Origin of the sequence: Primorskyibacter sedentarius (genome assembly GCF_004342065.1) — a bacterium.
In the GTDB taxonomy this organism is placed as follows: domain Bacteria; phylum Pseudomonadota; class Alphaproteobacteria; order Rhodobacterales; family Rhodobacteraceae; genus Primorskyibacter; species Primorskyibacter sedentarius.
In genome coordinates, this window is record NZ_SLZU01000012.1 from 57,672 (window position 1) to 115,342 (window position 57,671).

53 protein-coding genes and 1 pseudogene (2 of these 54 cut by a window edge) are annotated in these 57,671 nt (G+C 61.2%); 18 read left to right on the forward strand and 36 right to left on the reverse strand.

Annotated elements, in window-relative coordinates:
- Together alaS and EDD52_RS15640 are read left to right on the forward strand one after the other, a co-directional pair.
- A protein-coding gene (alaS, locus tag EDD52_RS15635; protein ID WP_132246648.1) for an alanine--tRNA ligase crosses the window boundary here: on the forward strand, window positions 1-2,065 show its 3' portion. The gene continues 596 nt to the left of window position 1, outside the view; 2,065 of the gene's 2,661 nt are visible here — the last part of the coding sequence; its start codon lies beyond the left edge, outside the window; it ends in the stop codon at window positions 2,063-2,065.
- 3 nt (window positions 2,066-2,068) lie between these two features.
- Window positions 2,069-2,356 (forward strand): DUF1330 domain-containing protein, encoded by a 288-nt coding sequence (locus tag EDD52_RS15640; protein WP_132246650.1) that lies wholly within the window; start codon window positions 2,069-2,071, stop codon window positions 2,354-2,356.
- 6 nt (window positions 2,357-2,362) lie between these two features.
- On the opposite strand, the gene EDD52_RS15645 is transcribed toward EDD52_RS15640, so the two are convergent.
- The 10 genes and pseudogenes from EDD52_RS15645 to EDD52_RS15690 form a co-directional block, all read right to left on the reverse strand.
- The gene (locus EDD52_RS15645) at window positions 2,363-3,046 is read right to left on the reverse strand and encodes a DUF6639 family protein (protein ID WP_132246652.1); all 684 of its coding nucleotides are present in this window, start codon (window positions 3,044-3,046) and stop codon (window positions 2,363-2,365) included.
- Between the two features lie 46 nt (window positions 3,047-3,092).
- Window positions 3,093-4,913, reverse strand: coding sequence for a translational GTPase TypA (typA, locus tag EDD52_RS15650; RefSeq protein ID WP_132246654.1), 1,821 nt, complete (start codon window positions 4,911-4,913; stop codon window positions 3,093-3,095).
- A gap of 58 nt (window positions 4,914-4,971) precedes the next feature.
- Window positions 4,972-5,325 (reverse strand): annotated as a pseudogene (locus tag EDD52_RS15655) (DMT family transporter); the annotation flags it as partial.
- 310 nt (window positions 5,326-5,635) lie between these two features.
- Window positions 5,636-5,980 carry a hypothetical protein gene (locus EDD52_RS15660; protein ID WP_132246656.1) on the reverse strand — a complete coding sequence of 115 codons (345 nt, stop codon included), beginning with the start codon at window positions 5,978-5,980 and terminating at the stop codon, window positions 5,636-5,638.
- Window positions 5,981-6,319: 339 nt separating this feature from the next.
- The gene (locus EDD52_RS15665; protein WP_132246658.1) at window positions 6,320-8,521 is read right to left on the reverse strand and encodes an NADP-dependent isocitrate dehydrogenase; all 2,202 of its coding nucleotides are present in this window, start codon (window positions 8,519-8,521) and stop codon (window positions 6,320-6,322) included.
- Between the two features lie 228 nt (window positions 8,522-8,749).
- Entirely contained in the window at window positions 8,750-9,541 is a 792-nt protein-coding gene (locus tag EDD52_RS15670; protein ID WP_132246660.1) for a sulfite exporter TauE/SafE family protein, read from the reverse strand.
- A gap of 155 nt (window positions 9,542-9,696) precedes the next feature.
- A complete protein-coding gene (locus EDD52_RS15675; RefSeq protein ID WP_132246662.1) occupies window positions 9,697-10,767 on the reverse strand; it encodes a DUF1513 domain-containing protein in 1,071 nt (356 codons plus the stop codon).
- Between the two features lie 3 nt (window positions 10,768-10,770).
- Window positions 10,771-11,754: an imelysin family protein gene (locus tag EDD52_RS15680; protein ID WP_132246664.1), complete on the reverse strand. Its 984-nt coding sequence runs from the start codon at window positions 11,752-11,754 to the stop codon at window positions 10,771-10,773.
- Window positions 11,755-11,756: 2 nt separating this feature from the next.
- Window positions 11,757-13,298: a di-heme oxidoreductase family protein gene (locus tag EDD52_RS15685; RefSeq protein WP_243651968.1), complete on the reverse strand. Its 1,542-nt coding sequence runs from the start codon at window positions 13,296-13,298 to the stop codon at window positions 11,757-11,759.
- A 202-nt stretch (window positions 13,299-13,500) separates the two neighbouring features.
- A complete protein-coding gene (locus EDD52_RS15690; protein ID WP_424449921.1) occupies window positions 13,501-14,754 on the reverse strand; it encodes an imelysin family protein in 1,254 nt (417 codons plus the stop codon).
- Between the two features lie 192 nt (window positions 14,755-14,946).
- On the opposite strand from EDD52_RS15690, the gene EDD52_RS15695 reads away from it, so the two are divergent.
- Window positions 14,947-15,789: a glycosyltransferase family 2 protein gene (locus tag EDD52_RS15695; protein WP_279389274.1), complete on the forward strand. Its 843-nt coding sequence runs from the start codon at window positions 14,947-14,949 to the stop codon at window positions 15,787-15,789.
- 96 nt (window positions 15,790-15,885) lie between these two features.
- Complete coding sequence (locus tag EDD52_RS15700; RefSeq protein ID WP_165907564.1) at window positions 15,886-16,404, forward strand: acyloxyacyl hydrolase; 519 nt, start codon at window positions 15,886-15,888, stop codon at window positions 16,402-16,404.
- Window positions 16,405-16,589: 185 nt separating this feature from the next.
- Here the strand turns inward: EDD52_RS15700 and phoB are convergent, their stop codons facing one another.
- The 11 genes from phoB to EDD52_RS15755 all read right to left on the reverse strand — a co-directional run bounded on the left by phoB (window position 16,590) and on the right by EDD52_RS15755 (window position 27,491).
- Window positions 16,590-17,279, reverse strand: a complete 690-nt coding sequence (phoB, locus tag EDD52_RS15705; protein WP_132246674.1) for a phosphate regulon transcriptional regulator PhoB — start codon at window positions 17,277-17,279, stop codon at window positions 16,590-16,592.
- Window position 17,280: 1 nt separating this feature from the next.
- A complete protein-coding gene (phoU, locus tag EDD52_RS15710; protein WP_132246676.1) occupies window positions 17,281-18,012 on the reverse strand; it encodes a phosphate signaling complex protein PhoU in 732 nt (243 codons plus the stop codon).
- A gap of 4 nt (window positions 18,013-18,016) precedes the next feature.
- Window positions 18,017-18,817, reverse strand: coding sequence for a phosphate ABC transporter ATP-binding protein PstB (gene pstB, locus EDD52_RS15715; protein WP_132246678.1), 801 nt, complete (start codon window positions 18,815-18,817; stop codon window positions 18,017-18,019).
- A 13-nt stretch (window positions 18,818-18,830) separates the two neighbouring features.
- Window positions 18,831-20,192 (reverse strand): phosphate ABC transporter permease PstA, encoded by a 1,362-nt coding sequence (pstA, locus tag EDD52_RS15720; RefSeq protein WP_132246680.1) that lies wholly within the window; start codon window positions 20,190-20,192, stop codon window positions 18,831-18,833.
- A complete protein-coding gene (pstC, locus tag EDD52_RS15725; protein WP_132246682.1) occupies window positions 20,189-21,661 on the reverse strand; it encodes a phosphate ABC transporter permease subunit PstC in 1,473 nt (490 codons plus the stop codon). Before pstC ends, pstA begins: the two co-directional genes overlap by 4 nt.
- A gap of 95 nt (window positions 21,662-21,756) precedes the next feature.
- The gene (locus tag EDD52_RS15730; protein WP_132246684.1) at window positions 21,757-22,797 is read right to left on the reverse strand and encodes a substrate-binding domain-containing protein; all 1,041 of its coding nucleotides are present in this window, start codon (window positions 22,795-22,797) and stop codon (window positions 21,757-21,759) included.
- Between the two features lie 259 nt (window positions 22,798-23,056).
- Window positions 23,057-24,088 (reverse strand): ATP-binding protein, encoded by a 1,032-nt coding sequence (locus EDD52_RS15735; RefSeq protein WP_132246686.1) that lies wholly within the window; start codon window positions 24,086-24,088, stop codon window positions 23,057-23,059.
- Complete coding sequence (locus EDD52_RS15740; RefSeq protein ID WP_132246688.1) at window positions 24,085-25,260, reverse strand: trans-sulfuration enzyme family protein; 1,176 nt, start codon at window positions 25,258-25,260, stop codon at window positions 24,085-24,087. Before EDD52_RS15740 ends, EDD52_RS15735 begins: the two co-directional genes overlap by 4 nt.
- A gap of 174 nt (window positions 25,261-25,434) precedes the next feature.
- Window positions 25,435-25,956, reverse strand: coding sequence for a gamma carbonic anhydrase family protein (locus tag EDD52_RS15745; protein ID WP_132246690.1), 522 nt, complete (start codon window positions 25,954-25,956; stop codon window positions 25,435-25,437).
- Window positions 25,953-26,597, reverse strand: a complete 645-nt coding sequence (gmk, locus tag EDD52_RS15750; protein ID WP_132246692.1) for a guanylate kinase — start codon at window positions 26,595-26,597, stop codon at window positions 25,953-25,955. Before gmk ends, EDD52_RS15745 begins: the two co-directional genes overlap by 4 nt.
- Before the next feature lie 3 nt (window positions 26,598-26,600).
- Window positions 26,601-27,491, reverse strand: coding sequence for a YicC/YloC family endoribonuclease (locus tag EDD52_RS15755; protein ID WP_132246694.1), 891 nt, complete (start codon window positions 27,489-27,491; stop codon window positions 26,601-26,603).
- Between the two features lie 243 nt (window positions 27,492-27,734).
- On the opposite strand from EDD52_RS15755, the gene EDD52_RS15760 reads away from it, so the two are divergent.
- Window positions 27,735-28,436 carry a PAS domain-containing protein gene (locus EDD52_RS15760; RefSeq protein WP_132246696.1) on the forward strand — a complete coding sequence of 234 codons (702 nt, stop codon included), beginning with the start codon at window positions 27,735-27,737 and terminating at the stop codon, window positions 28,434-28,436.
- Between the two features lie 213 nt (window positions 28,437-28,649).
- On the opposite strand, the gene EDD52_RS15765 is transcribed toward EDD52_RS15760, so the two are convergent.
- Complete coding sequence (locus EDD52_RS15765; protein WP_132246698.1) at window positions 28,650-30,017, reverse strand: class II 3-deoxy-7-phosphoheptulonate synthase; 1,368 nt, start codon at window positions 30,015-30,017, stop codon at window positions 28,650-28,652.
- A 174-nt stretch (window positions 30,018-30,191) separates the two neighbouring features.
- Here EDD52_RS15765 and EDD52_RS15770 point away from each other — a divergent pair, with 174 nt between their 5' ends.
- Window positions 30,192-31,196, forward strand: coding sequence for a GlxA family transcriptional regulator (locus tag EDD52_RS15770; RefSeq protein WP_132246700.1), 1,005 nt, complete (start codon window positions 30,192-30,194; stop codon window positions 31,194-31,196).
- Entirely contained in the window at window positions 31,193-31,702 is a 510-nt protein-coding gene (locus tag EDD52_RS15775) for a GNAT family N-acetyltransferase (protein ID WP_165907565.1), read from the forward strand. Before EDD52_RS15770 ends, EDD52_RS15775 begins: the two co-directional genes overlap by 4 nt.
- An 80-nt stretch (window positions 31,703-31,782) precedes the next feature.
- Here the strand turns inward: EDD52_RS15775 and EDD52_RS15780 are convergent, their stop codons facing one another.
- A complete protein-coding gene (locus EDD52_RS15780) occupies window positions 31,783-32,889 on the reverse strand; it encodes a PQQ-dependent sugar dehydrogenase (RefSeq protein ID WP_132246704.1) in 1,107 nt (368 codons plus the stop codon).
- A gap of 164 nt (window positions 32,890-33,053) precedes the next feature.
- Here EDD52_RS15780 and EDD52_RS15785 point away from each other — a divergent pair, with 164 nt between their 5' ends.
- From EDD52_RS15785 to EDD52_RS15820, 8 genes are all read left to right on the forward strand, one after another.
- Window positions 33,054-34,250, forward strand: a complete 1,197-nt coding sequence (locus EDD52_RS15785; protein ID WP_132246706.1) for an ABC transporter substrate-binding protein — start codon at window positions 33,054-33,056, stop codon at window positions 34,248-34,250.
- Window positions 34,251-34,336: 86 nt separating this feature from the next.
- A complete protein-coding gene (locus EDD52_RS15790; RefSeq protein ID WP_132246708.1) occupies window positions 34,337-35,113 on the forward strand; it encodes an ABC transporter ATP-binding protein in 777 nt (258 codons plus the stop codon).
- 82 nt (window positions 35,114-35,195) lie between these two features.
- Window positions 35,196-36,023, forward strand: a complete 828-nt coding sequence (locus EDD52_RS15795; protein WP_132246710.1) for an ABC transporter ATP-binding protein — start codon at window positions 35,196-35,198, stop codon at window positions 36,021-36,023.
- A gap of 14 nt (window positions 36,024-36,037) precedes the next feature.
- Window positions 36,038-36,439, forward strand: a complete 402-nt coding sequence (locus EDD52_RS15800; RefSeq protein ID WP_132246712.1) for a hypothetical protein — start codon at window positions 36,038-36,040, stop codon at window positions 36,437-36,439.
- Window positions 36,439-37,449, forward strand: coding sequence for a branched-chain amino acid ABC transporter permease (locus EDD52_RS15805; protein WP_132246810.1), 1,011 nt, complete (start codon window positions 36,439-36,441; stop codon window positions 37,447-37,449). The genes EDD52_RS15800 and EDD52_RS15805 overlap by 1 nt, the downstream gene beginning before the upstream one ends.
- A 68-nt stretch (window positions 37,450-37,517) precedes the next feature.
- On the forward strand, window positions 37,518-38,558 hold the full coding sequence (locus EDD52_RS15810; protein WP_132246714.1) for a hypothetical protein: 1,041 nt from the start codon (window positions 37,518-37,520) through the stop codon (window positions 38,556-38,558).
- Window positions 38,559-38,649: 91 nt separating this feature from the next.
- Window positions 38,650-39,105 carry a MarR family winged helix-turn-helix transcriptional regulator gene (locus EDD52_RS15815; RefSeq protein WP_132246716.1) on the forward strand — a complete coding sequence of 152 codons (456 nt, stop codon included), beginning with the start codon at window positions 38,650-38,652 and terminating at the stop codon, window positions 39,103-39,105.
- 171 nt (window positions 39,106-39,276) lie between these two features.
- Window positions 39,277-40,629, forward strand: a complete 1,353-nt coding sequence (locus tag EDD52_RS15820) for a branched-chain amino acid ABC transporter permease (protein ID WP_132246718.1) — start codon at window positions 39,277-39,279, stop codon at window positions 40,627-40,629.
- A gap of 122 nt (window positions 40,630-40,751) precedes the next feature.
- Here EDD52_RS15820 and EDD52_RS15825 read toward each other — a convergent pair whose 3' ends face one another.
- Complete coding sequence (locus EDD52_RS15825; RefSeq protein ID WP_132246720.1) at window positions 40,752-42,308, reverse strand: helicase HerA-like domain-containing protein; 1,557 nt, start codon at window positions 42,306-42,308, stop codon at window positions 40,752-40,754.
- Window positions 42,309-42,830: 522 nt separating this feature from the next.
- Between EDD52_RS15825 and EDD52_RS15830 the strand changes: the two genes are divergently transcribed.
- On the forward strand, window positions 42,831-43,532 hold the full coding sequence (locus EDD52_RS15830) for an invasion associated locus B family protein (protein WP_132246722.1): 702 nt from the start codon (window positions 42,831-42,833) through the stop codon (window positions 43,530-43,532).
- Window positions 43,533-43,610: 78 nt separating this feature from the next.
- Here EDD52_RS15830 and lpxB read toward each other — a convergent pair whose 3' ends face one another.
- From lpxB to pyrH, 12 genes are all read right to left on the reverse strand, one after another.
- A complete protein-coding gene (lpxB, locus tag EDD52_RS15835; RefSeq protein WP_132246812.1) occupies window positions 43,611-44,774 on the reverse strand; it encodes a lipid-A-disaccharide synthase in 1,164 nt (387 codons plus the stop codon).
- Between the two features lie 4 nt (window positions 44,775-44,778).
- On the reverse strand, window positions 44,779-45,588 hold the full coding sequence (locus tag EDD52_RS15840; protein ID WP_132246724.1) for an LpxI family protein: 810 nt from the start codon (window positions 45,586-45,588) through the stop codon (window positions 44,779-44,781).
- Between the two features lie 2 nt (window positions 45,589-45,590).
- The gene (lpxA, locus tag EDD52_RS15845) at window positions 45,591-46,376 is read right to left on the reverse strand and encodes an acyl-ACP--UDP-N-acetylglucosamine O-acyltransferase (protein WP_132246726.1); all 786 of its coding nucleotides are present in this window, start codon (window positions 46,374-46,376) and stop codon (window positions 45,591-45,593) included.
- The gene (fabZ, locus tag EDD52_RS15850; protein ID WP_132246728.1) at window positions 46,373-46,834 is read right to left on the reverse strand and encodes a 3-hydroxyacyl-ACP dehydratase FabZ; all 462 of its coding nucleotides are present in this window, start codon (window positions 46,832-46,834) and stop codon (window positions 46,373-46,375) included. Before fabZ ends, lpxA begins: the two co-directional genes overlap by 4 nt.
- Window positions 46,835-46,900: 66 nt before the next feature.
- A complete protein-coding gene (locus EDD52_RS15855; RefSeq protein WP_132246730.1) occupies window positions 46,901-47,509 on the reverse strand; it encodes an OmpH/Skp family outer membrane protein in 609 nt (202 codons plus the stop codon).
- Window position 47,510: 1 nt separating this feature from the next.
- Window positions 47,511-49,868: an outer membrane protein assembly factor BamA gene (gene bamA / locus EDD52_RS15860; RefSeq protein ID WP_132246732.1), complete on the reverse strand. Its 2,358-nt coding sequence runs from the start codon at window positions 49,866-49,868 to the stop codon at window positions 47,511-47,513.
- Window positions 49,869-50,063: 195 nt separating this feature from the next.
- On the reverse strand, window positions 50,064-51,401 hold the full coding sequence (gene rseP, locus EDD52_RS15865) for an RIP metalloprotease RseP (RefSeq protein WP_132246734.1): 1,338 nt from the start codon (window positions 51,399-51,401) through the stop codon (window positions 50,064-50,066).
- Window positions 51,402-51,416: 15 nt separating this feature from the next.
- Window positions 51,417-52,598 (reverse strand): 1-deoxy-D-xylulose-5-phosphate reductoisomerase, encoded by a 1,182-nt coding sequence (gene dxr, locus EDD52_RS15870; protein WP_132246736.1) that lies wholly within the window; start codon window positions 52,596-52,598, stop codon window positions 51,417-51,419.
- Window positions 52,598-53,386: a phosphatidate cytidylyltransferase gene (locus EDD52_RS15875; RefSeq protein ID WP_132246738.1), complete on the reverse strand. Its 789-nt coding sequence runs from the start codon at window positions 53,384-53,386 to the stop codon at window positions 52,598-52,600. The genes dxr and EDD52_RS15875 overlap by 1 nt, the downstream gene beginning before the upstream one ends.
- A complete protein-coding gene (uppS, locus tag EDD52_RS15880) occupies window positions 53,383-54,108 on the reverse strand; it encodes a polyprenyl diphosphate synthase (RefSeq protein ID WP_132246740.1) in 726 nt (241 codons plus the stop codon). The genes EDD52_RS15875 and uppS overlap by 4 nt, the downstream gene beginning before the upstream one ends.
- A gap of 27 nt (window positions 54,109-54,135) precedes the next feature.
- Complete coding sequence (gene frr / locus EDD52_RS15885) at window positions 54,136-54,705, reverse strand: ribosome recycling factor (protein WP_132246742.1); 570 nt, start codon at window positions 54,703-54,705, stop codon at window positions 54,136-54,138.
- A 249-nt stretch (window positions 54,706-54,954) separates the two neighbouring features.
- Complete coding sequence (gene pyrH / locus EDD52_RS15890; RefSeq protein WP_132246744.1) at window positions 54,955-55,689, reverse strand: UMP kinase; 735 nt, start codon at window positions 55,687-55,689, stop codon at window positions 54,955-54,957.
- A 127-nt stretch (window positions 55,690-55,816) separates the two neighbouring features.
- Between pyrH and miaA the strand changes: the two genes are divergently transcribed.
- Together miaA and EDD52_RS15900 are read left to right on the forward strand one after the other, a co-directional pair.
- The gene (miaA, locus tag EDD52_RS15895; protein WP_207906041.1) at window positions 55,817-56,710 is read left to right on the forward strand and encodes a tRNA (adenosine(37)-N6)-dimethylallyltransferase MiaA; all 894 of its coding nucleotides are present in this window, start codon (window positions 55,817-55,819) and stop codon (window positions 56,708-56,710) included.
- 369 nt (window positions 56,711-57,079) lie between these two features.
- On the forward strand, window positions 57,080-57,671 hold the 5' end (the start) of the coding sequence (locus tag EDD52_RS15900) for an ABC transporter substrate-binding protein (RefSeq protein ID WP_132246746.1). The gene runs 1,076 nt beyond the window's last position; only the first 592 of its 1,668 coding nucleotides appear in the window; it begins with the start codon at window positions 57,080-57,082; its stop codon lies beyond the right edge, outside the window.

Below are 57,671 nucleotides of genomic sequence, written 5' to 3' on the forward strand. Positions count from 1 at the left end.
GATCTGGAACGTCGTTTTCATGCAGAACGAACAGTTCGAGGATGGCTCGATGCGCGCGCTCGACATGCAATCGATCGACACCGGCATGGGGCTGGAACGGATTGGTGCGCTGCTGCAAGGCAAGCACGACAATTACGACACCGATCTGATGCGCCACCTGATCGAGGCCAGCGCCAATGTCACCGACGGCGCGCCGGACGGGCCGGGCAACATCCATCACCGGGTGATCGCGGATCACCTGCGGTCGACATCCTTCCTGATCGCGGACGGGGTCATGCCCTCCAATGACGGGCGGGGCTATGTCCTGCGCCGGATCATGCGGCGTGCGATGCGGCACGCGCATCTGCTGGGGTCCCAGGATCCGGTGATGCACAAGCTGGTGCCATCGCTCGTGCAGGAAATGGGGGCCGCCTACCCAGAGCTGGGCCAGGCGCAGGCGCTGATCGAGGAAACGCTGCAACTGGAAGAAACCCGGTTCAAGCAGACGCTGGATCGCGGGTTGAAGCTGTTGGATGACGAGCTTGCGAAACTGCCGGAAGATGCGGCATTGCCGGGTGAGGCTGCGTTCAAGCTTTACGACACGTTCGGCTTCCCGCTTGACCTGACGCAGGATGCGCTGCGTGAAAAGGACCGGACGGTTGATACCGAAGGTTTCGATGCCGCCATGGCAGAGCAGAAAGCGAAGGCGCGGGCCGCATGGTCCGGGTCCGGCGAGGCTGCGGATGCGGCCATCTGGTTCGATATTGCCGACAAGAACGGCGCGACGGATTTCCTGGGCTACGATACGGAAACCGCCGAGGGTCAGATCCTCGCGCTGGTATCGGACGGGGCAGAGGTCGCTTCGGCCAAGGCTGGTGACACGGTGCAGGTCGTCTTGAACCAGACGCCATTCTATGCGGAATCCGGTGGTCAGGTCGGCGACAGCGGCACCCTTCGGGGTGACAAGGGACAAGCAAAAATCACCGATACCCGCAAGGTTGCCGGCGTGTTCATCCATTTCGCAGAGGTGACCGAGGGCGAGATTGCCAAGGGCGAAGGCGTCGTGCTGGAGGTTGATCACGCAAGACGCACGTCGATCCGGGCCAACCACTCGGCGACGCATCTGCTGCACGAGGCGCTGCGCCGTGCGCTTGGCGACCATGTCGCGCAGCGCGGATCGCTCAATGCGGATGACCGGCTGCGCTTTGATTTCTCCCATGCCAAGCCGCTATCTTCGGAAGAACTGGCGCGGGTTGATGCCGAGGTGAACGATTACATCCGCCAGAACACGCCCGTCGAAACCCGGATCATGACGCCGGACGATGCGCGCGGATTGGGTGCGCAGGCGCTGTTCGGCGAGAAATACGGCGACGAGGTTCGCGTCGTCTCGATGGGGCATGACCCGAAGTCGGGCAAAGGTGGCAATGGCGCGACCTATTCGCTTGAACTCTGCGGTGGCACGCATGTGCGCCAGACTGGTGATATCGGGGTGTTTGCCATTCTGGGCGACAGCGCATCCAGCGCAGGGGTGCGCCGGATCGAGGCCCTGACCGGGGCCGAGGCGTTCCGCTATCTGTCGCAACAGGCCCACCGGCTGGGCGACGTTGCGGCGGAACTCAAGACGCAAGCGGCCGATGTACCCGCCCGCGTCCGGGGGCTGCTGGATGAACGCAAGGCCCTGGCCAACGAGGTGGCGCAGCTGCGCCGCGAATTGGCAATGGCTGGCGGGGCCGGGCAGGGCAATGGTGCAGAGCCGCGCGACGTGAACGGCGTGCAGATGGTCGCACAGGTCTTGTCAGGCGTGTCCGGCAAGGATTTGCCGCCGCTGATTGACGAACACAAGGCGCGGCTGGGGTCCGGGGTGGTCCTGCTGATCGCCGATACCGGCGGCAAGGCGGCTGTTGCCGCGGGCGTGACCGAGGATCTGACGGGCCGGGTGTCGGCTGTCGATCTGGTGCGCGCGGCAGTTGCAGAACTGGGCGGCAAGGGCGGCGGTGGTCGTCCTGACATGGCGCAGGGCGGCGGCGCGGATGCGGCCAATGCCGAAGCAGCGTTCAAGGCGGCCGAAGCCGTCATCGGAGGATAAGACATGCCAGCACTTTGGATCGCTCACGTCACCGTTTCGGATGCGGAGGCTTACGGGCGCTATGCCGAACTCGCCGGGCCCGCAATCGCCAAACATGGCGGGCACTTCATCGCGCGGGGCGGGCGTTTTGTTCAGCTTGAAGGCAAGGAGCGTCCGCGCAACGTGGTGGCGAAATTCCCCAGTGTCGAGGCGGCTGAAGAATGCTACCACTCGCCCGAATACCAAGAGGCGCTCAGCCATGCGCGCGATGCGTCAGAGCGGGAACTTCTGATCGTAGAGACCAGCGAGTAACGCGCCTTACGGGTGTTCGATGTCCAACACGATATCGCCCCGCATGATCTGGCCGATATAGGCGCAGCTGTCGGGGCGCTGTTGGAAATGTGCCCAGGAAAACTGGGCGAACCGGTCCGGCGCCATGTAAAGGATCATCGCGTTCAGGCGGTCTCTCGGGATCTTTTTCGACATGTCGAACTCAGCCTCGAAGGTCTCGCGATCTTCGGGTGAAAGCGACCGTACCTGCATGGCATAGGCCACGTATTCGGTTGTCGCGACGCAATGCCCAAATGGGCATGGCAGGGCGTCGGCCGCAGCATGCGCCAGCTCATGGACGATGACGCTGTCAAAATAACGGTCTGTCGGGATACCGGCAAAGGCACTGTCTTCGGTGCGCCGATCGGCGATACCTGCGGGCGACAGCACGTCAATCCGCTGTTCGCCGCAGTGATAGATGCCGATGCAATCGGCCTGCATGTCGTTACGGATGCTGATCGATGTCGCCAGACCCAGCGTCACATTACATGCGGCCAGTTCCGTCAACGCGTCATCCGCGACCCTGCACACCCGCGCCGCGAGCACGGGGGTCTTCGCCGTGACTGTCAGGAGGTCGTTGTCGCATTCGAATGTCCCGGCCCGTCCTTCAGTGGCGAAGAGCAGGCAGGACAATGCGCCAGTAGCGCGGGTTAGGTACGATATCGCGGACACATCTGCAATTCTGCAATGAAGTCCGCGATACCGCCAATGATTTGGATCAACCAGCCTTGGCCATGCGCTTGCGCTCATGCGGGTCAAGGTAGCGCTTGCGCAGGCGGATGGCGTTGGGTGTGACCTCGACCAGCTCGTCATCGTCGATATAGGCGATGGCCTCTTCCAGCGACATGCGCACCGGCGTGGTCAGGCGAACGGCTTCGTCCGTGCCGCTTGCGCGCACGTTGGTCAGCTGTTTGCCCTTCAGCGGGTTCACTTCCAGATCATTCTCGCGGCTATGCTCGCCAATGATCATGCCGGTATAGACCTGTTCCTGCGCGCCGATGAAGAATTTGCCGCGATCTTCCAGCTTCCACAGGGCGTAAGCAACAGCAACGCCTGCATCCATCGAGATCAGCACACCCGCGCGGCGGCCCGGGATGGGGCCCTTATGAGCGGCCCAGCCGTGGAAGACGCGGTTGAGAACGCCCGTGCCGCGCGTGTCGGTCAGGAATTCACCGTGATAGCCGATCAGCCCGCGCGAGGGGACATGCGCGATGATGCGTGTCTTGCCTGCGCCTGCGGGCTTCATCTCTGCCAGATCACCCTTGCGGGCGCCGGTGATTTTCTCGATGACCGCGCCGGAATATTCGTCGTCCACATCGATGGTGACTTCTTCGATCGGCTCCAGCCGCTCGCCGTTTTCACCTTCGCGCATCAGAACCTGCGGGCGGGAGATCGACAGCTCGAACCCTTCGCGGCGCATGTTCTCGATCAGAACACCCATCTGCAATTCGCCACGCCCGGCAACTTCGAACGCTTCGCCGCCCGGCGTGTCGGTGACCTTGATGGCGACGTTGGATTCCGCCTCTTTCATCAGACGTTCACGGATGACGCGGGACTGCACCTTCTTGCCATCGCGGCCCGCAAGCGGGCTGTCATTGATGCCGAAGGTCACGGTGATGGTGGGCGGGTCGATCGGCTGGGCGTCAAGCGCCTCGTCCACCGCCAGAGCGCAGATCGTATCGGCCACGGTGGCTTTGGTCATGCCTGCAAGGCTGACGATGTCGCCGGCCTGCGCCTCTTCGATATCCTGCTGCGCCAGACCGCGGAAAGCCTGGATCTTGGTAACGCGGAACTGTTCGATTTTCTGGCCGATGCGGCTCAGCGCCTGCACGGTTGCGCCGACCTTCAGCTTGCCGGATTCAACGCGGCCCGTCAGGATACGGCCCACAAACGGGTCGCTGCCCAGCGTCGTGGCCAGCATGCGGAAATCTTCGCCCTGACGTTTGATCTGCTTGGGGGCAGGGACGTGGTTGACGATCAGGTCGAACAGCGCGGTCAGATCCTTGCGCGGTCCGTCGAGTTCGTGATCGGCCCAGCCGCTGCGGCCCGAAGCATACATATGCGGGAAATCCAGCTGGTCATCATCGGCGTCAAGGCTGGCAAAGAGGTCAAAGCATTCGTCCAGCGCGCGGTCGGGCTCGGCATCCGGCTTGTCGACCTTGTTCAGCACGACGATCGGGCGCAGGCCCAGTGCCAGCGCCTTGGAGGTCACGAATTTCGTCTGGGGCATAGGGCCTTCGGCCGCGTCCACCAGCAGCACGACACCGTCAACCATCGACAGGATGCGCTCTACCTCGCCGCCAAAGTCGGCGTGGCCGGGAGTGTCGACGATGTTGATGCGGTGGTTCTTCCACTCGACCGAGGTCGGCTTGGCAAAAATGGTGATGCCACGCTCACGCTCCAGATCGTTGGAATCCATCGCCCGTTCGGCAACTGCCTGATTTTCGCGGAAAGCGCCCGACTGTTTCAGCAATTCGTCCACAAGCGTTGTCTTGCCGTGGTCGACGTGGGCAATGATGGCGATATTACGCAGATCCATTTGGAAACCTTTTCTGTTCGCCCGCGCCGTACAAGTGCTGCGGGCAAAAGGCCAGCCCCTAATGCGTCGCAGCCCCGGAAAACAACTGTATCACGGCAATTCCGGCCACGATAAGCGACATTCCGATCACGGCCGGCCAGTCAAGCCGCTGCCCGAAGACGACAAAGCCGATCAGCGCGATCAGCAGAATGCCCAGCCCGGACCAAAGCGCATAGGCGACGCCCACCGGAACGCTACGCAGGGTCAGCGCCAGAAGGTAGAAAGCCGCAGCATAGGCCACCACCACGATAGCCGAGGGCAGGGGTTTTGTGAACTGCTGGCTGGCTTGCAGGGCCGTGGTCCCGATGGTTTCGGCCAGAACCGCCAGAAAGAGCGTGGCATAGGTCATGACTGTCATGGGGGGGGCCTTTCGTTGATCTGACTGGAACGTGACGCCAGATCACTCTTCGACCGCCGGAATTGCAAGTCAATTCACCCCGTGCGGCAACCGGCCGGGCAGTGCTTCTTGAACGGGAGCCGACAGGGCCGGATTTTAAGGCACAGGCGCGCAGGCATCTGGCTGGCGCAAGGGCGGCAGCCGGTACCGGGCACGGCTTCAGGGGGTTGGCTTTGCGGCGGCGCGTGCAGCGCTGCCCAATCCGACACGAACCTGCCATGAGCCGCGCGTCAGCCTTTGCCGATCCGATCCACTGACAGGAATCGGATCGGCGATCGGAACAGGATCAGCCTGCACGGTTCTGGTTCTCGTTGGTATTGCGGTTCTGATTGTTGTTCTGGTTCTGGTTTTGGTTGCCGCCGCCATTCGAGTCATCGTTCGGGCTATCATCGTCGCCGTTGTCGCTGCCGTCGCTGTCTTCATGTGCGGCACCGGTTGGCGACATGGCCGTGTAGGCACAGATCGGCAGATCTGCCGTATAGATGCCCCCGACCGGAACGTCATGCGGCCGACAGGATGGGACGCCGTATTTGTCGAAAACAGGCTCTTCCGAGATTGGTTCCGGTTTCTGCGCGCATGCTGCGAGCACGGTGAGTGATGCCGCAACCAGAGCAATGGTTTTAAGTGTCATTTTTTCAATTCCCTTTTTTTCTGCCTATCAAATCAGCGTCACATCAAACGCGGATGGCTGCTTTGACACAAATCAATGCAGAAAATCAGACCGGCGGATGCGCCTGCCCCGGAATATGTGGGGCGCCACGCGAGGGGGCCTTGGGCGGAGACGGTGATGGCTTGAAAAAAAGGGGATGGCCGCCGGAACCGTGTGGATTGGTCGCTGCTGCAGAGGCACGCATTTTTGGACCAGTCACGACAAGGCGGCGATCAATGCGCGAGATGCCTAAATGCGGCGTAAGGCGCACATAGCGGGCAAATCACCCGCTATGCGCAATGTTTTTCGTCCTCGAAAGGCTCAGCCGATGATCGCGTTCAGCGTCGCGCTTGGACGCATGACCTCTGCGGTCTTGGATGCGTCGCCGTGGTAGTAGCCGCCCAGATCGACAGGGCTGCCCTCGGCGGCCTTGATCTCGGCCGTGATCGCCTCTTCACCCTCGGCAAGCGCCTTGGCGATGGGGGCAAAATGCGCGGCAAGATCGGCATCCTTGGACTGCGCTGCCAAAGCCTCGGCCCAATAGCGGGCGAACCAGTAATGGCTGTCGCGGTTGTCCAGCTGACCGACCTTGCGCTCTGGCGACTTGTTGGTCTCCAGCAGCTTCTGGGTGGCCACTTCAACCGCTTCGCCCATGATCTCGGCCCGGGTGTTGCCGCGGCTTTCGGCCAGGAACTTCAGCGACTCGCCAAGCGCGCAGAACTCGCCAAGGCTGTCCCAGCGCAGGTGGTTTTCTTCCATCAACTGCTGAACGTGCTTGGGGGCAGAGCCGCCAGCGCCGGTTTCGAACAGACCACCGCCATTCATCAGCTTGACGATGGACAGCATCTTGGCCGAGGTGCCCAGTTCGAGGATCGGGAACAGATCGGTCAGGTAGTCGCGCAGCACGTTGCCGGTGATGGTCACGCAGTCATCGCCCTTGGTCATCGTCTCCAGCGTGAAACGCGTGGCTTCGCGCGGTGCCATGATCGGAATGTCGATCCCGGCCTTTTCAAGCGCGGGCTTGACGTATTTGATCAGCTCGGCGTCATGGGCACGGCTTGCATCGAGCCAGAAGGCGGCTGCACCGGTGGCCTTGGTGCGGGCGATGCCAAGCTGGATCCAATCCTCGATCGGCGCTTTCTTGGCGGTGGCAGAGCGCCAGATGTCGCCCGCATTCACCGCGTGTTCGTGCAGCACGTCGCCATTGCCCAGAACGATCCGCACGGTGCCAGCGGCAGGTATTTCGAAAGTGGTCGGGTGGCTGCCATATTCCTCGGCCTTCTGCGCCATCAGGCCCACATTGGACACTGCGCCACAGCTGGTCGGATCGAGCGCACCGTTTTGCTTGAAGAAATTGATCGCTTCGTCATAGACCGGCGCGTAAGAGCTGTCAGGGATGCAGCATTTCGTGTCGGCCGCCTTGCCATCGGGGCCCCAGCCGATGCCGCCTGCGCGGATCACTGCGGGCATGGATGCATCGATAATGACGTCAGAGGGGACGTGCAGGTTGGTGATGCCCTTGTCGGAATTCACCATGTAAAGCGGCGGTTTGCCTTCCAGCGCGGCCTTGAGGTCTGCCTCAAGCTCTGCATTGCCCGCGATCTTGGCTTCCAGATCGCCAATGCCCGCATTGGGCGTCCAGCCGGTGGCTGCCACGGCATCGCCATGCTTGGCCAGGAAATCCTCAAGATAAACGGCGACGAAATGGCCAAAGATGATCGGATCGGAAACCTTCATCATCGTGGCTTTCAGGTGCACAGAGAAGAGCACGCCCGGCTCCATGCTGGCGACTTCGGCGCGGATGAAATCACGCAGGGCGGCTGCCGACATGAAGGTGGCGTCAACGACCGTGCCTTCCTCGTAGCTCAGCCCGTCTTTCAGAACCGTCTCGGTGCCGTCTTCGGCGGTGAAGGTGATCTTGGCGGGGCCTGCCTGCGCTGCGGTGATGGTTGCGGATTTCTCGTTCGAGAAGAAATCATTGGCCGTCATAGAGGCGACATGGGTCTTGCTGTCAGCGCTCCATTTGCCCATCGAATGCGGGTTCTGCATGGCATAGGCCTTCACCGCCTTGGCAGAGCGGCGGTCAGAGTTGCCCTCGCGCAGGACGGGGTTCACGGCAGACCCCTTGATCGCGTCATAGCGGCGCTTGATGTCTTTTTCCGTGTCCGTTTGCGGGTCTGCGGGATAGTCGGGCAGGGCATAGCCTTGCTCTTGCAGCTCTTTGATGGCCGCGTTCAACTGCGGCTGCGAGGCCGAGATGTTGGGCAGCTTGATGACGTTCGCGGCCGGTTGCTTTACCAGCTGGCCCAGTTCCGCCAGATCGTCCGAGACGCGCTGTGCTTCGGTCAGGAATTCGGGAAAGGCCGAAAGGACGCGCGCGGCAACCGAGATGTTGCGCGTCTCGACGTCGATATCGGCGGCCTTGGCAAAGGACCGGATGATCGGCAGCAGCGACGCGCTTGCCAGTTCCGGGGCCTCGTCCACGATGGTGTAGATGATATCGGGTGTTTCTGAATTCGCCATGATGTCAGCCGTCTCCGCATTCTGATCGGGCGAGCCTGGGCAATAATGGCAGCGCCCGGATACACGCGGCGGGAAGACACGCAGGGCATCCACGGTCCCCGTTTCCGCGTAGTTGCGTGTCGCCTAGAACAGCCGACCCATCGTGTCAATGCGCTCTGCATACTATGGCGTACAATGGGCGCAAACAGTGGCGATCTGCCGCGTCACAAAGCATTTTCGCAGGCCGGATCAGGCCCAGCCAAGCATGCCGGTGACGCCGTCGTAGATCAGCTTGGCCGAAACAAGCGCAACCATGACATACATGATCGGATAGAAGATCTCTGCCCGCATCCGTTTGACAATTGCCGCGCCAAGAAATGTCGACACAAGGGCGATCGGCAGCAGGGTCAGCGCAGACCAAAGCGAGCGGGAGGTGAATTCGCCCAATGCGGCATAGGGCAGAACCTTGATCGCGTTCATCACGGAAAAGAAAATCACCGACGTCCCGGTGAATACTTTCGGGTCAAGCCGCAGCGGCATGGCGTAGACTTGGAACGGCGGCCCGCCGGCATGGGCCACGAAGCTGGTGAAGCCTGCAAACGTGCCAAAGACTGCCGCAAGCGGGCGGTTCTGCCGTGCAGCCCTCCTTGCCGTGCCACCGCGCGCAGCAATCGCCGTGCGGATGACGAAAAGCAGCGCCACGAGCCCGACCACAAGCCGCACGAAGTCGTCCGAGGTGATCGACACGGCAGAGGCACCGACAGCGATTCCCAAGATGCCTGCAGGCAGCATGTCGAGCAGCAGTTGCTTGTCGTAATAGCCGCGCCACGCCCAGAGGCTGATCGCATCCATCGCCAGCAGCACCGGCAAGAGAAGCGCCGCCGCTTGCATCGGGGGCATGACAAAGGCCAGCAGCGGGACCGCGATCAGCGCCATCGCGCCGCCCAGCCCCCCTTTGGACAGACCGACCAGTGCCACCGCCACCACGCCCAGAAGAAAAGTTTGCAGATCGGTGAAATAGGTCAGTGCAGCAAAGGTCATCAGTCATCCTGTAGAACCCGGCCACACGCCCGGGCTGGGGGCGCAGATCAGCGCCCTGTCAATTGGCTTGGTCGAATAGGGAAACTATCGGGACGCCTTTCCCGCGATCATGCCCTTGCGGCAACTTGACCGGAAATACGGGTCAGTGCAAGGGGTTACAGAGCGACGAGGTGATTGTCCCAGCTCAGCCCGGAAAAGCTGGCGAGCGGTTCGACGCTGGTTGACAGGCGTATGACGCCCCCCAACCCATCGGTTGCAACAAGCCCGCGAGCGGCAGGGGCAAGACCGCACACATCGGCCCGCGTCAGGCTTTGAACAGCGTCGGAGCCGACGTTGAAGCGGTGCACCCGGCCCCCACGCGGCGAGGTGATGGCAACATCCGCGCCGGTCCGGCTGAAGGCGACGCTGCCCGCGTAGCCTTGCATCGCCATCTGTTCCGCCAGATCGGCGGAAAGCAGACGCGGGGCAGCACCGCGTTTGTGCAGTCCAAGCAGCGGCACCGGATCCGACACATCGCCCTGCCATTGCATCGCAAAGGCGACGGTGCCATCTGCTGCGCGCGCCAGATGCCGGATCGAATTCAGGTGCAGATCCTCTTCCAGTACGACCTCTTCCAGAAGCGTGCCATCCGGCGCGACATAGGCCAGACTTGGCCGCATCTCGGGGACGTTCAGCTTATCTCGTCCGTGGTCGGGATGCGTGCGTATGCCGCCATTCGCCACGATCAGCACATCATCGGGCGTGCTGAGGATCTCGTGCGGGCCGATGCCATGGCTGGCAATTTCGCCAATCCGCTCATAGCCGCGCTTGCGCGACCAAAGCCCGATCCGCCCTGCGCCGCTCTCGATCTCGTTCTCGGTCGTGCAAAGGATGTCACCCCCGGCGATGAATGCGCCGTGACCGTAGAAATGCCGCCCTTGCGGGCTTTGCAGCCGGTGGGTCACCGCGCCCGATACGCAATCTATCACCAGCGCAAATGCTCCCGGACGGCGGGCAAAGGCCACGGCCTCTGGCGCGGTGGGATGCGCTGCGGCGGCGTGGCCACGGGTGGGCAGAGGGATGCGGAACCGTTCGGCGCCATCCTGCGCCAGACCGATCAGCAGGTAGGCACCGCTGCTGTCCCGCGCGGCGCCCAGCCAGGCCGGATCACCGGCATCTGCCCAGCTAAGCCGTGGGGCGCTGGCCGCGGCAAGCAGACTGCCAAGGAAAGCGCGGCGCGGGATCATCGCTCAGTCGCCATCGGTCGCGTTGAACCCGGCAGAGACGCCAAGGGGCACGCCGACCTCGTTACTGACGGCAGGCAGGATCGCCTTGATCCGCTGTTGCAGGATCTCCGCCTTCAGGCGCGCTTGCGGGTCCTCGACCCCGGCAAAAACCGGATCATCCAGCTCTCGCGCCGCACCAAGCGCCGCCTGGAAGGCGGCATCTGTCTGCGGCGTCGGCCCGTCCGCCAGTGCATGGGCAAAGCTGTTCAGCGCCTCCAGCGACAGGATCACGTTGCGCAGCGACCGGCCAGATCGGTGCGCCTCTGCCCGTGTCGGGCGCGGACGGTCGAACGTGCCAAGAGGGCGGCCAATCCGCTGATCCGCGTTGAACTCGATCCCTGTCGTGAGAGAGGTATACAGCGCCTGTGCGGCTTCGGATTCTGTCAGGAAAGTGGCGTTGCCTTCGGCCCCGGCGCTTGTCACGACCTGCGCGAAATCTGTGCGCCATTCCTTATCAATCGCCTGTGCCATTGCCGCCAGATCAACGCTAAGTGCCTGCGCGAACTTGCAACTGTAACTCTCTTTTATATAACCAGAAAGCTGGGGTTCGAACAGCAATCGTTCGAGCGCGGACAGGCCGCGCCCGGCGATGGAAACCTCGGCAAAGCTTGCAGGGTCTTCAACAGCCAAGTCCTCATCGGCGATCAGCCCGGCGACGGTACGGGGCACCATGCCGCGTGTATCCGGCCAGAAAGAGATCGCGAGCACGCGGCCATCTTCCTCAACCGGGCCGAAGCGCAGATGCGCCAGCCCCATCCACGCATCATATGTTGCGTGAAAGTCGTCCTGCAAGGCATTGGCTGTGCAGTCATTCAATGCGGCCTCCGCAAGCGCGCCCGAAGCGTCGGAAAACTGCGCTGTGGCTGGCAGGATATGGTCGCGCACCGCCTCGGGCACGCCTGCAAGGGCGGGGTTGGCGAGTAAGGCAAGGGCTAGAACAACACGCATCGTCACAGGCTTTCCAAAAAACGTATCAGGGCGTCACGGTCAGTTTTCGGCATATCCATTACGGAGTCCCTGGCAGCTTCGGCCTCGCCACCATGCCAGAGGATCGCTTCGAGCAGGGTTCGGGCGCGTCCGTCATGCAAATAAGCCTCTGTGCCGCTGACCTGTCTGGTCAACCCTATGCCCCAAAGCGGTGCGGTCCGCCACTCCCGGCCGGTCGCACGCAATTCGGGACGGTTGTCGGCCAGACCGTCCCCCATGTCATGCAGCAGCATATCCGTATACGGCCAGATCAGCTGAAAGCTCTGCTCTGGCTGGTCGTTCAGGCGGGCGGTCACGAATTTCGGTTGATGACAGGACGCACAGCCAGTGACATGGAAGATCTCCTTGCCGCGCAGGACCTGCGGGTCGTCAATATCGCGGCGTGCAGGAACGCCCAGGTTCCGGCTGTAGAAGGTGACGAGGTCAAGCCCCTCGGCGTCGATCTCTGTCACGCGGTCGTCATCATCCCCATGCGGCCCCGCGATGCAGGCATCCTGGCGCGCGGTGCAATCGCCGGACGCGTCGGGAAAGAGCGGGTTGGAGATGCCGATATCGCCCGCAAAAGCGCTTGCGGCCTGCTCTCGCACCGAAGGGTTGCCGGCCTTCCAGCCGAAGCGGCCCAGCATTGGCCGGTCATGCTCCACCGACCAGACGATCTGCGCCTTGCCGGAAATTCCGTCGCCGTCGGCATCATCCGGGTCTGCGAGGGCAAGGATATCTTCGACCGGGATGGCTTCCAGAAGGCCCAGACCAATCATCTGCGGGGTCAGCCGGGGCGAGATCTGAATATCGGGCGAGGGCGCCCCATAAGCGGCATCAACGATTGCGTAGCTGGGGTTGCGCAGCGTGACCACCTCGCCGTCGGCCAGTGTCACGGGGCGCTCAGTATAGGTGACCTGCATCTGCGCCTCGGCGGCATGGCCGGGCACGGCAAAGTCCTGAAGCTGCCCGCCATAAACGGGATCGGGCCGCGTGCGGGGCGTCGTGTCGCCCAGCCCGGCGAGATAGGTTTCGATCTTTGACGGCTCTGCATCGGTGGGCACGGAAAGCCGCAGGAACATCGAAACGTTGCTGTCTTCCGGGCCGTCGGGCGTGTGGCCGCGCCCATCCTTGAGGTGGCATCGCTGGCAGGACCGCGCGTTATAGACCGGCCCCAGCCCATCCGACGCCTTGGTTGACGAGGGCGACGAGACCCAGAGCTTCTTGAACAACCCGTTGCCGAGTTTGAAGTCCAGCTCTTTCTCGAAGCTCATGTTGCCGGACGGGTCCGAGAACGCATCCGCCGTGTCCCGCGCACGCACCGTGGCCGCACCGCCGGGATGGGCCTCGAACGGCTCGGGGGCGGTGAAATCTGTGGCCGGGGCGGTGACACCTGCGATGCGCGCGCGTTCTTCATCAGTGCGGGGCAGGGCGTTCAATACCGGGTGGGACAGATCATTCGCGATTGAATCCTGATCCACCGCGCCTGCCGCGAATGGCGCAAGCAGGGCGGAACTGAAGATCATTATCCGCAGGGGGAGCAAATATTTGGGACGCATCTTGAACTCCGGCTTGGAAAGGTCGTGCCACTCTTTCCTGACTGCTTCAAACGGAAAAAACTTCCAGCCCCTGCGACATCCTGCGCGCGGTATGCGCCGGCCGTGGCGCCGCTACATCGGTAAGAAATGGGGCCCCGGCGTAACCGGAGCCCGTCGCGAATTGACCGGGTTACTGGAAGACTGCCTCCGGCTCATCAAGGCTGTCAGAGCCTTCGATCCCAACACCGTCCAACCCCAGCGCGGTGACAACCCGTTCGATCCCGCGTGTCTGGTCAACAAGCGCGTCCACCGCACCCATGATCAAAGCCTCACCCGCCGCATTGCCGCGCGCCAGCATCTGATCGTAGCTGGTGCCCGCTTCGGCGGTTGATTTGATGGCCGAAAGCCGCGCCATCGTGGCGTCCAACTGCGTGCGCAGCCCGGCATCGACGGTCGGATCGACCTCTGCCACGAGGTCCGAGAGGCTCTCGCCAGTGACGGTGCTGCCGTCGATCCGCGTGTAGTGCCCGGTATAGACATTGCGGATGCCAAGCCCGTCGTAGAAATGGCTGTTATGGGTGTTGTCCGAGAAGCAGTCATGCTCTTCTTCGGGATCGTTGAGCATGACGCCCAGCTTCATCCGCTCTCCGGCCTGCTCGCCATAGGAAAGGCTGCCCATACCCGTCAGAATGGCGACGATACCGGCATCCTCATCGGCCAGGACGGTGCTGCGTGCCTCGCCACTCTCAGCCCATTGCGCGGCCATCCATTCGAGGTCTGAAATCAGCAGATCGGTCGCCGCGCGCAGGTATTCCGCGCGCCGGTCACAGTTGCCATTGGTGCACAGTTCGCCTGCGGCGTAATCGGTCCATGGGCGGTCACCTGCACCGTGATCGGTGCCGTTCAGGTCTTGCCCCCAAAGAAGAAATTCCACGGCGTGGTAACCGGTTGCGACGTTTGCCTCAACCTGATCGGCCTCGTGCAGCGTGGTTTCCAGAAACTCAGGCGTGATCGTGCTGGCATCGACCTCTTGACCCGACAGCACGAATTTCGGCTGGGCGATCACGTTAAGCGCGGCATAGGGGTTTTCGTCGGTCGGACCGGCACCATCGCCCACGTAGTCGATCAGCCCTTCGTCCAGCGGCCAGGCGTTCACCTTGCCTTCCCAGTCATCGACGATGGCATTGCCAAAGCGAAACACCTCTGTCTGCTGGTAGGGCACGCGCGAAGCGATCCACGCCTGACGCGCCTTGGTCAGCGCCTCGGCCGAGGGGTCTGCCAACAGCGCGTAAATCGCATCAGACAGGCGGCGGGCAGAGATCAGGCTGTCCTCGTAACCGGCCTGCGCGATATCGGCATAGGTGTTCAGAACCTCCGCCTTGCCTGCATAAACCGGGGTGGACAACGCCAGAAGGGCGCAGGCGGCTGTAAGTGAATGCTTCATCATATCTGCTTTCTGTCTTGATGCGTCAGAGCTTTGAATGGTCTTTCGAGTTACTGACAAAATCAGTTGGGTAAGTCAATCCGACTATAACAATCAGGTTTATGGCCCCGCGATGCCCCTTGCCAGTCCTCACACAGATGATTACCCATGGGTGAGGCTCGCGGGGGTGACATGAAAATCTGCGCATTGACAATGGCTTACAAGGACTACTGGGCGCTTGGCGTCTGGTACCGTCACTATGCGCGGCTGCTTGGACCACAGGCGCTTTACGTCGTGGCGCACGGATCCGACCCCGAGATAGAGCGGATTTGTCCGGGCGCGAGCGTTGTGACGATTCCACGTGATGACCTGAGCCATTTTGATCGACGCCGCGCAGACATGTTGAACGCATTTCAGGCAGGGCTGCTTGAAAGCTATGATTGGGTTATCCGGACGGATGTGGACGAGCTGATCTGCGCAGATCCGGAGCTTGGCGGTTTAGACCAAATCTTCTCTCAGGCCGCTGATTATCCGGTTCTGACCGCGCTTGGGCTGGATCTGGTTGAAATGCCTGATGATCGCGCTCTGTCTGACACAGTGTTTTCATCCAGAAAAAACGCATCTTTTTCAGGTCACTACAGCAAGGCCTTCGCGCTGTCTCGACCGGCGAACCTTGCCTTGCATGGAACGCGCGTGAAGCCACGAAAATTGCAGGGTTTTCCGTATCTCATGCCCGAGGGCCTGTACTTGGTTCATGTGAAATACGCCAATCTTGAAGCGCTTAGGCAGGTCAACTCCGACCGCATGCGTATCGGGAACAGTGCCGCCAAAGGCTTGCCCGGCACGGGATGGCGCGAAGCGGATGCGGATGCCGCGCGCTTCCTCGACGGGTTCGCAGCCAAGCCGCTGCTGCCATGGGGCAGGGCGCGCGCCAAGGCCTATCGCGTCCTCTCTGCCGTGCCAGCGCGCAGTGAGCGGCTGGGCATCGTAAAGGCCCGCGCGCTGAAGTTTCCATTTCGAACGACGCTGCCGGACTGGTTCGAAAAATTTGACTGACATCCACGCAGTTTCGAACAGAACAAGGCGCTAACGCTCTGGACAGCCGAGAATAACCGGGGCATTCAAAGCCCCAGTTGAATAACGGAGATCAGCATGGCCGATGGAACCTTTGCCGTATTGGGGCTGGCACTTGGACTTTGGGACATGTCCCAGAACCATTGCCCGAACCAGGGATGCCTCGCGTACAATCAGGTTCCCTCGCACACGGCGATCTCGGCCGGGTCGGTTTACTTTCAGGACGAACGTGTCGACGAAGAGATTTATCTGCGGCGCGACACGCGGACGGCGCATGGGCCGTTCCAACTGATCTACGGCATTTCGGTTACAGGCGATGGTGACGCCTGGGCGGGTGTTGGCCATGCCTATACGATGTCCAACGCAAGTCAGAGCGCCTATATGCAGCTTCACGCCATGACCGGTCTCTACCTTCAGGGCGACGGCCCGGACCTTGGCGGTCCGATCGAGTTCCGTTCAGGCATCGAGTTCGGATTGCAGGCGCGCAGTGGTGCAAGGTTTGGTCTGGCCTATGACCACCGTTCAAATGCCGGGATATATGACAGCAACCTCGGGCTGGAGACGATCCAGCTGAGGGTCAGCATTCCGACAAACTGACGATCGGCGCGCATGCTCTGGCGCTGGCTAAGCTTGTCTCTGGGCCGTTTGCGTGCGTCAAACATTTACATAATACCGATTATACGAAACATTCGCGCAAGCCGCAACGCCCCCGCCTGAACCTGTATAATACAACGATTTCAGCACCTAAGCGCGAAAAGCGAATGTGCAGCCGAATACGGTGCTCAGCCCAGTGCGTACCCGGCGCCGCGTACGGTGCGCAACGGATCTTCCCCGCCGTGCTGGCACAGGGCTTTACGCAAACGTCCGATGTGAACGTCGACAGTGCGTGTATCGACATAGATGTCGCGGCCCCAGACGCGGTCAAGAAGCTGCTCACGCGACCAGACGCGGCCGGGCTTCTCCATGAAGGTCGACAGAAGCCGGAATTCGGTTGGCCCCAGTTTCAGCGGTGCATCCGCGCGCGTTACCTTGTGCGTCTCGGCATCAAGGAGGATGTCGAGATATTCCAGCCTCTCGCCCATCGTGGCCGGACGCGTGCGGCGCAGTTGCGCCCGGACCCGCGCCATGAGCTCGACCACAGAGAACGGCTTTACCACATAGTCATCCGCGCCGGTTTCGAGACCGCGAACGCGGTCGACTTCTTCCGTTCGTGCCGACAGCATGATGACCGGGATCGCGCGGGTCTCGGACCGGCTCTTGAGCCTTCGGCACACCTCGATGCCAGAGACATTCGGCAGCATCCAGTCCAGCACGACGAGGTCCGGCGTTTCTTCTGCCACCAGAAGAAGCGCCTCCTCGCCGTTTTCTGCCATCGCGACACGAAAACCTTCGGCCTCCAGATTGTAAGACAAGACCTCGCGCTGCGAAGCCTCGTCTTCAACCACGAGTACGGTTGGCTGGGCTGCACTCATCTCAGTCGAGCTCCGACTCGGGGCTGAAGCTTCTGTCAGTGGCAGTCACATCCGCTTTGGGACGGTCCCCTTCCGGGTAATCACCGGTCACGTAGAACAGGACCTGTTCCGCGATAGAGGTCACATGATCCCCCATACGTTCGACATTCTTGGCGATGAAATGCAGATGCATGCAGGCCGTGATGTTGCGCGGATCTTCCAGCATGAATGTCAGGAACTCGCGAAACAGCGTGTTGTACATCTCGTCGACTTCGCGGTCGCGTTCGATCACGTCCCGGGCAAGATCTTCGTCGCGCTGGATGAACGCGTCGAGCGCGTCTTTCAGCATCGCCTCGACCGCGCGGGCCATCCGCCGGACCGACCCGGTGGCGCCTTCGATCTGCGTCAGCTGACCCAGAACATTGGACCGTTTGGCCATGTTCTTGGACAGGTCCCCTATCCTCTCAAGGTTCGACGTCATGCGCATGATCGCCAGGACCGTCCGCAGATCCACGGCCGTGGGTGCCCGCAGCGCGATAAGGTTTGCGACCTCGTCGTTGATTTGCTCGTCGAGCGCATCAATCGCGGCGTCGCCCTTGCGCACCTTTTCCGCAAGCTCTTCGTCACGGTTATCAAGCGCGCTGGAGGAATCCTTGATCGACGCCTCTACAAGGCCGCCCATCTTCAGGATCTTTGCCTGAACCGATTCCAGATCCCGGTCAAAAGCCGAGGCGATATGTTTACCGTCATTCATCATCTTATCCGATCCGCCCAGTGATGTAGCTTTCAGTGCGGCTGTCTTCGGGGTTGGTGAAGATCTGTGCCGTGTCACCGAATTCAACCAGATTGCCCAGGTGGAAGAACGCTGTCTTCTGGCTGACGCGGGCCGCCTGTTGCATGGAGTGCGTGACGATCACGACCGAATATTGCTGGCGCAGCTCGTCGATCAGCTCCTCGACCTGCGCGGTCGCAATCGGATCGAGCGCCGAGCAAGGCTCGTCCATCAGCAGCACTTCCGGCTCTGTGGCGATGGCGCGCGCGATGCAAAGGCGCTGCTGCTGACCACCCGAAAGCCCGGTGCCCGGCGCGTGCAGCCGGTCCTTGACCTCGTTCCAGATGGCGCCGCGCCGAAGCGATTTCTCGACGATGTCATCGAGGTCTGCCTTGCTCGTGGCCAGCCCGTGGATGCGCGGACCATATGCGATATTGTCGTAGATCGATTTCGGGAACGGGTTGGGTTTCTGGAACACCATGCCGACCTTGGCGCGCAGCTGAACCGGATCCACGCGCTTGTCGTAGATATCCTCGCCGTCGAGCTGGATCGACCCTTCGACCCGGCAGATATCAATCGTGTCGTTCATCCGGTTGATGCAGCGCAGGAATGTCGACTTGCCACAGCCCGACGGTCCGATGAACGCCGTGACCGTATTGGCCTGAATGTCTACACTTACATCCTTGATGGCGTGGTTTTCGCCGTAATAGACCTGCACGTCGCGGGCCGTGATCTTGATGGTTTTCTGGTCCAATGTCGTCTCCAGACTTTTAGGCGCATCGTACATGGGTGGTCTCCGTTTACCAGCGACGCTCAAAGCGGCGGCGAAGGATGATAGCGATCAGGTTCATCGTCAGCAGGAACACCAGCAGGATGATGATACCGCCCCAGGCGCGTTCGTAATAGGCCGGGTCGGCACGTTTCGCCCATTCGTAGATCTGGGCCGGCATTGCGGAATTCGGGTCCAGAAAGCCCGAGGCGATCCCGTCGGGATAGTTCGACGCGATGTAGCCCACCATCCCGATCAGCAAGAGTGGCGCGGTTTCCCCAAGCGCCTGCGCCAGACCGATGATCGTGCCGGTCAGGATACCGGGTGCGGCCAGAGGCAGGACATGGTGAAACACCGACTGCATCTTTGACGCGCCAATTCCCAAAGCCGCGTCACGGATCGACGGCGGCACGGATTTCAGCGAAGCGCGCGTCGAGATGATGATCGTCGGCAATGTCATCAGCGTCAGCACCAAACCGCCGACAAGCGGTGCGGATTGCGGCAGATGCGCAAACTGGATGAAGACGGCCAGACCAAGGATACCGAAGACGATCGACGGAACCGCCGCGAGGTTGGAGATATTCACCTCGATCAGGTCGGTCCAGCGGTTCTGCGGTGCAAATTCCTCAAGGTAGATGGAGGCCGCGACGCCGATGGGCAGCGACAGGCCCAGCACCACCAGCATCATGAACAAAGACCCCAGGATCGACACACCCATACCCGCCTGCTCTGCCCGGCTTTCGGACGCATCCGCGCCGGTGATGAAGCTGAGGTTGAATTTCTTCGCGATCACGCCCGCCTCGCGCAGCGCATCGGTCAGGTCCAGATGTTCGGCATCGATGCTCTTGTCACGTGCGACGCTCTCGCGGGAGACGCGGCCCTTGAGGTAGCCGTCAACGCGCGAGGAGGCGAGGATGCGAAATTCGACAGTCAGGCCGATCAGCGCAGGATTGTCGATCACCATGTCGCGCACCTGCGCAGCGGCAGATGCGGACATCAGCGCCTTCATGTCCTTGGCTTTGGTCAGCGGCGTCTCGATGCCCCGGTCGGTCACCTCTGCAAGGATCGCGTTTTGCAAAAGCGGCGTGTAGCCGAAGGTGGACACCTTCTTGATGTCCTCGATGTTGCGGTCGCCCTTCTTGTCCAGCTTGGCCGGATCAAGAAAGACTTCGGTCATGATGAAGGTCTGCTGGAACGCGCTTTTGCCGTTGGTGATGATGGCGGTCAGCAGGACAACCAGAAAGATCAGTCCAACCGCGATCGCAGCAATGCCGTACATCCGGAAGCGCTTTTCGGCGGCGTTGCGCTTTTTCGTTCTGGCATCGGCTGTGGTCAGTGATCCGTGGCGCGGTTCCGGCGCACTTCCGGGGGGGATGATGCTTGCATTGGTCATTCGTACTGCTCCCGGTATTTGCGCACGATGTAAAGCGCGAGGACGTTCAGCCCCAAAGTCAGGATGAAAAGGTTCATGCCAAGCGCGAAGGCCACGAGCGCTTCGGGCGAGGCAAAGTCACTGTCGCCGGTCAGCTGGCTGACGATCTTGGCGGTGACGGTGGTCATCGCCTCGAACGGGTTGAGCGACAGCCGGGCTGCGGCCCCTGCCCCAAGCACCACGATCATCGTCTCGCCGATGGCGCGTGATGCGGCCAGAAGGATCGCACCGACGATACCGGGCAGCGCGGCGGGCAGGATGACCTGCTTGATGGTTTCGGACTTGGTGGCGCCCAGCCCGTAAGAGCCGTCGCGCATCGCCTGCGGAACCGCGTTGATGATGTCATCCGACAGCGAACTGACGAAGGGGATAAGCATGATCCCCATCGTGATGCCCGCGGTCATGACGGCGCGCCCACCGCTCATCCAGCCGAACCCGTCATCGCCGAACACTGTCAGCAGCATCGGCCCGACGGTCAGCAGCGCGAAAAGACCGTAAACGATGGTCGGGATACCGGCGAGCAGTTCCAACAAGGGCTTGGCAAAGCCGCGAACGGCGGGGCTTGCATATTCCGACAGGTAGATCGCCGCGAACAGGCCAATCGGTACGGCCACGACCAGCGCGACCACGGAGATGTAGAAAGTGCCCCACAGCAGCGGCAGGATGCCCAGATCGGATGATCCGCCGCGCCCGGAAAAGCTGGGCGCCCATTCCAGAAGCGTGTAGAAATCCGCCGCCGGATAAAGCCGGAAGAATTCCCAGGTGTTGAAGATCAGCGAAAACACGATGCCGACCGTGGTCAGAACCGCGATTGATGCGGCCGCGATCAGCAGCGCCTTTATGCCGCGCTCTACCACGTTGCGGGCCCAGAAATCGAAATGGCTTTCCTTGACGCCCCAAACCATCCCCGCCAGGGCAAGCGCGATGACGGCAATCGACATCAGCAGGTTCCCCGTGCCCTTCATGACACGGTAACGTTGGGCTGCGGCCAGAACGGGCTGGGTGATCTCGGAGGTTACGACCTGCCCCGCATCCTTCAGCTGCTGGGTGATGGCTGCGACATCGGCAAGCCCGTCTTGCGCGTTTTCTGCAGACATCAGACCGGCGGCAACCACATTGTCCAACCCGTCTGCGACCCGCCGAACCTCGGCCATCACCAAACCGCGGTTGGACCCGTCGGAAATCTCGCTGTCCCCGATCATGCCAGAGACGGAATTATTGATGTAGAAGGGCTGCGCCAGTGACCAGAGCACCAGCAAAAGAAGGGCCGGTACCAATGCCTTGAGTGCGGCGTTCCAGCCATAATAAGAGGGCAACGAGTGCAATTTGCGGATATCGCCACCGGCGCTTTTCAGCGCGCGCCCACGGCCAAGGATATACCCGACCGCCCCGATTGCGAGCAGCGCTATCACGAGCCATAAAACAGGCATGAGCCCCCCAGTGTGTCTGTCAATTCAAAGGTTCAGAGACGAAGAAACGGGGGCAGCGCGTTGTGCCGCCCCCGCGTCTTGGGCCAGCGGCCTGATTACATGTCCGCGCCCATGGTCTTTTCTTCGGCAACGGCGTTCTGGGTGTCTGCCAGCTCGGGGTCAGAGACGAGGCCGTATTCAGCCAGCGGGCCGTCGGGGCCTGCGATCTCGTCAGCGACGAAGAATTCGGCATATTCCTTCAGACCGGGGATCACGCCGATATGTGCTTTCTTCACGTAGAAGAAGAGCGGGCGGGAAACCGGGTACTCGCCTGCAGCGATGCTCTCGGTGGTGGGTTCGACGCCGGCCATCGTGGCGACCTTCAGCTTGTCGGTGTTGTTTTCGTAGAACGCGAGGCCAAACACGCCGATGGCGTTGGCGTTGGCGTCGATCGAGGCCAGCGTCTCGGTATAGTCGCCGTCAATGTCAACGGACCGGCCGTCAGAGCGCACTTCAAGGCAGGCATCTTCGGCTGCGTCTTCATCCATGCCGGAGGCGATCATCGCTTCCATGGCGCCGGTGGCTTCACAGCCAGCCGCGATCACCTTTTCTTCAAAGACTTCGCGGGTTCCGTGCTTGGTGCCGGGGATGAAGGCAAGGATTTCTTCGGCCGGCAGATCGGCGTTGAAATCGGACCATTTCGTGTAGGGGTTGTCGACCAGCTCGCCGTCAACCATCACCTTCGGGGCCAGTGCGTTGAAGATGTCGGACTGGGAGAAGGCGGTGTATTCGGGGCCCTCCAGCTGCGAGGCAAAGACGATGCCGTCATAACCGATGCGGACTTCGACGATGTCGGTCACGCCGTTTTCGGCACAGGCCTGGATCTCTTTCTCACGGATCTTGCGCGAGGCGTTGGCAATGTCGGTATGCTCTTCGCCGACGCCCTGGCAGAAACGCTTGAGACCAGCGGAGGAGCCGCCGGATTCAACGACGGGTGTCGGGAAGTCAAAGTTCTCGCCAAAAGCTTCGGCAACAATCGAAGCATAGGGCAGAACAGTGGAGGACCCAGCGATCTGAACCTGGTCACGAGCCGCGGCAGCGGTGGCGGAAACGGCAGCGATCGCCAGAGCAGAGGCGGTCAGTTTGACGGAAGTCATAGGTGGCTCCTGTTTAACAGATTTCGCAATCATCTTTGTGATGATCATGGCCGAGGCAATATGCCTGTCTGGCAATGGTTTTGTGACAGTTGTGTAACGCTTTTATGACAGTCGCCGACCGATGCGAACAAATGTCACAACGCTTTGATTTTGATTGGAAATATTTGATGCACTTACGCGGCGGAAGGCGCATCAGGCCTGATCAATCACCAGTTGTGCCCGTGCAATCGCTGAATGTAACACGGGAATCTGAAGGCTGTCAGTCCGCAGGCAGAAGCACGCTGACGGCCGTCCCCTGCCCCTTTGTGCTGGAAATCCGCAGCCGTCCGCGGTGCCGGTTCACGATATGTTTAACGATGGCCAGGCCCAGACCGGTGCCCCCCATTTCGCGCGACCGGTGGCTGTCTACCCGGTAGAATCGCTCTGTCAGGCGGGGGATATGCACCGGGTCGATACCCGCACCGGTGTCGCGGATGGTCAGCTCCGTTCCGGCGCTGCGCAGCCGGGCGTGATAGGCTGGCGCGGTGACAGACAAGGTGACCTCTGACCCTTTGCCGCTGTATTTGATGGCATTCTCCGTCAGGTTGATAAGCACCTGACGGAGCTGATCCTGATCGCCCGCGATCTCCAGCGGGTCAGCCGGCAGGTCAAGCGTCAGCGTCACCTCGGCATCCTTGGCCAGCGGCGCCAGCCAATGCGCCGTGGACCGTACAAGCCCGCACAGGTCGACACGCGTTTTGGGGCGAACCCTCTCTTCGGATTCGACGCGGCTCAGCGACAGAAGATCGCCGACCAGACGGTTCATGCGGCCGGCTTCACGCTCCATGATGGCCAAGAACCGTTCGCGCGCCGTTGCGTCGTCTTTGGCGGGCCCGCGAAGCGTTTCGATGAACCCCATCAGGGCCGTCAGCGGCGTGCGCAACTCGTGACTGACATTCGCCACGAAATCGCGCCGCATCTGCCCGGCCTGTTCCAGATGTGTGACATCCTCAAAACAGATCATCGCACCCAGTTCCGGGATGTGGCGCACGCTGACCTTATAGGTCGAATCCTGCCCGCCATCGGATGTCAGATAGCGCGAATTTGCCGACGATACCCCGCGCAGACAGCTTTCAATCGCGTCCAGCACGGTGGGCTGGCGCAGGACGGTGATGAAATGCCGCCCCGTGATCCCCTGCCCCAGCAGCTTGCCCGCCTCGGTATTGGCGGCCTGCACGCGCTCGTCCGACCCCACAAGGATCGTCGCCATCGGAATGGCCTCGATCAGGCTTTTGGTCAGATCGGAATTCATGCCTGCCTTGCAGCCTCCAGCCCCCGGTCGAAACAGGCAAGAAGCGCCTCGGGATCCTCAAGGCCGACGGAAACCCGGAAGAACCCTTCGGTCAAGCCGAGCGAAAGCCGCGCCTCGGGTGTCAGGCCACGATGCGACGAGCTTGCCGGATGCGACAGGGTGGTGCCGATATCGCCGAGCGTCGGGGCAAAGGCGATGCCATCTGCGGCCCTGACAAAGGCATTTGCCGTCTCGCGCCCGCCGTCCAGTTCAAAGCTGACCATGTTGCAGCCGCGCCCCCGCAACAGACCCTGTGCGCGGGCATGGTCGGGATGGTCGATGCGGGTCGGGTAGAGCACGCGCTTCACGCCCGCCTGACCCGCCAGATGATCGGCCAGCCGTTGCGCCGTAGCCTCTGTCCGGTCAAACCGCAGGTCAAAGGACATCAACCCGCGCTCGGCCAGCCAGCAATCGAACGGGCTTGCCGTCAGCCCGGTTGTGACGGCGAAATCATATAGCTGCTGACGCAGCCCGGCATCTTTTGCCGCGACATAGCCCAGCGTGACGTCAGAATGCCCCGCCATCAGCTTCGTCACCGAATGGATCAGGATATCCGCGCCCATCTCCAGCGGCCGGATGGCGCGCGGCGTGGTGAAGGTATTGTCAACGGCCAGAAGGATGCCCTTGTCTTTCGCCAGCGCGATCAGCCCCTCCAGATCGGCAACCCTAAGGGTCGGGTTGGACACGACCTCGATCAGGATCAGCTTCGTTTCGGGTCGCAGCGCGGCGCGAACAGAATCAACATCCGTCGGGTCGGCCTGCGAGGTCGCAATGCCAAGCCGCGGCAGGTCATCGCGCAACATGCGCAGTGACCGACCATAAAGCTGATTGCCGCCCACCACGTGATCGCCACTTTTCAGCAGCCCCAGCAGAACCGCCGTCACCGCTGCCATGCCAGAGCCTACGACGATCCCGCCGGTGGCCCCTTCCATCGCGTCAATCCGGCGCGCCAGAACATCCGCGTTGGGATGGCCTTCGCGCGCATAGGTGTACCCCTCCGTACGCCCTTCATATTGCGCATCCAGCGCGTCGGGGCTCTCAGCGGCATAGACAACCGAAGGCATCAGCGGCGTGACCACCGGTGTGGAGGCGCTGTGCGGCAGGCCGCCGGGGCGGATCAGTGTGGGTTTCATGTCATGTCCTTTCGAAGCGCCGGCGGGGGTGACAATGACCGCCGGACGCGCGCCGCGTTTTCCAAAACCTGTTCAGCAGCGCGCCTTCAGCGACTGCCCTTCCGGTGATTTGCGCCATTTCGCGGTCGGATTGCAACCATCGCCGTCAGACCCGAATTGTATCTCCGTCGCGGCTCAGATCGGTTTGAGCCCGTCACGAAAGCGCCGCATGTTGGCCTGATAGCCAAGGGCGCTCTTGGCCAGCCCCTGAATGGCGGTCTCGTCCAGCTGGCGCACGACTTTCCCCGGCGCCCCCATCACGAGCGATCCGTCGGGGATCTCTTTCCCTTCCGTGATCAGCGCCCCCGCGCCGATCAGGCAGTTCTTGCCGATCCGGGCGCCGTTCAGAACCGTGGCCCCCATACCGATCAGGGAGTTATCGCCGATTGTGCAGCCATGCAGCATGACCTTGTGACCAATCGTGCAACCCGCACCAATGGTCAGCGGAAAGCCCATATCGGTGTGAAACACACAGTTTTCCTGAACATTGCTGCCTGCACCGATGAGGATCTGCTCATTGTCGCCGCGCAAGGTGCTGCCGAACCAGACCGATGCACCCTCTTCCAGAACGATCCGACCGATCAGGTTTGCATCGGGTGCGACCCATGTATCTTCTGCGATTTCAGGTGCTTGCCCGTCGATGCTATAAAGTGTCATGCCGAAATCTCCTCGAATTCCTTTTGCAGCTTCCGCACGTGATCCAAAAGACCGGGCTGTTGCGCGCGGCGCAGACGTTCGGCGGTGACAATCGTTCTCAGCCTTTCGAAAGTGGCATCCAGATCATCATTGACCAGCACGTAATCATAGCCGTCCCAATGGCTGATTTCGTCCCAGCTTTTCTGCATGCGCTTGGCGATCACCTCTTCACTGTCCTGACCCCGGCTTTCCAGACGTCGGCGCAGCTCTGCAATCGAGGGTGGCAGCACGAAGACGGACAGCACAAAATCCCGCAACACGGAGTTGGAGATTTGCTGCGCACCCTGCCAATCGATATCGAACAGAACATCGCAGCCATTGTCGATAGACTGTTGAACCGGTGCGACAGGAGAGCCGTAGAAGTTACCGAAAACATGAGCATGTTCCAGCATCTGGCCTTCGGTCACGTCATGTTTGAACTGTTCTTCGGTCGTGAAATGATAGTCTTTGCCATCAACCTCTCCGGGCCGTGGCGCACGGGTGGTCGACGAAACCGAGAACCGCAGGGAGGGGTCCCATTCCAGCAACCGTTTCGACAGGGTAGATTTGCCAGCGCCCGAAGGCGAGGACAGGATAATCAGAAGGCCGCGCCGCTTGGTCATCGCCTACTCCACATTCTGAACTTGTTCACGCATCTGGTCGATCACCGTCTTGAGATCCAGTGCGACCCGCGTCAATGGCTGGAACTGAGCTTTCGAGCCCAAGGTGTTGGCTTCGCGATTGAATTCCTGCGTCAGGAAGTCCAGCTTGCGCCCGACTGGGCTGTCCGTTGCCAGCAGATCCCGCGCGGCAGAGACATGGCTGCGCAAGCGGTCCAGCTCTTCGGTGATATCGGCCTTCACGGCTATCATTGCCAGCTCTTGCGACACACGGTCGGGCTCTGCACCGTCGGCATTTTCCATGACGCGGGCAAGCGCGGCTTTCATACGTGTGCTCATATCCTCGCGCCGGGCGTCCACCAGTGCCGCGGCTTCGGCAGTCAGGGCTTCGATCTGGTCCACCTGGTCGGACAAGACGGCTTGCAAGGCTTCACCCTCTGCCTCACGCATCGCGCAAAAGCTTTTGAGAACGTTCGTGAAATCCGCTTCAAGAGCCGCGCGGATCTCTGCGCTGTCCTCATCGCCGGATTTGCTGTCAAGAACGCCGCGCAAGCCAAGGATGCCGGTCGCCGTCGCGGGGGCAAGGGTGATGCCGCGATCCATCGCGCGGGCCTCTACCTCTGCCAATGCAGATAATGTGGCATCAAGCTGGGCAGAGTTCAGCACCTGAAGGGCTGCTTCATCCTCTGCCTGAAGGCGAAGGTTCAGCGAGATATTCCCCCGCGAAACGGCCTTGCCCAGACGCGCGCGCAAGGCAGCCTCCAACCCTTCGATCCAATCCGGGACGCGCAAGCGCAGATCAAGCCCACGGGCATTCACGCTGCGGATCTCCCAGGTCCAGCGGTAGCGTCCCGCGCTGCCTTGTCCCGAGGCAAAGCCCGTCATCGATTGCCGCATGAATTCTTCCTTCAACTCCGTCGCCCCCCGGTTACGCAATCCCCGCCGCGCTGGCAAGCCGAGCCGGGTTGTTAACCTTTTATAAGGAAATGTACGGATTTCCCGATCGAAGGAGGATATTAAGATGAATGTAACCTTTATGAACGCATATTTACCCTGAATTCCAACGGCGAATGAAGGCGCGTATCGAGTGGAGTATTTGCCGTGTTTTTTAAAAGCAAAACCAAAGACAACGTGATTTCAATGAAACCAAACCCGGATACCCCGCAAGCTGTCGCGTTGCGCCTGGTCGACACCTACTGGCACGGGCTTCGCCATGATCACCCGATCCCGGCACGTTCGCAGATCGATCCGCGCGGCCTGGACGGCGCATTGGACGTGGCCTTTGTGGCTGAACGTATCGGAAAAGGCTTGGCCCGGCTTCGCGTGGCGGGCACGCATCTGTCCGACCTGATGGGCATGGAGGTGGCAGGCATGCCGCTGAGCGCGCTGTTCGTGCCGGATAGCCGCGATACGCTGGCCTCGGTGCTTGAAAAGCTGTTCACGAGCCCGGCGATTATCCGCGTCGATCTGCGGTCGGAAACAGGTCCCGGCCGCCCTGCCCTGACGGGCGAGTTGGTGATCTACCCGCTGCGGTCGGACATGGACGATGTGAACCGGGCGCTCGGCGTGCTGGTGACGCGGGGAGCCTTCGGCCGCGTGCCCTGCCGGATGGAAATTGTCGGTGTCCGGGTGGAGCCTTTGACGTCTTCCGTACAGCGCATCGACATTCGTCCTGATCGTAAACCCGCGGCACGGGAGGATGCGTTGGTCCTGCCGCGACAAGATGCAATGGCCACGCCGCTGCCCTCCGCCCCCAAGGTCATGGCCGAAGGGTTTGCAGAGCAGAACAGCCCGTTTGAGCCGAAACCAAAGCTGCGTTTGGTCAAAACGGATTGTGACTGACGTCAAAAATTTGAGCTGACGAATTATCTTGCAGCATGTCGCCTGCCGATTTCAAATTTAACAAGTAAGGGGGCAAGGCACGCAACCTTTGCCCCCGTTTTATTTCGTTTGAGTATAACTTGTAGATGATTGCACAACCGCTTGATTAAAATTCAAAAAGGCGCCGAAGCTACGGCGCCTTTTCTTTTTAGTGTCAAACCCGCTGGGCGTATATCAGCCCGCAGCGACGGCAAGGCTGTTGCGGCGGTTGGTCAGTTCCTCGGAGACGAGGAACGCCAGTTCCAGCGATTGCGAGGCGTTCAGCCGTGGGTCGCAGGCCGTGTGGTAGCGATCCGACAGATCCTCGTCGCTGACCTCGCGCACGCCACCGGTGCATTCGGTCACGTCCTGGCCGGTCATCTCGAAATGCACGCCACCGGGGATAGTGCCCTCGGCATTATGAATGCCGAAGAATTCGCGCACTTCACGCAGCACGGATTCGAACGGGCGCGTCTTGTAACCGGTCGACGACTTGATCGTATTGCCATGCATCGGGTCACAGACCCAGGTGACATTCGCGCCCTCTTCCTGAACCGCCTTGATAAGGCGCGGCAGGTTTTCGCCAACCTTGCCGGCGCCGAAACGCGCGATGAGAGTCAGCTTGCCCTCTTCGTTGGCGGGGTTCAGTTTCGACATCAGCACTTTGAGGTCTTCGGCAGTCGTCGTCGGGCCGCATTTCAGGCCCACCGGGTTCAGCACGCCACGCGCAAATTCGACATGCGCGCCGTCAGGCTGACGGGTGCGATCGCCGATCCAGATCATGTGCCCGGACCCTGCGAGCCACTTGCCAGAGGTCGAATCCTGACGGCACAGCGCCTCTTCATATTCCAGCAACAGAGATTCGTGGCTGGTGTAGAAATCCACGCTTTGCAGGCTGTGGGCAGAGTTGGAATCCACGCCCGCGGCCTTCATGAAGTCCAGAGCATCGCTGATCCGGTTGGCCATGTCGCGGTATTTCGCGGCCTTTTCGCTTTCGGTAAAGCCAAGCGTCCACTGATGGACCTGATGCACATCGGCATAGCCCCCGGTGGAAAACGCGCGCAGCAGATTCAGCGTGGCCGCCGCCTGCGTGTAGGCCTGCAACATCTTTGAAGGATCGGGGATCCGCGCCTGGGGCGAGAAATCCAGCTCGTTGATGATGTCACCACGGTAGCTGGGCAGTTCCAGCCCATCTTTCACCTCTGTCGGTGCAGAGCGTGGTTTGGCGAATTGTCCGGCCATGCGGCCAACCTTCACCACCGGAACCTTGGCGCCATAAGTCAGCACCATGGCCATTTGCAACATCACCTTGAAAGTGTCACGGATGGAATTCGCGCTGAACTGTTCAAAGGATTCCGCGCAGTCCCCGCCTTGCAACAGGAATGCCTCGCCGCGCGCAGCAGCGCCCAGCCCGGCCTTCAGTTTGCGGGCCTCGCCGGCAAAGACCAGCGGCGGATATTTTGCCAGCTGTGCCTCTACGGCGTTCAGCGCAGCCTCATCCGTATAGTCGGGCATCTGAACCCGCGGCTTGTTGCGCCAGTTCGATTTCTGCCACTCGGTCATCTGTGTTCTCCGGTCGTTAGCGATAGCGGAGTCTCTATACAGACCCGCACCCAGAGAGGCCACCTGCAAATGTAGCCCTCCCCCTTGACGCATTATCCAGCTTCTGACCATGTGAGACAAGACACTCAACGGGCGCGCGACGCGTGCGCCATCAAAGACAGGGAAACCAATAGGATGGCGGCACCACGTCACTTCACTGATATCGAAGAGACAGGCCTCAAGCCGCGACGCTTTGTGTTTGTTCTGCTTGAAAATTTCACGCTTCTGTCCTTTGCCGCCGCGTTGGATTGCCTGCGTCTGGCCAATCGGATGTCCGGCAAAGAGCTGTATACGTGGCGTCTGATCGGTGAAGGCGGCGAGACGGTTCAAAGTTCCACCGGCACGACATTTGCGCTGGAGGGCGACCTGGAAGAGCTGCAGCGCGGTGACACGATCATGCTATGTGGTGGCATGGATGTGCAGGAAGCGACGTCCAAGCGACTGCTGAACTGGCTTCGGCGCGAGGCGCGTCGCGGGCTGCCGGTCGGCGGTCTTTGCACCGCGTCCTTTACACTTGCGCGGGCGGGGCTTCTGGACGGGAAACGCGCGACGATCCACTGGGAAAACCATGACAGCTTTGCCGAGGAATTCGAAGACGTACAGCTGACCAAATCGGTCTTTGTCGTGGACGGGCTTCGCCTGACGACCGCGGGGGGAACGTCCTCCATTGACCTTTTTCTGCAACTGATCGCCGAGGATCACGGCGAGGAACTGGCCAATGCCGTGGCTGACCAGCAGATCTACTCTGCGATCAGGACCGATCAGGACACGCAGCGCCTGTCCGTTCCCACGCGCATCGGCGTGCGGCACCCGAAACTAAGCCAAGTGATCCATATGATGGAGGCCAATATCGAGGAACCGATCAGCCCCTCCATCCTCGCGCAGGAAGTCGGCATGTCCACGCGTCAGTTGGAGCGCCTGTTCCGCCGCTACCTCAACCGCAGCCCCAAGCGCTATTACATGGAACTGCGGCTGCAAAAGGCGCGCAACCTGCTGATGCAGACCGATATGAGCGTGATCAACGTGGCCCTTGCCTGCGGATTTGCGTCACCGTCGCATTTTTCGAAATGCTACCGGGCGCATTATCAGACGACACCCTACCGCGAACGTGGCAGCCACGCGGCGCGTCTGTCGGTGTGATCCGCTCAGCCCGGCTTGTCCTGCGCCTCTTGCGCGAGGAGGATCTGGAGGATCTGCACCAGATTTTTTCGAACCCGTTGGCCATGCGATATTGGGATCGCCCTGCATGGCAGGACATGGAAACCACGCGCAAGCTGTTGGCAGCGTTCATGCAAGATGCGCCCGAGAGGCAGCTGTCATGTGCTATTGAGCACGAGGGCCAGTTGATCGGCCGTATCGGCATGTCGCGGCACCTTGAGATCGGCTATATCCTGCATCCAGATTGGTGGGGCAAGGGGTTGGGAACGGAAGCCATTGCCGCGTTTCTGCCGGAACTGTTTGTCCGTTTTCCCAATGCAGGTGCCCTGACCGCAGAGATCGACCCGCGCAACACCGGATCTGCCAGAGTGCTGGAGAAGAACGGCTTTGACTGCGTCAGGATCGAGAGGCAGAATTTTCTGTATGGCGAAGACGAATGGTGCGACACGGCCTATTACCGGTTGAACCGTCCGACATCCGGGAAGTAGGGCATACCCGATCTTCAGCCGGGCGATGCGCTGAACATCAGGTCCCGGCTCGGGGGCCGGGACGCGTATCCCTGCTTGGATCACGGCACCAGACGATAGAGCGTGCCGTTGCCGACACTGAGAAACCACAGCCTGCCGTCTGGACCTTCGCGCACATCGCGGACGCGGATCGTGGCGTCCCCCTTGATCTGTTCGACTTCGCGCAGCGGCGTGCCCTCCAGCCGGGCGATATAGTCGAACTTGAGCGACCCGACAAAGAAATGGCCGCGCCACGCAGCATTTCCCTTGCCGGAATGGATCGTCATGCCGGAGGGCGCAATCGACGGGTCCCAGTAGAAATCGGGCTGTTCCATCCCCGGCTTGGCGGTGCCTTCGCCGATCTTCGTGCCGTTATAGTTGCGGCCATATGCGATGACCGGCCAGCCGTAATTTGCTCCCTTGCGGATGCGGTTGACCTCGTCCCCGCCCATCGCGCCGTGTTCGTTCACCCAGAGCTGGCCGGTCGGGTCCAGCGCGGCGCCCTGCGGGTTCCGGTGACCGTAGGACCAGATCTCTGGCAGCTTGTCTTCGTGACCGGAGAAGGGGTTATCACGTGGGGCCTTGCCATCCCGCGTGATCCTCAGGACAGATCCGTTATGCAATGTCAGGTCCTGCGCCGAGTTGGGCGCACCACGCTCGCCCACGGTCACGAAAAGCGTGCCATCGCGCGCCTCGACAAGTCGAGAACCGAAGTGGCGGCCCCCGGTAGAGCCTTGCTTGATCTCGAAGATCGTGCGCAGCTCTGTGAGCTCCGACAGGTCGTCGGAGAGCCGCGCCCGCAGAACAGCCGTTCCGGCCTGCCTCACCCCCTGACGTTTGGCGTAGGTCATGAAAATCTCGCGCCGCCGGGAGAAATCCTGCGGGATCAGCAGGTCAAGCAAACCACCCTGCCCATGCACCCGGACCTTCGGCAGGCCCGCCACGCGTTTCACCGACCCGTCCGGCAGGCGTGCTGTCAAAGTTCCGCCGATTTCGGTCACCAGAATGGTGCCGTCAGGCAGAAACCCGAAAGCCCAGGGGTCTTTCAACCCGCGCAGGACGGGTTGCGCCTCGTAACTGCGCAGGTTCGACGCGACAGGCTCCGCCCCCAGTGGCGAGGTGATGGCGCAAGCAATCCCCAGAACAGCAGAAAGAATGAATGATCGCATGGCGTATCCTCCTGACCGTTTGAGATAGGGGAAAGCCCTTGCCTGTCCAGCGCTGGGCGAGGCTTTGCCCACCTCGCGTAACGGTAATCTCGGAACCTCTTTTCATTTAGGTTTGCGCCGCTTACGCTCCGCGCAGGACATATGTTCCAACTTGGGAGAAGAAAATGAAAAACCTGTTGTTGGCCACTGCCGCATGCGCCCTTGCCGCAGGCAGCGCAACTGCTGAAAGCCACGCGAGCACCGTCAATATCGGTGTGATCCTTGGCTTCACCGGCCCGATCGAATCCCTGACACCGATGATGGCAGGCTCCGCAGAGATGGCGCTGACCGAAGTGAACGAAAGCGGCACCTTTCTTGATGGGGTCACTTTGGCGCCGGTGCGTGCGGACTCGACCTGCGTTGACAGCGCCGCCGCTACCGCAGCTGCCGAACGTCTGGTCACGTCCGATGGTGTCGTGGCGATCATGGGGGCGGATTGCTCGGGCGTGACGGGCGCCGTTCTGTCCAACGTGGCCGTTCCAAACGGCGTGCCAATGATCTCGCCCTCCGCGACCTCTCCGGGTCTGACGACGGCAGAGGATAACGGCCTGTTCTTCCGCACCGCACCGTCCGATGCGCGCCAGGGCGAAGTTCTGGCCGGTATCCTTGCCGACAAAGGCATCACATCGGTTGCCGTGACCTATACCAACAACGACTATGGCAAGGGTCTGTCGGACAGCTTCATCTCCAGCTTCGAGGCGAATGGCGGCACTGTCACGCTGAATGCGCCGCATGAAGACGGCAAAGCCGATTACTCGGCGGAAATCGGCGCGCTGGCCTCGGCCGGCGGCGACTTGCTGGTGGTCCTTGGCTATTCCGATCAGGGCGGCAAGGGCATCATTCAGGCCTCTCTCGACACCGGCGCCTTTGACATGTTCATGATGGGCGACGGCATGTATGGCGACGCCCTGCTTGCTGATCTTGGCGGCGATCTGGACGGCTCGTTCGGCGCTGTGCCGTGGTCCGAAGGTGAAGGCACCGAGAAATTCGCAGCTCTGGCCGAGGCCGCGGGCGTGAACGGTGAATCCTCCTTTACCCGCGAAAGCTATGACGCGGCGGCGCTGATTGCGCTGGCGATGATGGCGGGCGGCGAAGCCACATCCAAGGCCGTGGCCGAAAATGTGATCAATGTCGCAAACGCGCCGGGCGAAAAGATCCTGCCGGGCGAGCTTGGCAAGGCCTTCGAGATCCTCGCGAATGGCGGCGAAATCGACTATGTCGGCGCCACGAATGTCGAGCTGATCGGACCGGGAGAAGCGGCAGGCACCTACCGCGAATACACCGTCACGGGTGGCGCTTACGAAACAGTTCAGTTCCGCTGATCGCACCCGACAAGAATGAACAGCCCGGATTTTCCGGGCTGTTTCAATGAGATGAGAGACGCCCTCAAGGCGCGGAAAGGGGTGCTGTGATCCGGGTTGAGAACCTTCACAAGCATTTTGGCGGGTTTCACGCCGTGGATGGTGCATCACTGGAGATCGCCACCGGGTCCATTACCGGCCTTGTCGGGCCGAATGGCGCCGGGAAAACAACGCTTTTCAATGTGATAGCGGGAGTTCTTGAACCAACTTCGGGTCAAGTTCGCATGGACGGTGATGACATCACCGGATTGCCCCCACATGTGTTGTTTCACAAGGGCTTATTGCGCACCTTTCAGATCGCACATGAATTCAGCTCCATGACCTGCCGGGAGAACCTGATGATGGTGCCGGGCGGGCAATCGGGCGAGACGTTGTGGAATGCGTGGTTCCAGCGCGGACGGATTGCGCAGGAAGAAGAGACGTTGTTGAAGAAAGCCGACGAGGTCCTTGATTTCCTGACAATATCTCACCTCAAGAACGAACGGGCTGGCAATCTTTCCGGTGGTCAGAAAAAGCTGCTGGAGCTTGGGCGAACGATGATGGTGGATGCCAAGATCGTCTTTCTTGACGAGGTTGGCGCAGGCGTGAACCGCACCCTGCTCAACACGATCGGCGATGCCATTCTGCGGCTTAATCAGGAACGCGGCTATACGTTCTGCATGATTGAACATGACATGGATTTCATCGGACGTCTTTGCGATCCCGTCATCGTCATGGCCGAGGGCAAAGTGCTGGCACAGGGCACGATTGACGAGATCAAGGCCAATGAGGCGGTGATCGAGGCCTATCTGGGCACCGGTTTGAAGAACAAGGAGATGGTGTGATGCGTGCGGCTCCCCTCCCCACGCGGCAGCCCGTAACATGGTCCCATGATCCCCAGGACAGTGCAATTACGGCGGGCAACGCATGAGCGGCAACCCCTATCAGGATGATCGCGGCAATCGCGACCGCTCGATCACCAAGCCCGACGGGCAAGGCTCTGTCATCGGCGCGGCAGGCGGCGGTAAGGCGCAGCCAGCGCCGGGCAACCCTTTCCTCATCGGGCATGAGATGACCGGCGGCTACGGGCGCGGCGCGGATATTCTGCACGGTTGCACCATCGCGGTGGAACGCGGCGAAATTGCGGTCATTGTCGGGCCGAATGGCGCGGGCAAATCGACGGCGATGAAGGCGGTCTTTGGCATGCTTGACCTGCGCAAGGGCCATGTGATGCTGGACAACGAGGATATCACGCGCCTCAGCCCGCAGGACCGGGTGGTCAAGGGCATGGGGTTCGTGCCGCAGACGCACAACATCTTCACCTCTATGACGGTGGAGGAAAACCTTGAGATGGGCGCCTTCATCCGGCGCGACGATTTCAGCGAGACGATGGAGCAGGTCTATCACCTGTTCCCGATCCTCAAGGACAAGCGTCGCCAGGCGGCGGGTGAGCTCTCGGGCGGGCAACGCCAGCAGGTCGCCGTGGGCCGCGCGCTGATGACAAAACCCAAGGTACTGATGCTGGACGAACCCACCGCGGGCGTCAGCCCCATCGTCATGGACGAGCTCTTTGACCGGATCATCGAGGTTGCCCGCACCGGCATTCCGATCCTGATGGTGGAACAGAACGCCCGGCAAGCGCTGGAGATCGCAGACAAGGGCTATGTGCTGGTGCAGGGGGCGAACGCGTTTGCCGGCACGGGCAAGGAGTTGTTGGCCGATGACGATGTGCGCAAGAGTTTTCTGGGGGGCTGATGGTGGTATCAAACATGCAATTTTTCAGCGTGCCGGCGGCTTTGGCCCTGTGGTTGGTCCCCGGCCTTGCCATGGCAGACCTGAGCTGCCGCTTTGAGCGGGAATGTCCGGAAGGCGAAACCTGCGCCGAAAGCGGCTATGAGATGCAAGTCGTACCGCAGGATGCGATGGGTGACGACATCGAGCCTGACGCCGTAGCAGAGGCGCTTGGCGGTCAGGCGATTGTTGACGACGCGGGACGTTTTGATGTTCTGCCCTTGGGGCGCCGTGAAGGTGACAAGAGCTGGTTTGGTATCAGTGCGGCTGGCGCCCATCTGCTGACTGTCTCCCCTCAGGGTGCGGCCCGGTATTCGGTGCATTTCGAGGGCGCGGAGTTCTCCATGCTCTATCTCGGACAGTGCGAGGACGCATCGTGATTGATTTCCTGAACGCCATTGTGGCGCTTTCGAATTTCGTGCTGATCCCGGCTCTGGCCTACGGCAGCCAGCTGGCGCTTGGGGCGTTGGGTGTGACGCTAATCTACGGAATCCTGCGGTTTTCCAATTTCGCACATGGCGACACGATGGCCTTTGGCACGATGGTCGTGGTTCTGGTGACATGGGCGATGCAGGCAGCGGGGATCAGCCTCGGGCCGCTGCCCACGGCGCTGCTCGCCCTGCCCTTTGGCATCCTTGGCGCGGCAGCGCTGGTGCTGCTGACAGACCGCGCGGTCTATCGCTTTTACCGGGAGCAGAAGGCCAAACCGGTGATCCTTGTCATCGTCTCCATGGGGGTGATGTTCATCTATAATGGCATCACCCGCCTGATCATCGGGCCAAATGACCAACGGTTCGCCGATGGCGAACGGTTCCTGATCGGCGCGCGCGAGTTCAAGGCGATGACTGGGCTTGATGAAGGGCTTGCAATCAAGTCAACGCAGGCGATCACGCTGGTGACGGCCGTGATCGTCGTGGCGCTGCTGTTCTGGTTTCTGAACCACACGCGCACCGGCAAATCCATGCGCGCCTATTCGGATAACGAGGATCTGGCGCTGCTGTCGGGGATCAACCCCGAACGCGTGGTAATGGTGACCTGGCTGATCGTGGCGGCACTGGCGACCGTGGCGGGCACGCTTTACGGGCTGGACAAAAGCTTCAAACCCTTCACCTATTTCCAACTGCTGCTGCCAATCTTTGCCAGCGCCATCGTCGGTGGTCTGGGCAGTCCGCTGGGGGCCATCGCGGGCGGGTTCGTCATCGCGTTTTCCGAGGTTGGCATCACCTATGCGTGGAAAAAGGTTCTGGTCTACCTGCTGCCCGAGCAGCTTGAGCCGTCGGGGCTCGTGCAGCTTTTGAGCACGGATTACAAATTCGCGGTCAGTTTCGTCATCCTTCTGATCGTGCTCTTGATCCGGCCAACCGGTCTTTTCCGCGGAAAATCAGTTTGATTCTTGTCCTCGCCGCGCTAACAGGACGCCAGCCATGTTGGCGCGTACCCAGTCGAAACGGATGACCGATGAAACCAAAGCTGCTGATCCATTCCGGCCTGCCCAAGACCGGAACCACCACCATCCAGCTTCATTGCGCGCTCAACCGGCAGGTGCTGGCCCGGAACGGCTGGCTTTATCCACAGGCCGGGCGGCAGTGGAACGCGCATCACACTTTCGGTAACTTCTTCCGGTCCGAAGGCAAAAAGCTCGCATGGATCCGCGAGGCTGATCCCGCAAAGGTCCGTCGCATGCTGGAACGCGAGCGTGTTGAAAGCGGTGCCGACAATGTGATCATCAGTTCGGAATCGCTGTTTCACATCAACAGCCTCAGGAAACTGGCGCAGTATTTTCCCGATTACGAGATCAATATGCTGGTCTACCTGCGCAGGCAGGATGAATGGCTTGAATCCGTCTACCGTCAGCAATTGCGCGGCGGCGCTGTCTTTACCGACCGGCACAGCTATCTTCGGCAAGTGCAGTCAAGCCTCGACTATGATCGTGTGCTTGGGGAGTGGGAAAGCGTGCTGGGGGTCGATCATATCTGCGTCCGCAGCTTCGAGCCGAAGTTTTTCGAAATCTCGCTGGTGGAACAGTTCATGGATGTGCTGGGCCTGACTCTGACATCTGACTACGACGAAGCGCCAAGGCGGAATGACAAGCTCAACCGCGCTGCAATGGACTTCTTGATGAAATTCCCGAACGAGCGGCGCATCAGCCATGATTACCAACTGCTTCAGAAGGAGTTGGAAGCATGGTCGCAAGGTCGGCCGGACCGGCCTGAACACCAGACGCTCTATCCGCCCGCTGAACGCCGCGCCATTGCCGACGAACATGCCGAGGGCAACAAGCGGATCGAAGATCGGTACTTTCCGTCGGGCAGCACGCTGTTCCGCGCGCCCCTGCCCGAGCCGAACGAACCTTGGGAAGAGTATCCCGGCCTGTCGGCCGACGAGGCCGTGAACATCGCCCACACCGTGTGGAAAGCGCAGCTGGCGCAAGAGAAAAGACTTCGTTCGGCGCTGAAGAAACGCAAGATTTCCGCGTCGGGCTCTTCCAGAAAACCGTAAAGCCCCTTGACAATTTGTGCCGCGTACCACAAATGTTCCGCATGAGCCGGTGCATGCGCACCGTATTGAGACCCGATCGGAGCATCATTCCATGAGCAAGAGCACCACCAACGACTTCGCCCGCATCATCGTCAACGCCTTTTCCCTTCAGTCCGCGATCACCAGCAACCAGATGCTGGCCGACAAGGGCCTGACCACTGCTGGCTGGCTTGTCCTGCGCCGCCTGTCGAACAAGGAAGACCTGTCCGTTGCGGCACTTGGCCGGGCATTCTCGCTGACGCGCCAGCGCATGTTCCAGATCGTCAATCGTCTGGCCGAAAAGGGGTATGTCGAGTTGCAGATCAACGAAGAAGAAAAGCGCGCCCGCAAGGTTCTGCTGACGGCTGAAGGTCGTGAAGTGCTGAAAGCTGTCGAAAAAGAGCTGACCGCTCTGCTTGGCGATGCGCTGTCCGAAATGCCCGAGAAATCCATGGACAAGTCGGCGCGCATGCTGCGCAAGCTGACCCTGGCCATTTCCGGCGAGACGGCAGAGAAGGCCGACGCCTGAACGCATCAGCACCCCTGATCAGGATGAACCGGTGTCACATGCGTGATGCCGGTTTTTCTTTGTCTATCTCTGCCGGTTGACGCCAATTCCCGCTTTGCCTCCGGCCCCGTGACGTGCAAACCTGCACTGCAACCCGGCGCCTGACTCTCGCCGGAAGACGGAGGCCCAGAAGTGACGTTACGCGAGCTTATCCTGTTCATCATCGTGGGGGCGCTGATCCTTGGCGCTGGCTTTGTGCAAGGCTGGAACACTGCGCTGTTGATCCTGAACATGGGCCTGATTTCCGCGGTGATGAGCCTTGGCGTGAACCTGCAATGGGGCTTTGCCGGGCTGTTCAATGTGGGCGTGATGGGCTTCGTGGCGCTTGGCGGATTGGCCACGGTCCTCGTTTCCATGCCCCCGGTGGCCGAAGCCTGGGCGGCGGGAGGGATGCGCGTCATCCTCGGCCTTCTTGTCGGTGCGGGCGTCGTTGCTGCGGCCGTTTTCGCTTGGGGGCGCCTGCACGGGCGGCTTCGTGGGCTCGTGGTGTTCGGGGTGCTTGTTGCGGGATTCTTCCTGTTCCGCAGCGTCTATGACGCGGGCGTGGCAGCGGTAGAGGCGATCAACCCTGCCACCACCGGCTACCTTGGGGGCTTGGGGCTGCCGGTGCTGGTCGCATGGCCTGTCGGTGGCTTGCTGGCGGCAGGCGTGGCCTGGGTGATCGGCAAAACTGCGCTGGGTCTGCGCTCTGACTACCTTGCAATTGCGACGCTTGGCATCGCGGAGATCATCATTGCCGTGCTCAAGAACGAAGACTGGCTGGCACGCGGCGTCAAGAACGTGATCGGCCTGCCGCGTCCCCTGCCCTATGAAATCGATCTGCAGAACGATCCCGGCTTTGTCGAAACCGCCGCCGGCCTCGGACTGGACGCCACGACAGCTTCAACCCTGTATGTGAAGCTTGGTTACGGATTGCTGTTCGCGGCGGTGCTGATTGTCCTTCTGGTGTTGGCAGAACTCGCGTTGAAAAGCCCCTGGGGCCGGATGATGCGCGCCATACGCGACAATGAAACAGCGGCGCGGGCGATGGGCAAGGATGTCACGGGCAGACATCTGCAGGTCTTTATCCTTGGTTCTGCCATCTGCGGCATTGCCGGCGCGATGATGACGACGCTGGACGGGCAATTGACACCCGGCTCTTATCAACCCTTGCGATACACTTTCCTCATCTGGGTCATGGTGATCGTGGGGGGATCCGGCAACAATCTTGGCGCGGTCTTGGGCGGTTTCCTGATCTGGTTTCTCTGGGTCGAGGTGGAGCCGATCGGCGCTGCGCTGGTTACACTGATCACGAATTGGGGCTTTTGGTTCGAGGCGAATATCCTCGGCCTTCATGCCCAGGCTGATCTGTCTGCAGATGCAAGCAGCGGATCATGGCAGGCGCATCTTCAGGACAGTGTCGCGCATTTGCGGCTGCCGACGATGGGGCTGATCCTGCTACTGGTTCTGCGCTTCAGCCCGCGCGGCCTGCTTCCCGAACGCTGATACGGACCCCAACCACGGGGGCCGCGCAACGCGGACAACTACACGCAGCTTTGGCGCGGATGGAAACACCCGGCCAAAGCTTCGCGTCAACAGGACGTTGCCGCCCCCGGTGCTCGGGGCGCTTATCGCGCCTTGAAAAGCCCCCCGAGGATTCCACGGACGATGCGCCGCCCGGTGGTGCCCTTTAGTTCCTTGACCAGAACATTGGCAATGGCGCCGCCAAGGCTACTATCGTCGAAATTCAACGTGCGCTTGCGGGTCTTTGCGCTCGACCGCGAGACGCGGGTTCCGGAATAGCGTCGCCCGGCATTGAATTCGCGTTCCGCGGCGGATTGCTCCTCTTCGCGCCGCTCTGCCTCTTCGGCGGCCTTCGCCGCGGCATCGGCGCGCCGCTTGAGCATTTCATGGGCGGAGTCGCGATCAACGGCGTTTGCGTATTTCGCGCCCAGATCCGACGCAGCGATCAACTGCGCGCGCAAACTCGCCGGGATCGGTCCCAGCTTTGACGATGGTGGACGGATCAGGGTGCGCTGCACGATGCCGGGCACGCCCTTCTTCTGAAGCATGGATGTGACAGCCTCGCCCACGCCCACTTCACGGATCGCGGTTTCAGTGTCGAAATCCGGGTTCGGGCGGTAAGTCTCTGCCGCCATGCGCAAGGCTTTCTTGTCGCGGGCCGTGAAGGCACGCAGCGCGTGTTGCACGCGGTTACCAAGCTGGCCCAGAATATCCTCGGGGATGTCATCGGGGTTCTGGGTGATGAAATAAACCCCGACCCCCTTGGAACGGATCAGCCGCGCGACCTGCTCGACCTTGTCCACCAGTGCTTTGGGCGCGCCATCGAAAAGCAGATGCGCCTCATCGAAGAAGAAGACCAGTTTTGGCTTGTCCGGGTCGCCCACTTCGGGAAGGTCCTCGAAGAGTTCAGACAGAAGCCAGAGCAGGAACGTGGCGTAAAGCTTTGGCGAGGCCATCAGCGTGTCGGCGGCCAGGATATTGATCTGTCCGCGCCCGTCCGCATCAAGGCGCATCATGTCGGCAAGGTCCAGCGCAGGCTCCCCAAATATCTCGGCTCCGCCCTCATTTTCCAACACCAGCAACCGGCGTTGGATCGCCCCGATCGACGCCACCGAGACATTGCCGTAGCGCAAGCTCAGCTCTGCGCGGTTTTCACCCGTCCAGACAAGCAAAGCCTGAAGGTCCTTGAGGTCGAGCAGTGGCAAACCCTGTTCGTCGGCAAGACGGAAGGCGATGTTGAGAATACCTTCCTGCGCCTCTGTCAGATCCAGAAGTCGCGCCAGCAAGAGCGGCCCCATTTCCGCCACGGTCGTGCGGACAGGGTGGCCCTGCTGTCCGAACAGATCCCAGAACACGGCTGGAAAGGCGTCATAGGTGAACTCGGTAAATCCGATCTGGGCCGCGCGTTTCGTAAACGCCTCGTGCAGTTTGAAATCCGGGCTGCCGCGATCTGCCAGCCCGGAAAGGTCGCCCTTCACGTCGGACAGGAAAACCGGCACCCCGGCAGCAGAGAAGCTTTCGGCCAGGATTTGCAACGTGACGGTCTTGCCCGTCCCCGTGGCCCCCGCGATCAGCCCGTGACGGTTTGCATATTTCAGATCCAGATACTGCTTTTCGCCATATTCCGCACCGCCACCGCCGATGAAGAGTCCGTTTTCCATCTTGTCCCGTTCTCCTGCCAATTTGGCCGTAACGGCCTGAACATCTAACCTTAACCATTTCCGGTGAAAGTGTAATACGTCCGATATCATTAGTCCTCTTTGGTGTCGGGTAGACTTCCTCCCTGTTAGACTGGCCGCGCCTTCGGGCGCGGCATTTTTATACTCCGGGACCGCTTTGGGACCGAGTCGCGCGGGATTTGCGCGTAGCCTAGTCAGTCAAGCGTCAATTCATCCAAACCGCCTTCGAAACGGGTGTTTTTATAGTTGACCGTGACTTTCAAGTCTCGTACCGTCTGGGCAATGACAAAGTCGGCCAGTCCGACGGGGAGTGAAGAATACTGGAAGGAGCCTTCGGGCTCCTTTCGCATTTTGACACAACCCCTTGTTTCGGAACCTTATTCACGTCGATCATGCGGGCAGGTTCTTGCCTGAACCGGACTGATCACAAGGATTTTGGCCTGACATTGGCAATGGCGCGTGATAAGCGCCTGCCAAAGACAAATAGCTCTGGGAGAGCCTTTCATGAACACCTATCTCGGCGCCCTGACCATTGCAGCGATGCTGGCTTCGACACCGGCCGCATTCGCTCAGGACGCAACCGAAGAGACGACGGCAGAGATCGCGACGGAACAGGCCGCCCCTGCCGCAGATGCAGCCGCGGAAGACGCCGCACCTGTCGCAGACGCCGCCCCCGCCGAGGACGCGCCGGCCGAAGGTCTGGTAGATCAGCTCGACACAGGCGAGGAACAGCCCGCCGAAGCACCCGGCGAGCAGTCGCAGACCTATATCCGCGAAGAGATTGGCGACTGGGATCTGCAATGCCTTCGCGCCGAAGAAGGCGAAGAACCCTGCCAGATGTACCAGCTTCTGACGGATGGTCAGGGCAACAGCGTCGCCGAGGTCAGCATCTTCCGCGTCAAGAATGGCGGGCAGGTACAGGCCGGCGGTACTTTCGTCGTTCCACTGGAAACACTGCTGACGCAGAAGCTGTCGATCTCCGTGGATGGTGGCCAGCCCAAGCGCTATGATTTCACGCTGTGCAATCCGATCGGCTGCTACGCGCGTGTCGGCTTTACCGCTGACGACGTGAACCGGTTCAAGCGCGGCAATGTCGCCAAGATCACCATCGTGCCGGCGCTTGCGCCCGATCAGAAAGTGGTCGTAGACATGTCTTTGTCGGGCTTCACCGACAGCTACGGAAAGACCAGCGAACTAGCCAACTGATACGGCCCACACTGATTGCGAATGCGCCGCGCCGGGTTTCCCCGGTGCGGCGTTTTTTATTGGAGAGCGCGTTCGCCTTCAGTGCGCGGTATTGGCGTCCGCAATCCCATCCAGAACGGCGCGCGCTGCCCGCAGGCCGGGCGGTGGCCCGTCGCGACCCAGCTTTTGCATGGTCTCGGCCATGGCGGCGGCTTGCGCTTCGGGATTGTCCAGCACCTGCAACAGCGCATCAGCAACGGGTTCGGGGCGACAATTCTTGCCGACGAATTCCGGCACGCTTCGCGTCTGTGTCACCAGATTGACCAAGGTGACCGTATCAACCAGCAACATCCGCGAGATCACCTGCCGCGACAACCAGTTCATATCATAGGCCACAACCATAGGTGTGCCGACGGCAGCAAGTTCCAGACTGACCGTGCCAGAGGCTGCCAGAGCGGCGCGCGCCCCTGCAAAGGCACCGCGTTTCAGCGCCGGATCAGGATAGCTGCGCGGGTCAAGCACCACAGGGTTTCCCGGCCATGTGCTTGCGGCCTCGCTGACAGCCTCGGCAACCGGGCTCGCCGCCGGAACGACAGGTCGCAGATCCGGGCGCGCCGCCACCACACGGCTCAGCACCTCGCCAAAGATCGGCGCAAGACGGCTGACCTCGGACTTGCGCGATCCGGGCAGGACGAGCAGGTAATCGCCCTCCAGGCCAAAGGTGGTGCGAAATGCGGCAATCTCTTCCGCCGTGGCGACGGGATCGGTGACAACCGGATGGCCCACGAAATCGCAGCGCATGCCTGCGGCTTCCATATAGGGCGGCTCGAACGGAAAAAGCGCCAGAACCTGATCGATATGGCGCGCCATCTTCGCCGCCCTGCCCGGCCGCCATGCCCAGACCGTTGGCGCCACATAGTGGACGGTTCGAATGTCACTGACCGCTTTGACCAGTCGCGCGACGCGCAGCGAAAATTCCGGCAAATCGATGCTGATCAGCACATCGGGGCGCGCGGCCAGTACCGCGTCTGCGGTCTGGCGGATGCGCGCCTTGAGATGCGAATATTGCGACAGGATCTCGGTGATCCCCATGACCGAGATTTCGTCCATGGGAAAAAGGCTGCTCAGCCCCTGGGCCTCCATCCTTGGCCCGCCGACGCCCTGAAATTCCACCTGCCCGTCGGCCAGCTCTGTCAGGCCCTGCATCATCGCAGCGCCCAGCTTGTCGCCCGAAAGTTCGCCCGCGATGACGAAGACCCGCAGCGGCTCAGACATCGAGCGCCTGCACAAACAGCCCGGCCTCGCGGGCCGCGGCGAGCGTTGCCTCGCGTTCAAGCACCAGCACACGGTCTGCCGCAATCACGATCCCGCCAAGGCCCGCCCGGCGGGCGCCCTCTATGGTTGCGGGACCGATGGCGGGCATGTCGACACGCAGGTCCTGCCCGCGTTTGGGCAGCTTGACCAGCACGCCGGGCGCCTCAGGGCGTTTATGGGTCGGGGTGCCTGCTGCCTGTTCAAGCAGCGCATCCGTGCCCTGCAAAGTCTCGATCCCAAGGCACAGCCCGCCCGCCACAACGGTCGCCTGCCCCAGATCCAGAGGCGACAGAGCAGAGAGGATATCGAGACCGAATTCCACATCCAGCGTCGCCGCGCTGTCGGGCGCTATACCGCAAAGCATGCCCGCGGGAACGGTCAGACCCACGACAAGCTCATGCGCACCCACCACCGTGAAGCCCCGATCTTCAAACAGCGCGATGACATGGCGCAGCAGCCCATCATCTCCCTGCTGCATCGCGGCCATCAACGCCGGTGCCACTTTTGCTGTCACCGCGTCCAGAGCGCTTGGTTCCAGCTTCGGCCGCGCCATCGCACCGGCCATGACCACGTCGGTCACATCGTGGTCGCGAAGATCTTCGAACAGCTCGCCAAGCCTTTCGGGGCGATGCGTGTGCACGACCCCTTCCGGCAGCTCATGAGGCGTGCCGGCCAAGGTGACGCAATAAGCATCGGGATGCGCCTCGTGCAGACGCAGGGGCAGACCCCCGCTGCCGGCAACAATCGCCAGACGACCGGCCACGCTCAGCCCGGTGTCAGGAAAGAGCGGTCGGTTTCGCCGAGGATGAAATCGACGATATGCCGGACATAGTCGCTCTCGGTTTCGGCACCCAGCCGTTTGGCACGATCCTGAAACGCGCCCTCCCCTTGGGCAAGCATCTGAAACGCCGCCCGCAGCGCCGTGATGTCAGAGCGCGCGACGCCCTTGCGCTTCAGACCGACGAGGTTGAGCCCGTCGAGCTTGCCACGCGGCGCCTGCACAAGGCCGTAGGGAATAACGTCATTGGTTACCATCGTGACCGCGCCGATGATCGCGCCGCGACCGATGCGAACCCATTGGTGGACGCCGGACAGCCCGCCGACAATCACGTCATCCTCCAGCACGCAATGCCCGGCCAAAGCGCAGTTGTTGACCAGAATAACGCGGTCCCCGACCTGAGCATCATGCGCCACATGACAGCCCGCCATGAAGAGCCCATCATCGCCAACACGGGTGACGCCGCCGCCACCCTCTGTCCCGGCATTCATGGTGACATGTTCGCGGATGCGGTTGCGCGCGCCGATTTCCAGCCGCGTCTTTTCGCCTTTGAATTTCAGATCCTGTGGAACCTCGCCGATCACGGCAAAGGGAAAGACCTCGGTGTCTTCGCCGATGGTGGTGGTCCCGGTGACCACAACATGGCTTTTCAACACGACACGGGGGGCAAGCGTGACTTCGGGGCCGATATGGCAGAACGGGCCGATCCGGCAGCCTTCGCCGATCTGCGCACCGTCCTCGATCACGGCGGAAGGGTGGATGTCAGATGTCACGCCGGCAGATCCATCATCGCAGTGAACTCTGCCTCTGCTGCCATTTCGCCGTCCACTTCGGCCACGCCCTGGAATTTCCAGACCTTGCCGCCGGGCTTGCCCCGCAGGGTCTTGAGGTTCATCCGCAGCACATCGCCCGGGACGACCTTGCGGCGGAATTTGCATTTGTCAATGGACATGAAATAGATCAGCATTTCCTTGTCCGCCAGATCAAGTGCCACACCAACCATCACCGCAGAGGTCTGCGCCATCGCCTCGACGATCGTGACCCCCGGCATGATAGGGGTGCCCGGGAAATGGCCCTGAAAATGCGGCTCGTTCATGCTGACATTCTTGATCCCGACCGCAGAGGACGTGCCGTCGATATCGACAACGCGATCAACCAGAAGGAACGGGTAACGGTGCGGCAGGATACGCTGGATCAGCTGGATGTCCGCAGATTGCAGAGCCTCGGTCATATGGTGTCCTCGACATGTGTCACTGGTCCAATGACCTAGCAACTGTCGCGCTCCGGGGCAAGCGGGCTAGCGGTCGTCCGGCTCGGCATCCGGTTCGGGGGTGCCGGTCTGAGGCTCGTCTGTTCCGGTATCCTCAGCGGCCCCGGTGCCCAGCCGCACGTTGATCCGCTCGATCGCTTCGTCGGTGACGTCGATGGCATCCGCGCTCAGAAAGACATTCCGCCGTTCGATCAGCACGGCCGCTCCGGCTTCGCGCATCAACTCTCCCAGCACCGGTTGCGCAGCCTCAAGAAAGTCGCGGCGCACATCCTCGGTGCGCGCGGCCAAAGCGCGCCCCTTCGCGTCCTGTTCCTGCCGGATGGATTGCACCTTTTCATCGAACGCGTCGGCAAGTTTGCGGAATTCCGCCGTGGGCAGGTTCGCGCGCTGCTCTGTCAAAGACTTCTCTTCCGCGGTTAATGCAGCTTCGATCTGGCGGTTTTCCGCAGAGATTTCGCTGCCTGCCGCCTCAATCTCTTCGGTCAGACGCTGGCCGTAAAGGCTTTCGTTAAAAAGCCTGTCCGCCTCGACCGTCAGAATGGGGCTCTTCACAACCTCCTGCGCAGGCACCGCCGCTGCGAGGACGCCAAAGGCGGCAGCCAACGCCGCCGCCTTGAAACTTTTCAGCCGTGTCATGTCAGAACTGCGTTGAAATCGTCAGGTCGAAGTTCTGCTCTTCGTCATACTTCTCTTTCTGCAACGCCTCGGTGAAGTTGAAGCGCAGCGGGCCGATGGGCGTATCCCAGAAGATCGAAACACCGACAACGTGGCGGGCACTGAAATCCTCGTAAAGCGTGTTCGCGTTGCTTTCCTCCAGCGACCACAGCGACCCGACATCGTAAAAGACGCCGCCCGAGATGCCGTATTCCTCTGGCAGACCCAGCGGGAATTCCGCCTCGAACCGGGCGACAGCGAACAGATTGCCGCCAAGCGCATCGTCAACGAAATTGCCTTGGCTGTTCGTGCCACGCTCACGCGGGCCGATGCCGCCATATTCAAAGCCGCGCATGACGGACGGTCCCATGAAGAACCGGTCAGTCACCCGCCCGTTGCCGCCGGAATAGTTCAGCGCACCGCCCTGCAATGTCGCACGCAAGGTGACATCTTCGTTCAGAACCTTGGTCTGCGCGATGGCGCGGACATTGGTCTTGATGAAGGTCGCACCCCCCGTGGCCTTGCCGAAATCCTGCCCGAATTCAAGCAGCACGCCTGCATTGGGGTTCAGGCCCGTCCGGCGCGTGTCATAGGAATAGGTGTAGCCGATGGAATTGTTCCACACCTCGCCACGCTCGGCCTCTGCCTGAATAAGGTCGCCGACCTGGGTGTCGTCGACATCTGTGATATCGGACACTTCGGCCGTGTAGCGCAGCGACAGGCGACCGTTTTCGGAGACCGGAAAGGTGAAGGAAGGAGAGATCCGACCCGAATTGGTGTCGTATTCGGCGTTGTCATTATCGGTTTCGCGGTAAGACGCGTCGAAGTTGAATGCCAGATCGCGCCCAAGGAAGGCAGGCTCGCCGAAGCTGAAATTATACTGCCGGTTGCTGACGCCTGTGGTGGCGCCCAGCGAAAGCGACTGGCCCCGACCCAGGAAATTGCGTTCCCGGAATTGCAGCGCCACGCCGAAACCATTGCCGGTAGAGTAGCTGCCGCCAAAGCTGAGCGAGCCTGTGGGCTGCTCTTCGACATTTACGTCAACCACAACCTGATTGGGGCTGGAGCCTTCGCGCGCATCCACCTCTGCATTCGTGAAAAAGCCAAGCGCACGAATACGTTCGGCACTTTCGCGGATTTCACGCGGATTGAACGGGTCGCCTTCGACGACCTTGAACTGACGGCGCACGACGCTGTCCAGCGTGGTGGTGTTGCCTTCAATGTCGATCCGCTCGACAAAGATGCGAGGGCCGCGCGACAGCACGAATTCGACATCCAGCGTCAGGTCGCGATCATTGCGGTTGATGCGGGGTTCGACACGCACGAAGTTCAGACCTTCGCGAATTGCCAGACGCTCCAGCCGCGCGATGGAGTTTTCCACAAGCAGCGGCGAATAAACGACGCCGGGGCGGATCTTCAGCGCGGCCTGGAAAAGCTCTGTATCAACTTCCGGCAGATCCGAGGTGGTGGAGATTTCGCCGAACCGGAATTGCTGACCTTCCTGTACGTTGAAGGTCAGGAAATACCCATCGCGGTTGCGGGTCAGTTCCGCGTTCACAGCGGTGGTGCGGAAATCGACATAGCCGCGCGAATTGTAGAAATCCGCAAGCACCTGCTTGTCGAACTCGATCCGATCCTCGATCAGCGTGTCGCTTTTGACCAGCAGCCGGAAGATGCCCGCCTGTTTGGTCTGGAGCACCCGCCGCAGCCGGTAATCCGAGTAGACCTTGTTGCCGACAAAGCCGATGCGCTCGATCTCGACCACGCCACCTTCGAACACTTCGAACACAAGATCGACACGATTGTCGCTGCGGCGGATGACTTTCGGGGTCACGCGGGCGGCGATCCGTCCCTGCTGGGCATAGGCGGTCACGATATTCGCGGCATCTGCCTCTGCCTGGGTGGGGCTGAACACGCGGCGCGACTGCGATTCAACGACAGAGGCCAGAACCTCGTCCTTGATGCGGGCATTGCCTTCGAAATTGATGCGGTTGATCGTCGGATATTCTGCAACCCGGATCACCAGCGTGCCGCCCTGAGGGACGAGCTCGACCGTTTCGAACAGGCCCGAGCCGACGATGCGTTGATAGGCTTCGTTCAGGTCGCCGCCGCTGACGCTCTGTCCGCGGGCGATTCCTGCGTAACTGAGGATCGTCCCAGCCTCGACCCGCTGGTTCCCCTCGATCGAGACCGAGTTGAACTGATAATTCTGCGCCAGACTTGCCTGCGGAAGCGCCGCAAAGGCAATTGTAATCACTGCAAAAAGCGTCGCGATCAGCTTTCGGGGCGCACCCGATTTCAAGGCTGCTCCGAACGCCCTGCCCTCAGCATTGTTGGTCATGCTTCCATTCCGTACAGACATCCTTTCGAATGTGAGTATCGGCTAAACAGCGGGTTGTCAAAAGCGCAGGGCCTTGAATTTCGTGGTTTTCCCCCTTCGCGCGGCGCAGGCGCAAGACGGAACGGGAAAATTCCGCGCCCGCGCCCGGCCGAGGCTATTGGCCTTCGCCCGGGCGCGCAGGAATTGTGCCGCGTTTTATGGGCAGAAAAGATCGTTCGTCACACCCAGAACCATGATTGACAGGATCACCGCCAATCCAAGCGACATCAGCAGGCGCAGCGCTTTGTCAGAGGGTGGTCGACCGACGACCGCCTCATAGGCATAGAACACCAGGTGACCGCCATCCAGCACCGGGATGGGGAAAAGGTTCATCAGGCCGACAGCCGTGCTCAGCACCGCGATGAACCAGATGAAGCTGGTCGTGCCCTGGCTTGCCATTGCGCCTGACGCCTGCGCGATCCCGATCGGGCCGCTCAGGTTGCAGCTGCTGATGGCACCGGTGACCATGTGATAAAGCCCGGACAACGACCCGGTGATGATCCCCCAGGTTTGCGCGCCCGCCGCGTTCACGGCCTCTAACGGACCGGGGGTCGAAACGGCAGGTTCAAAGAACAGCCCGCCCGCGATGCCAATCCGCCACTGCGTCTTGAAACTATTGTCGGGCTGCGGTTCGTCCACGCGGCGCGGAACCAGCACGAAATCCAGCTCTTCCCCGGCGCGCCAGACATCGAGCTGCAGCGGGCGACCATCCGAATTCTCGACGACCTCTTTCAGCTGATCGAACGCAAATACCGGCGCGCCGTCGATCCGCTGGATCACATCGCCCGGTTTCATTTCGATGTCGTAAGAGGCCGATTGCGGCACGATGCGCGTGGCGATGGCCGGATAGGGATAAGGGCCTTGCGCCTCCACCACCTGTCCATCGCGTTCGACGGTATAGGTGATTTGCGCCTCGACTGGCAGCGACGACATGAAGGTCTCGAACGCGGCGGCATCGTCGAAAGACGGCGGTTTCTGCCCGGCCACTTCCAGTATGACGTCCCCCGGCAAGAGCTGTTGCTCTACCGGCAAGGGGCGCAACTCTCCGACCGTCAGGGGTTCGGAGACCACGCCGCGCGCCATGAAGACGCCGGTAAACACAATGATCGACAGGATGAAGTTGAACACCGGCCCCGCAGCCACCGTGGCCGTGCGCGCCCAAAGCGGTGCGCCATTCATTGTCTGGCGACGTTCCTTGGCGTCCAGCCCCGCCAGTGACGCCTCGTCCACCCCACCAGAGGCATTGGCATCGCCGCGGAACTTGACGAAGCCACCAAGCGGCAGGGCCGCGATCTGCCAGCGGGTGCCGCGCTTGTCGACCCTGCTCCAGATCACCGGGCCAAACCCGAGAGAGAAGACATCCGCGCCGATCCCTGACCAGCGGCCGACGATATAATGGCCGAATTCATGGATCGCCACGATGATCGAAAGCGCCACCACGAAGGCCGCGAGGGTTAGAAAAACACTACCGAATTGAGGGATTAACCCTGACATGCTTACGTACTCACCCTATTTCCTGCCATTCCCGAGACGCCCTATCACCTCCCGCGCGGTTTGCCGAGCGAGATGGTCCAGTCTGGATACGTTATCAAGGGTGAACTCCGCATGAATATGTCCCGGCCGCCCCGAAATCTGCGTCAACACGTCCTCGACCACGCCCGGCATATCGGTAAACCCGATCTCTCCGGCGATGAACCCGTCGAGCGCCTGTTCCTTGGCGGCGTTGAACACCGCCCCTGACAGCCCGCCCGCCTGCATCACCTCCCTTGCCAGCCGCAAAGCCGGGTAGCGATCTTCGCAGGCCTTGCGGAAACTCAGCGTGCCGATGCTGGCCAGGTCAAGCCGCGCCACAGGAAGCTCTTGCCGCTCGGGCCAGTTGAGTGCGAACCCGATCGCATGGCGCATATCCGGCGGGCCGACATGCGCCATCAACGCCCCGTCATTGAACCCGACCAGCGCATGCACGAGCGATTCCGGGTGCACCACGGTTTCGATCTTCTCGGGCGACAGACCAAAGAACTCCCGCGTTTCAATAAGTTCCAGTGCCTTGTTGAACATCGACGCGGAATCGATCGTGATCCGCTGGCCCATATCCCAGTTGGGATGGGTCGCCGCCTGTTCGGGCGTGGCATGGGCCAGCCTTTCGATTGGCCAATCGCGGAACGCCCCGCCGGATGCCGTGATGATCACACGCTCCACGGCCGCGATATCCTCGCCGATCAGGGCCTGAAAGACCGCGGAATGTTCGCTGTCAACCGGCAGGATGCGGGCATTGTGGTCCTTCGCCATGCGCAACATCAGCGCGCCGGCAGCAACCATGCTTTCCTTGTTGGCCAGCGCCAGTGTCGCGCCCTGCTCCAGCGCCTTCAAACCCGGGGCCAGACCCGCAGCCCCAACGATGGCCGACATCACCCAATCAGCAGGCCGGGTGGCCGCCTCAACCAGCGCGCCCTGCCCGGCTGCCGCCTTGATCCCGCTGCCCGCCAACGCCTCCCGAAGCGCGCCAAGGCGTTCGGGATCCGCCGTCACAGCGATCTCTGCGCGGTGTTGTTTTGCCTGCTGGGCCAAGAGAGCGATATTCTGGCCGCCGGTCAGCGCCACGACGTGATAGTTGTCCGCCGCGCGCCCGATCAGGTCCAGCGTGCTTTGCCCGATGGATCCGGTTGACCCGAAAACTGAGATGCGCCTCATTACACCCCCGGCGGGAAATGCACGATCTGACCGACCAGAAGAAGAAAAACCGCCGCCGCCAGCATGCCATCAAAGCGATCAAGAAGGCCGCCATGGCCGGGAATGAGGCTGGAGCTGTCCTTCACCCCGCAGCGGCGTTTGATGGCACTTTCAGCGATATCACCCATTTGCGACGCCATAGCCGCCGCGATGCTGATCCCGATCAGCTCTGATCCGGTTTGGGTGAAGCTGGCAAAGATCGCGCCCACGATCCCCGCGCAGATCCAGCCCGCAACCGTGCCTGACCAGGTTTTCTTGGGGCTGACACGGGGCCAGAATTTCGGCCCCCCGATCATCCGTCCGGCGAAATAGCCACCGACATCGGTGACGATCACCACGAGGACAAGCCAGAGCATCCAGACAAGCCCGAATTCGTCGCGCAGCGCCATCATGCCGTAGCCTGCAAGCATGATGAAGGCGGTGTAGATCATGTAGGTGGGTGCCCGGCGACGCAGCAGGGCAAAGCCCAGAAGTGCGGGCGCCAGAAGCAAAGGCAGCGCGAAACCGGTCGGCAGTTCGATGGCAAGCATCGTGGCCAGTGCGGCGAACGCGCCCAGAAAAAGCATCCGCTCATAGCTTTCGCCCTGAAGCATGACCGCAAGTTCCCAGACCATGATCCCCGACACAGCAGCGATCAGCAGGTGCCACCAGATGCCCCCAAGGGACACTGCCAGAAGGCCCACAACGACCATGACCGCGGCAGATATCAGCCGTGGGGCCAGATCATCCCATTTCGGAGATGGCGTCATGCGATGACAGCACCAAAACGGCGATCACGCCCCGAAAACGCCTTGGTCAACTGCGCGAACTCGGCGGCCGTGAAATCGGGCCAGAGCGTGTCGATGAATTCATATTCGGCATAGGCGGATTGCCAGAGCAGGAAGTTGGAAATTCGCGCCTCGCCGCTGGTCCGGATAACAAGATCCGGATCGGGCAGAACGCAGGTATCCAGGTAGCGTGGCAGCGTCTCTTCGTTGACCGCGCGCGGATCAAGCCTGCCATCGGCGACATCCTGTGCCAGCCTGCGGGTGGCGCGCGCGACCTCGTCCCGCCCACCGTAGTTGATCGCGATGGTCAGGTTGACGCCAGTGCAATGCGACGTCATCAGCTCCAGATCGTCCATCAGCGTGACCAGCTTGTCGTCAAGCTTGATCCGGTCACCGATGAAGCGAACCTGCACATTTTCCCTCAACAGAGATTGCGCCTCGCGGGAGATATAGCGCCGGAACAGGCTCATCAGCCCGGCGACCTCGCTTTGGGTCCGCTTCCAGTTTTCGGTAGAAAACGCGAATATTGTCAGGTACTTGACGCCCGCATCGGGGCAAGCCTCGACAATCTCGCGGACACGTTTCGCGCCAGCATGATGACCAAACAGCCGAGGTTTGCCCTTCTGGGTGGCCCAGCGGCCGTTGCCATCCATGATAATGGCAACATGACGTGGGCCCTTGCCCTCGCGGATCGGTTTGATCATTGCTTTCTCCTCGTCGGCGGGTCCGATTCAGACCTGCATGATCTCTTCCTGCTTGGTCTCGAGAGCCTTGTCGATCAGGGCGATATACTTGTCGGTAAGCTCCTGCACCTCGGTTTCCCAGAACTTCTGGTCATCCTCGGAAAGCCTGCCGTCATTCTTTGCCTTCTTGGTCTGGTCCATGCCGTCCCGGCGCACATTGCGCACAGCGACGCGGGCGTGTTCGGCATATTGACCGGCAACCTTAGTCAGCTCGCGGCGGCGTTCTTCGTTCAGCTCGGGGATCGGCAGCATGATGATGGTGCCGTTGAGCTGCGGGTTGATGCCCAGCCCGCTTTCGCGGATCGCCTTTTCAACCTTGCCGACAAGACCCTTGTCCCAGACATTGATCGTGACCATGCGCGGTTCGGGCACGTTCACCGTGCCGACCTGGTTGATCGGCGTCATCTGGCCATAGGCGTCGACCTGAACAGGTTCCAGCATCGACGCCGAAGCCCGACCGGTGCGCAGCGAGGCGAATTCGGTGCGGAGGCTGGCCATGGCGCCATCCATGCGGCGTTTCAGGTCATCGGTGTCGAGTTCGAAATCTTCATCAGCCATTTGTTGGTCTCTTTGGTCTTGGAGCCTGCAATATGAGGTCTCTATAACGCTATTGTTAGCGCAATGTATAGGCGAAGCAGCGCCCGCTCGGGGGGAAAACCGCTGCCCAAGATGCAGCAATGCAACGCAACCGGCACGACAAGCGAAGGAATCGTCCATCCCCTGTGGTATCGGTCGGAAACATTAACAACTTCGCACCGGCACCGCGAATGTGCCAAGGCGGCCGCGTGATCGGGTCAACGCCCCTTCTCAGGAATGGACGGTCGTGTAGGTGCCCTGCCCTGCAAGAATGCCGCGGAAGCCGCCCGGTTCGTCAAGGCTGAAGACGATGATCGGCAGGTTGTTGTCGCGCGCCAGCGCGATCGCCGACGCGTCCATCACGCCCAGATGCTGCGCCAGAACCTCGTCATAGGTCACCCTGTCATAGCGCTTGGCGTCGTCATGTTTGACAGGGTCTTTATCATAGACGCCGTCAACCTTCGTGCCCTTGAAGATCGCCTCGCAAGCCATTTCATTGGCACGCAAAGTTGCCGCCGTATCCGTGGTGAAATAGGGGTTGCCCGTCCCTGCGGCAAAGATGCAGACACGCTTCTTTTCAAGGTGCCGGACAGCGCGGCGGCGAATATAGGGCTCGCAGACCTGATCCATCGGGATGGCGCTGATGACGCGGGTGAAGACACCCATCTGTTCAAGTGCCGCCTGCATCGCCAATGCGTTCATCACCGTGGCAAGCATGCCCATGTAATCTGCGGTCGTCCGCTCCATTCCCTGGGCCGCGCCAGACAATCCGCGAAAGATATTGCCGCCGCCGATGACCATGCAAATCTCGACACCCATATCATGGACGGATTTGACCTCTTCGGCGATGCGCTGCACGGTTGGCGGGTGCAGCCCGTAGCCTTGGTCGCCCATCAGCGCCTCGCCTGAAATCTTCAAGAGGACGCGTTTGAATGTCGTCTGCGGGGCGGAGGCGGTTTGGGGCATGTTGCGTCTCTTCCGGGCAAGGGGATAGGATCGCGCGCAAAATGTCCGAAAACGCGAGCAGATACAATGCATGGTAACCCCCCTACGCGGATAATCGCGGCATTTCTTGTCGCAACGGTGATCCGTCTTGGCTGAGGCGTTCTCGGCCAGCGCGCTGTCGCCTGATCTGCCGGTGCTGATTGCCGGGCCAACCGCCTCAGGAAAATCCGCGCTGGCGCTGGAGATAGCTGAAACCCAGGGCGGTGTGATCGTGAATGCGGACGCGATACAGGTCTATGCCAACTGGCGCATCCTGACTGCGCGCCCTTCCGCCGAGGACGAATCCCGCGTGCCGCATAAGCTCTATGGCCATGTGCCCGGCGATCAGGCCTATTCGGTGGGCCACTGGCTGCGCGAGCTTGAACCGATCCTGCAAGGCCCGCTTCGACCGATCATCGTGGGCGGCACCGGGCTTTATTTCACGGCGCTGACGGAAGGGCTGGCCGAGATACCGCCAACCCCTGCCCCGATCCGCGCCGAGGCCGATCACCGTATTGCAACGCAAGGCCGCGAGGCGCTGCTGGCAGAGCTGGATGCCGACACGCTCCGCCGGATTGACGTGCTGAACCCGATGCGCGTTCAGCGCGCCTGGGAGGTGCAGCGCAGCACCGGCCGGGGAATCGCCTCCTGGCAAGATGACACGCCGCCGCCGCGCCTGCCCCTATCGGGCGTGCAGCCCGTGCTGTTCGACGTATCCAGGGACTGGCTGAATGCGCGTATCGCCCGCCGGTTCGACGCGATGCTCAAACTGGGAGCGTTGGAGGAAGCGCGCAGTAATCTGGACAGTTTTTCGCCCGCATTGCCATCGGCCAAGGCCATCGGGGCGAGCGACTTGATCGCCCATCTGCGCGGCGAGATGACACTGGACGAAGCGCGCGAGGCAGCGACCATCGCGACCCGTCAGTTCGCCAAACGACAGCGGACATGGTTCCGGGCGCGCATGAAATGCTGGGCGCGCTACCGGCCAGACATCAAGGCCTGACCCTTAAACGACCGTCAACGCGACGAGTTACGCCACGGCAGGCGAAGGCGCAGAACAGTCGCAAGGCCCGCCGATCTTTCGAAATGCGTCCTGCCGGAAATCGACGCCTGGAAACCTGCCATACAGCCCGACCGCCATGCGCCCCAGAGACGTGTTCGTCCTTTCTGCCCACCTTATTTGGTCGTTTTTGGCTAGTATCAATGTCGCAATCGCGCCATCAAGGGGCGGATCAAACCGTTGACGGCAGCGCACAAAACGTGCCGAATGCGCAAAACAAAACGGCAGCGCCGGGACTGGAGCCTGCAATCGCCCCGCACCCGATACGCGCGATAACCGTTCCAAAACAAGACTGTCCACTGGGAGACTGGAATGACCAATAACATCGAAACGCCCGACCCGTTGCACCCCGCAGCGCACATGTATGCGAATGAATTCAAACAGGGCAAGCTCAGCCGCCGGGAGTTTCTGACCCGCACAACGACGCTGGGCCTGTCTGCCGCCGCCGCCTATGCCCTTGGCGGGCTGGCGCAACCGGCGAAGGCTCAGGAAACCCCGGCAGAGGGCGGCACTTTGCGGATCGAAACTTTCGTGAAGGCGATGAAGGATCCCCGAGCCTATGACTGGTCCGAGATCGGCAACCAGTCCCGCGGCATCTACGAATACCTTGTTCAGTACGAAAATGACGGCAGCTTCACACCGATGCTTCTGGAAAGCTGGGAGGTCAATGATGACGCCACCCAGTATACGCTTAACGTGCGACAGGGCGTAACCTGGAACAACGGCGACCCCTTCACCGCAGAGGATGTGGCCCGCAACATTCGCGGCTGGTGCGATACGTCGATGGAAGAAAACTCCATGGCGTCGCGCATGGGTGGGCTGATTGACGAGGCCACAGGTCAGGCGCGCGAAGATGCCGTTGTGGTGGTTGATGACCACACGGTTCAGCTGAACCTTTCGTCCC

Coding starts and splice junctions, on each gene's coding strand:
- EDD52_RS15640 (WP_132246650.1), top strand. CDS start 2,069: ATGCCAGCACTTTGGATCGCTCACGTCACCGTTTCGGATGCGGAGGCT.
- typA (WP_132246654.1), bottom strand. CDS start 4,913: ATGGATCTGCGTAATATCGCCATCATTGCCCACGTCGACCACGGCAAG.
- EDD52_RS15660 (WP_132246656.1), bottom strand. CDS start 5,980: ATGACACTTAAAACCATTGCTCTGGTTGCGGCATCACTCACCGTGCTC.
- EDD52_RS15665 (WP_132246658.1), bottom strand. CDS start 8,521: ATGGCGAATTCAGAAACACCCGATATCATCTACACCATCGTGGACGAG.
- EDD52_RS15670 (WP_132246660.1), bottom strand. CDS start 9,541: ATGACCTTTGCTGCACTGACCTATTTCACCGATCTGCAAACTTTTCTT.
- EDD52_RS15675 (WP_132246662.1), bottom strand. CDS start 10,767: ATGATCCCGCGCCGCGCTTTCCTTGGCAGTCTGCTTGCCGCGGCCAGC.
- EDD52_RS15680 (WP_132246664.1), bottom strand. CDS start 11,754: ATGCGTGTTGTTCTAGCCCTTGCCTTACTCGCCAACCCCGCCCTTGCA.
- EDD52_RS15685 (WP_243651968.1), bottom strand. CDS start 13,298: ATGATCTTCAGTTCCGCCCTGCTTGCGCCATTCGCGGCAGGCGCGGTG.
- EDD52_RS15690 (WP_424449921.1), bottom strand. CDS start 14,754: ATGAAGCATTCACTTACAGCCGCCTGCGCCCTTCTGGCGTTGTCCACC.
- EDD52_RS15695 (WP_279389274.1), top strand. CDS start 14,947: ATGGCTTACAAGGACTACTGGGCGCTTGGCGTCTGGTACCGTCACTAT.
- EDD52_RS15700 (WP_165907564.1), top strand. CDS start 15,886: ATGGCCGATGGAACCTTTGCCGTATTGGGGCTGGCACTTGGACTTTGG.
- phoB (WP_132246674.1), bottom strand. CDS start 17,279: ATGAGTGCAGCCCAGCCAACCGTACTCGTGGTTGAAGACGAGGCTTCG.
- phoU (WP_132246676.1), bottom strand. CDS start 18,012: ATGAATGACGGTAAACATATCGCCTCGGCTTTTGACCGGGATCTGGAA.
- pstB (WP_132246678.1), bottom strand. CDS start 18,817: ATGTACGATGCGCCTAAAAGTCTGGAGACGACATTGGACCAGAAAACC.
- pstA (WP_132246680.1), bottom strand. CDS start 20,192: ATGACCAATGCAAGCATCATCCCCCCCGGAAGTGCGCCGGAACCGCGC.
- pstC (WP_132246682.1), bottom strand. CDS start 21,661: ATGCCTGTTTTATGGCTCGTGATAGCGCTGCTCGCAATCGGGGCGGTC.
- EDD52_RS15730 (WP_132246684.1), bottom strand. CDS start 22,797: ATGACTTCCGTCAAACTGACCGCCTCTGCTCTGGCGATCGCTGCCGTT.
- EDD52_RS15735 (WP_132246686.1), bottom strand. CDS start 24,088: ATGAATTCCGATCTGACCAAAAGCCTGATCGAGGCCATTCCGATGGCG.
- EDD52_RS15740 (WP_132246688.1), bottom strand. CDS start 25,260: ATGAAACCCACACTGATCCGCCCCGGCGGCCTGCCGCACAGCGCCTCC.
- EDD52_RS15745 (WP_132246690.1), bottom strand. CDS start 25,956: ATGACACTTTATAGCATCGACGGGCAAGCACCTGAAATCGCAGAAGAT.
- gmk (WP_132246692.1), bottom strand. CDS start 26,597: ATGACCAAGCGGCGCGGCCTTCTGATTATCCTGTCCTCGCCTTCGGGC.
- EDD52_RS15755 (WP_132246694.1), bottom strand. CDS start 27,491: ATGCGGCAATCGATGACGGGCTTTGCCTCGGGACAAGGCAGCGCGGGA.
- EDD52_RS15760 (WP_132246696.1), top strand. CDS start 27,735: ATGAAACCAAACCCGGATACCCCGCAAGCTGTCGCGTTGCGCCTGGTC.
- EDD52_RS15765 (WP_132246698.1), bottom strand. CDS start 30,017: ATGACCGAGTGGCAGAAATCGAACTGGCGCAACAAGCCGCGGGTTCAG.
- EDD52_RS15770 (WP_132246700.1), top strand. CDS start 30,192: ATGGCGGCACCACGTCACTTCACTGATATCGAAGAGACAGGCCTCAAG.
- EDD52_RS15780 (WP_132246704.1), bottom strand. CDS start 32,889: ATGCGATCATTCATTCTTTCTGCTGTTCTGGGGATTGCTTGCGCCATC.
- EDD52_RS15785 (WP_132246706.1), top strand. CDS start 33,054: ATGAAAAACCTGTTGTTGGCCACTGCCGCATGCGCCCTTGCCGCAGGC.
- EDD52_RS15795 (WP_132246710.1), top strand. CDS start 35,196: ATGAGCGGCAACCCCTATCAGGATGATCGCGGCAATCGCGACCGCTCG.
- EDD52_RS15800 (WP_132246712.1), top strand. CDS start 36,038: ATGCAATTTTTCAGCGTGCCGGCGGCTTTGGCCCTGTGGTTGGTCCCC.
- EDD52_RS15810 (WP_132246714.1), top strand. CDS start 37,518: ATGAAACCAAAGCTGCTGATCCATTCCGGCCTGCCCAAGACCGGAACC.
- EDD52_RS15815 (WP_132246716.1), top strand. CDS start 38,650: ATGAGCAAGAGCACCACCAACGACTTCGCCCGCATCATCGTCAACGCC.
- EDD52_RS15825 (WP_132246720.1), bottom strand. CDS start 42,308: ATGGAAAACGGACTCTTCATCGGCGGTGGCGGTGCGGAATATGGCGAA.
- EDD52_RS15830 (WP_132246722.1), top strand. CDS start 42,831: ATGAACACCTATCTCGGCGCCCTGACCATTGCAGCGATGCTGGCTTCG.
- fabZ (WP_132246728.1), bottom strand. CDS start 46,834: ATGACCGAGGCTCTGCAATCTGCGGACATCCAGCTGATCCAGCGTATC.
- EDD52_RS15855 (WP_132246730.1), bottom strand. CDS start 47,509: ATGACACGGCTGAAAAGTTTCAAGGCGGCGGCGTTGGCTGCCGCCTTT.
- bamA (WP_132246732.1), bottom strand. CDS start 49,868: ATGACCAACAATGCTGAGGGCAGGGCGTTCGGAGCAGCCTTGAAATCG.
- rseP (WP_132246734.1), bottom strand. CDS start 51,401: ATGTCAGGGTTAATCCCTCAATTCGGTAGTGTTTTTCTAACCCTCGCG.
- dxr (WP_132246736.1), bottom strand. CDS start 52,598: ATGAGGCGCATCTCAGTTTTCGGGTCAACCGGATCCATCGGGCAAAGC.
- EDD52_RS15875 (WP_132246738.1), bottom strand. CDS start 53,386: ATGACGCCATCTCCGAAATGGGATGATCTGGCCCCACGGCTGATATCT.
- uppS (WP_132246740.1), bottom strand. CDS start 54,108: ATGATCAAACCGATCCGCGAGGGCAAGGGCCCACGTCATGTTGCCATT.
- frr (WP_132246742.1), bottom strand. CDS start 54,705: ATGGCTGATGAAGATTTCGAACTCGACACCGATGACCTGAAACGCCGC.
- pyrH (WP_132246744.1), bottom strand. CDS start 55,689: ATGCCCCAAACCGCCTCCGCCCCGCAGACGACATTCAAACGCGTCCTC.